At 58.4% G+C, this 56,319-nt stretch carries 51 protein-coding genes and 4 pseudogenes (2 of these 55 running past the window's edge); 27 read left to right on the top strand and 28 right to left on the bottom strand.

Going from position 1 to position 56,319, the window contains the following annotated elements; all coding sequences use genetic code 11:
* From lhpI to ACYZUA_RS19750, 9 genes are all read right to left on the bottom strand, one after another.
* Positions 1-1,697, bottom strand: the 5' portion of a protein-coding gene (gene lhpI, locus ACYZUA_RS19790; protein ID WP_461960251.1) for a cis-3-hydroxy-L-proline dehydratase. It extends 82 nt beyond the left edge of the window; the window shows 1,697 of its 1,779 coding nt (coding positions 1-1,697); its start codon is at positions 1,695-1,697; the stop codon falls past the left edge of the window.
* A gap of 10 nt (positions 1,698-1,707) precedes the next feature.
* Positions 1,708-2,526, bottom strand: coding sequence for an ABC transporter substrate-binding protein (locus ACYZUA_RS19785; protein WP_095132633.1), 819 nt, complete (start codon positions 2,524-2,526; stop codon positions 1,708-1,710).
* A 250-nt stretch (positions 2,527-2,776) separates the two neighbouring features.
* Positions 2,777-3,526 carry an AraC family transcriptional regulator gene (locus tag ACYZUA_RS19780; RefSeq protein ID WP_008157205.1) on the bottom strand — a complete coding sequence of 250 codons (750 nt, stop codon included), beginning with the start codon at positions 3,524-3,526 and terminating at the stop codon, positions 2,777-2,779.
* Between the two features lie 74 nt (positions 3,527-3,600).
* The gene (locus ACYZUA_RS19775) at positions 3,601-4,857 is read right to left on the bottom strand and encodes an FAD-dependent oxidoreductase (RefSeq protein WP_461960250.1); all 1,257 of its coding nucleotides are present in this window, start codon (positions 4,855-4,857) and stop codon (positions 3,601-3,603) included.
* Complete coding sequence (locus ACYZUA_RS19770; protein ID WP_008157207.1) at positions 4,854-5,090, bottom strand: (2Fe-2S)-binding protein; 237 nt, start codon at positions 5,088-5,090, stop codon at positions 4,854-4,856. The genes ACYZUA_RS19775 and ACYZUA_RS19770 overlap by 4 nt, the downstream gene beginning before the upstream one ends.
* Positions 5,083-6,198 carry an NAD(P)/FAD-dependent oxidoreductase gene (locus tag ACYZUA_RS19765; protein WP_461960249.1) on the bottom strand — a complete coding sequence of 372 codons (1,116 nt, stop codon included), beginning with the start codon at positions 6,196-6,198 and terminating at the stop codon, positions 5,083-5,085. The genes ACYZUA_RS19770 and ACYZUA_RS19765 overlap by 8 nt, the downstream gene beginning before the upstream one ends.
* Complete coding sequence (locus tag ACYZUA_RS19760) at positions 6,195-7,127, bottom strand: 4-hydroxyproline epimerase (RefSeq protein WP_461960248.1); 933 nt, start codon at positions 7,125-7,127, stop codon at positions 6,195-6,197. The genes ACYZUA_RS19765 and ACYZUA_RS19760 overlap by 4 nt, the downstream gene beginning before the upstream one ends.
* A gap of 114 nt (positions 7,128-7,241) precedes the next feature.
* A complete protein-coding gene (locus ACYZUA_RS19755; protein ID WP_176471612.1) occupies positions 7,242-7,913 on the bottom strand; it encodes a GntR family transcriptional regulator in 672 nt (223 codons plus the stop codon).
* 108 nt (positions 7,914-8,021) lie between these two features.
* The gene (locus ACYZUA_RS19750; RefSeq protein ID WP_461960247.1) at positions 8,022-9,482 is read right to left on the bottom strand and encodes a M15 family metallopeptidase; all 1,461 of its coding nucleotides are present in this window, start codon (positions 9,480-9,482) and stop codon (positions 8,022-8,024) included.
* A gap of 157 nt (positions 9,483-9,639) precedes the next feature.
* On the opposite strand from ACYZUA_RS19750, the gene ACYZUA_RS19745 reads away from it, so the two are divergent.
* A complete protein-coding gene (locus tag ACYZUA_RS19745; RefSeq protein ID WP_461960246.1) occupies positions 9,640-9,801 on the top strand; it encodes a DUF2986 domain-containing protein in 162 nt (53 codons plus the stop codon).
* Between the two features lie 14 nt (positions 9,802-9,815).
* Here the strand turns inward: ACYZUA_RS19745 and ACYZUA_RS19740 are convergent, their stop codons facing one another.
* The 5 genes from ACYZUA_RS19740 to ACYZUA_RS19720 form a co-directional block, all read right to left on the bottom strand.
* Positions 9,816-10,271 (bottom strand): VOC family protein, encoded by a 456-nt coding sequence (locus ACYZUA_RS19740; RefSeq protein ID WP_347805351.1) that lies wholly within the window; start codon positions 10,269-10,271, stop codon positions 9,816-9,818.
* 137 nt (positions 10,272-10,408) lie between these two features.
* Complete coding sequence (locus tag ACYZUA_RS19735; RefSeq protein ID WP_461960245.1) at positions 10,409-11,974, bottom strand: amino acid permease; 1,566 nt, start codon at positions 11,972-11,974, stop codon at positions 10,409-10,411.
* A 166-nt stretch (positions 11,975-12,140) separates the two neighbouring features.
* Positions 12,141-13,301: an iron-containing alcohol dehydrogenase gene (locus ACYZUA_RS19730; RefSeq protein ID WP_461960244.1), complete on the bottom strand. Its 1,161-nt coding sequence runs from the start codon at positions 13,299-13,301 to the stop codon at positions 12,141-12,143.
* Positions 13,302-13,304: 3 nt separating this feature from the next.
* A complete protein-coding gene (locus tag ACYZUA_RS19725; RefSeq protein ID WP_461960243.1) occupies positions 13,305-14,696 on the bottom strand; it encodes an aldehyde dehydrogenase family protein in 1,392 nt (463 codons plus the stop codon).
* A gap of 10 nt (positions 14,697-14,706) precedes the next feature.
* Complete coding sequence (locus tag ACYZUA_RS19720) at positions 14,707-16,080, bottom strand: glutamine synthetase family protein (RefSeq protein WP_461960242.1); 1,374 nt, start codon at positions 16,078-16,080, stop codon at positions 14,707-14,709.
* Between the two features lie 212 nt (positions 16,081-16,292).
* Between ACYZUA_RS19720 and ACYZUA_RS19715 the strand changes: the two genes are divergently transcribed.
* Entirely contained in the window at positions 16,293-16,610 is a 318-nt protein-coding gene (locus ACYZUA_RS19715; protein ID WP_461960241.1) for a carboxymuconolactone decarboxylase family protein, read from the top strand.
* Positions 16,611-16,718: 108 nt separating this feature from the next.
* Here ACYZUA_RS19715 and yghX read toward each other — a convergent pair whose 3' ends face one another.
* Positions 16,719-17,606, bottom strand: coding sequence for a YghX family hydrolase (gene yghX, locus ACYZUA_RS19710; protein ID WP_461960240.1), 888 nt, complete (start codon positions 17,604-17,606; stop codon positions 16,719-16,721).
* 553 nt (positions 17,607-18,159) lie between these two features.
* On the opposite strand from yghX, the gene ACYZUA_RS19705 reads away from it, so the two are divergent.
* The 7 genes from ACYZUA_RS19705 (at position 18,160) to ACYZUA_RS19675 (ending at position 26,673) form a co-directional block, all read left to right on the top strand.
* On the top strand, positions 18,160-19,593 hold the full coding sequence (locus ACYZUA_RS19705) for an NAD(P)/FAD-dependent oxidoreductase (protein ID WP_461960239.1): 1,434 nt from the start codon (positions 18,160-18,162) through the stop codon (positions 19,591-19,593).
* Complete coding sequence (locus tag ACYZUA_RS19700; RefSeq protein ID WP_461960238.1) at positions 19,590-20,441, top strand: HemK/PrmC family methyltransferase; 852 nt, start codon at positions 19,590-19,592, stop codon at positions 20,439-20,441. Before ACYZUA_RS19705 ends, ACYZUA_RS19700 begins: the two co-directional genes overlap by 4 nt.
* 22 nt (positions 20,442-20,463) lie before the next feature.
* Positions 20,464-21,735, top strand: coding sequence for an aminotransferase class I/II-fold pyridoxal phosphate-dependent enzyme (locus tag ACYZUA_RS19695; protein ID WP_461960237.1), 1,272 nt, complete (start codon positions 20,464-20,466; stop codon positions 21,733-21,735).
* Between the two features lie 43 nt (positions 21,736-21,778).
* Positions 21,779-22,114: a chorismate mutase gene (locus tag ACYZUA_RS19690; RefSeq protein WP_461960236.1), complete on the top strand. Its 336-nt coding sequence runs from the start codon at positions 21,779-21,781 to the stop codon at positions 22,112-22,114.
* A complete protein-coding gene (gene pabB / locus ACYZUA_RS19685) occupies positions 22,111-24,180 on the top strand; it encodes an aminodeoxychorismate synthase component I (RefSeq protein WP_461960235.1) in 2,070 nt (689 codons plus the stop codon). The genes ACYZUA_RS19690 and pabB overlap by 4 nt, the downstream gene beginning before the upstream one ends.
* Positions 24,177-25,049 carry a prephenate dehydrogenase dimerization domain-containing protein gene (locus tag ACYZUA_RS19680; protein ID WP_461960234.1) on the top strand — a complete coding sequence of 291 codons (873 nt, stop codon included), beginning with the start codon at positions 24,177-24,179 and terminating at the stop codon, positions 25,047-25,049. The genes pabB and ACYZUA_RS19680 overlap by 4 nt, the downstream gene beginning before the upstream one ends.
* Before the next feature lie 94 nt (positions 25,050-25,143).
* The gene (locus ACYZUA_RS19675; protein WP_461960233.1) at positions 25,144-26,673 is read left to right on the top strand and encodes an MFS transporter; all 1,530 of its coding nucleotides are present in this window, start codon (positions 25,144-25,146) and stop codon (positions 26,671-26,673) included.
* Positions 26,674-26,743: 70 nt separating this feature from the next.
* Here the strand turns inward: ACYZUA_RS19675 and ACYZUA_RS19670 are convergent, their stop codons facing one another.
* The 4 genes from ACYZUA_RS19670 to glcD are packed head-to-tail and all read right to left on the bottom strand — an operon-like array spanning position 26,744 to position 30,950.
* Entirely contained in the window at positions 26,744-27,145 is a 402-nt protein-coding gene (locus ACYZUA_RS19670; RefSeq protein WP_008157093.1) for a heme-binding protein, read from the bottom strand.
* A gap of 20 nt (positions 27,146-27,165) precedes the next feature.
* Complete coding sequence (glcF, locus tag ACYZUA_RS19665) at positions 27,166-28,383, bottom strand: glycolate oxidase subunit GlcF (protein ID WP_461960232.1); 1,218 nt, start codon at positions 28,381-28,383, stop codon at positions 27,166-27,168.
* 3 nt (positions 28,384-28,386) lie between these two features.
* The gene (glcE, locus tag ACYZUA_RS19660) at positions 28,387-29,451 is read right to left on the bottom strand and encodes a glycolate oxidase subunit GlcE (protein ID WP_461960231.1); all 1,065 of its coding nucleotides are present in this window, start codon (positions 29,449-29,451) and stop codon (positions 28,387-28,389) included.
* Positions 29,451-30,950, bottom strand: a complete 1,500-nt coding sequence (glcD, locus tag ACYZUA_RS19655; protein ID WP_461960230.1) for a glycolate oxidase subunit GlcD — start codon at positions 30,948-30,950, stop codon at positions 29,451-29,453. Before glcD ends, glcE begins: the two co-directional genes overlap by 1 nt.
* A gap of 234 nt (positions 30,951-31,184) precedes the next feature.
* Here glcD and ACYZUA_RS19650 point away from each other — a divergent pair.
* Positions 31,185-31,541 (top strand): annotated as a pseudogene (locus ACYZUA_RS19650) (GntR family transcriptional regulator); the annotation flags it as partial.
* 318 nt (positions 31,542-31,859) lie between these two features.
* Here ACYZUA_RS19650 and ACYZUA_RS19645 read toward each other — a convergent pair.
* Positions 31,860-33,623, bottom strand: a complete 1,764-nt coding sequence (locus ACYZUA_RS19645; protein ID WP_461960229.1) for an L-lactate permease — start codon at positions 33,621-33,623, stop codon at positions 31,860-31,862.
* Between the two features lie 172 nt (positions 33,624-33,795).
* Here ACYZUA_RS19645 and ACYZUA_RS19640 point away from each other — a divergent pair, with 172 nt between their 5' ends.
* From ACYZUA_RS19640 to ACYZUA_RS19605, 8 genes and pseudogenes are all read left to right on the top strand, one after another.
* Entirely contained in the window at positions 33,796-34,032 is a 237-nt protein-coding gene (locus ACYZUA_RS19640) for a hypothetical protein (protein WP_008151753.1), read from the top strand.
* 4 nt (positions 34,033-34,036) lie between these two features.
* Positions 34,037-34,209, top strand: a pseudogene (locus tag ACYZUA_RS19635) (DUF1801 domain-containing protein); the annotation flags it as partial.
* Between the two features lie 510 nt (positions 34,210-34,719).
* Positions 34,720-36,123 carry an MFS transporter gene (locus ACYZUA_RS19630; RefSeq protein ID WP_461960228.1) on the top strand — a complete coding sequence of 468 codons (1,404 nt, stop codon included), beginning with the start codon at positions 34,720-34,722 and terminating at the stop codon, positions 36,121-36,123.
* Positions 36,124-36,207: 84 nt separating this feature from the next.
* Positions 36,208-36,405: pseudogene (locus ACYZUA_RS19625) on the top strand (sugar phosphate isomerase/epimerase); the annotation flags it as partial.
* Between the two features lie 75 nt (positions 36,406-36,480).
* Positions 36,481-37,353: pseudogene (locus ACYZUA_RS19620) on the top strand (CHAD domain-containing protein).
* 191 nt (positions 37,354-37,544) lie between these two features.
* On the top strand, positions 37,545-38,480 hold the full coding sequence (locus ACYZUA_RS19615; protein WP_461960227.1) for a Ppx/GppA phosphatase family protein: 936 nt from the start codon (positions 37,545-37,547) through the stop codon (positions 38,478-38,480).
* 58 nt (positions 38,481-38,538) lie between these two features.
* The gene (locus ACYZUA_RS19610; protein ID WP_461960226.1) at positions 38,539-38,955 is read left to right on the top strand and encodes an arsenate reductase ArsC; all 417 of its coding nucleotides are present in this window, start codon (positions 38,539-38,541) and stop codon (positions 38,953-38,955) included.
* Positions 38,956-39,501: 546 nt separating this feature from the next.
* Positions 39,502-39,942: a cupin domain-containing protein gene (locus ACYZUA_RS19605; protein WP_461960225.1), complete on the top strand. Its 441-nt coding sequence runs from the start codon at positions 39,502-39,504 to the stop codon at positions 39,940-39,942.
* 13 nt (positions 39,943-39,955) lie between these two features.
* On the opposite strand, the gene ACYZUA_RS19600 is transcribed toward ACYZUA_RS19605, so the two are convergent.
* Positions 39,956-41,386: an MFS transporter gene (locus ACYZUA_RS19600; RefSeq protein ID WP_461960224.1), complete on the bottom strand. Its 1,431-nt coding sequence runs from the start codon at positions 41,384-41,386 to the stop codon at positions 39,956-39,958.
* 134 nt (positions 41,387-41,520) lie between these two features.
* Here ACYZUA_RS19600 and ACYZUA_RS19595 point away from each other — a divergent pair, with 134 nt between their 5' ends.
* The 6 genes from ACYZUA_RS19595 (at position 41,521) to ACYZUA_RS19570 (ending at position 48,534) form a co-directional block, all read left to right on the top strand.
* Positions 41,521-42,411 carry a LysR family transcriptional regulator gene (locus tag ACYZUA_RS19595; protein ID WP_461960223.1) on the top strand — a complete coding sequence of 297 codons (891 nt, stop codon included), beginning with the start codon at positions 41,521-41,523 and terminating at the stop codon, positions 42,409-42,411.
* Between the two features lie 527 nt (positions 42,412-42,938).
* Positions 42,939-44,276 carry a TackOD1 domain-containing metal-binding protein gene (locus ACYZUA_RS19590; protein WP_461960222.1) on the top strand — a complete coding sequence of 446 codons (1,338 nt, stop codon included), beginning with the start codon at positions 42,939-42,941 and terminating at the stop codon, positions 44,274-44,276.
* A 5-nt stretch (positions 44,277-44,281) separates the two neighbouring features.
* Positions 44,282-45,610: a glycosyltransferase family 2 protein gene (locus ACYZUA_RS19585; RefSeq protein WP_461960221.1), complete on the top strand. Its 1,329-nt coding sequence runs from the start codon at positions 44,282-44,284 to the stop codon at positions 45,608-45,610.
* 2 nt (positions 45,611-45,612) lie between these two features.
* Positions 45,613-46,461 (top strand): hypothetical protein, encoded by an 849-nt coding sequence (locus ACYZUA_RS19580; protein WP_461960220.1) that lies wholly within the window; start codon positions 45,613-45,615, stop codon positions 46,459-46,461.
* A gap of 6 nt (positions 46,462-46,467) precedes the next feature.
* Positions 46,468-47,583 carry an HlyD family secretion protein gene (locus ACYZUA_RS19575; RefSeq protein ID WP_461960219.1) on the top strand — a complete coding sequence of 372 codons (1,116 nt, stop codon included), beginning with the start codon at positions 46,468-46,470 and terminating at the stop codon, positions 47,581-47,583.
* Between the two features lie 3 nt (positions 47,584-47,586).
* Positions 47,587-48,534 carry an NAD-dependent epimerase/dehydratase family protein gene (locus ACYZUA_RS19570; protein WP_461960218.1) on the top strand — a complete coding sequence of 316 codons (948 nt, stop codon included), beginning with the start codon at positions 47,587-47,589 and terminating at the stop codon, positions 48,532-48,534.
* Here the strand turns inward: ACYZUA_RS19570 and ACYZUA_RS19565 are convergent.
* On the bottom strand, positions 48,506-48,766 hold the full coding sequence (locus tag ACYZUA_RS19565; protein ID WP_461960217.1) for a hypothetical protein: 261 nt from the start codon (positions 48,764-48,766) through the stop codon (positions 48,506-48,508). The genes ACYZUA_RS19570 and ACYZUA_RS19565 overlap by 29 nt on opposite strands.
* A 296-nt stretch (positions 48,767-49,062) precedes the next feature.
* Here ACYZUA_RS19565 and ACYZUA_RS19560 point away from each other — a divergent pair, with 296 nt between their 5' ends.
* A complete protein-coding gene (locus ACYZUA_RS19560) occupies positions 49,063-50,130 on the top strand; it encodes a hypothetical protein (protein WP_461960216.1) in 1,068 nt (355 codons plus the stop codon).
* Between the two features lie 16 nt (positions 50,131-50,146).
* Positions 50,147-50,500 (top strand): DUF1428 domain-containing protein, encoded by a 354-nt coding sequence (locus tag ACYZUA_RS19555; RefSeq protein WP_347804260.1) that lies wholly within the window; start codon positions 50,147-50,149, stop codon positions 50,498-50,500.
* Between the two features lie 14 nt (positions 50,501-50,514).
* Here the strand turns inward: ACYZUA_RS19555 and ACYZUA_RS19550 are convergent, their stop codons facing one another.
* Positions 50,515-50,709: a hypothetical protein gene (locus tag ACYZUA_RS19550; protein ID WP_033056474.1), complete on the bottom strand. Its 195-nt coding sequence runs from the start codon at positions 50,707-50,709 to the stop codon at positions 50,515-50,517.
* Between the two features lie 60 nt (positions 50,710-50,769).
* Between ACYZUA_RS19550 and thpR the strand changes: the two genes are divergently transcribed.
* Entirely contained in the window at positions 50,770-51,309 is a 540-nt protein-coding gene (thpR, locus tag ACYZUA_RS19545; RefSeq protein ID WP_461960215.1) for an RNA 2',3'-cyclic phosphodiesterase, read from the top strand.
* 253 nt (positions 51,310-51,562) lie between these two features.
* On the opposite strand, the gene ACYZUA_RS19540 is transcribed toward thpR, so the two are convergent.
* The 5 genes from ACYZUA_RS19540 to ACYZUA_RS19520 form a co-directional block, all read right to left on the bottom strand.
* A complete protein-coding gene (locus ACYZUA_RS19540) occupies positions 51,563-52,660 on the bottom strand; it encodes a polyamine ABC transporter substrate-binding protein (RefSeq protein WP_461960214.1) in 1,098 nt (365 codons plus the stop codon).
* A gap of 251 nt (positions 52,661-52,911) precedes the next feature.
* Positions 52,912-53,796 carry an ABC transporter permease subunit gene (locus ACYZUA_RS19535; protein WP_007999976.1) on the bottom strand — a complete coding sequence of 295 codons (885 nt, stop codon included), beginning with the start codon at positions 53,794-53,796 and terminating at the stop codon, positions 52,912-52,914.
* Positions 53,793-54,674, bottom strand: a complete 882-nt coding sequence (locus ACYZUA_RS19530; RefSeq protein WP_461964052.1) for an ABC transporter permease subunit — start codon at positions 54,672-54,674, stop codon at positions 53,793-53,795. Before ACYZUA_RS19530 ends, ACYZUA_RS19535 begins: the two co-directional genes overlap by 4 nt.
* 29 nt (positions 54,675-54,703) lie before the next feature.
* On the bottom strand, positions 54,704-55,846 hold the full coding sequence (gene potA / locus ACYZUA_RS19525) for a polyamine ABC transporter ATP-binding protein (RefSeq protein ID WP_461960213.1): 1,143 nt from the start codon (positions 55,844-55,846) through the stop codon (positions 54,704-54,706).
* Positions 55,847-56,179: 333 nt separating this feature from the next.
* On the bottom strand, positions 56,180-56,319 hold the end of the coding sequence (locus ACYZUA_RS19520; protein WP_461960212.1) for a gamma-glutamyl-gamma-aminobutyrate hydrolase family protein. 622 nt of this gene lie beyond the right edge of the window; only the last 140 of its 762 coding nucleotides appear in the window; its start codon lies off the right edge, out of view; the stop codon is at positions 56,180-56,182.

Here is a 56,319-nt window from a genome sequence, read left to right as displayed (position 1 = left end):
GCGTCGACACATTCGGCGAGGTTGGCGAAGTGCACCTTGCGGCCCACCAGGCCGGGTGCGTAATGGGCGTACTTGCCTGAGTTAGTCATCAAAGTTTTGGCGGTCAGCGGGATCACCGGCTCGCCGAGCATGCACCAGCAGGTGTCGGTGACCAGCGTCGCGCCGAAGGCTTCGATCACGGCGATATGCCCGGCCTCGCGAGCCTGCTCCAGCACCGCACGACCGCAGGTGATGGCGAGCACGACCTCGGGGTGCTTGTGCCGACCCCGACACAACCGCGCCAGATGCGCGAATTCGCTGAGGGAGAAATGCGGGTTACCCAGCGAGACCACGTCCACCCGGTTGTCGCGGGCACTGTTGAGCTCGCGCCAGCTGAGCAGCAAATCCTTCAGGCGGATTTTTTCCACCGGCACATCGGCATCCGCCTCCAGCACCTGCGTCGGGTCGAGTGCTTCCGGGGTCACCCCGGCGATGTGGAACAGCGGCGCGGCGGAGGTGGTGGCGAAAGCCGCACCGAAAGCTTTCAAATCATCCAGGCTCGGCTTGCTGTGTTCCAGTCCCAACACCAGCGGAATCCGGCTGCCGGCCAGGGCACCGATGTGGTAACCGAGCAACGGGTAGAAGGCATCGTCCAACTCGCGCAAAACCGGTAATTCAATTTGCAGTGTCGCTTTACGTTGCGCGTCCAGATGGCAGCCGATCAACGGTGCGCGGCCGGTCAGGGCGATGCAGATATCCAGGTAGTCCGGGTATTTCAGGGTGCGTGCGCCGAGCACGCTGTTGGCATAGACCACGGCGTTGGATTCGGCCCAGACGATTTGCTCGCCGGCCTTCGGCGCGCTGTCGAGCAGGTAGGGCGCGCAGGTGAAACTCAGCTGTGCGCCCATCGCCATATAGGCATCGCCCAAGGCGCTGGCCGGCACACCGAGTGCCGGATCAATGCCCAACTCGCGCCAACGGCGCTGGTCGACGGAAATCGAATTGAGGGTGGTCGGCACCCGTACGTTTGCTCCCCACTGCACCAGTTGTTCGGCGAAGCGCAGGCTCGCAGGTCCCGTGTAAATGCAGCCGTCGATGTGCGCCTGGGTGACACCCACCAGACTGCGCGCACCTTGCAGTTCAGCCATGCGCAAGACGATCTGCATCGCCACTTGGACGGCTTTGCCATGCTCGCCGTCGAGCAGCGCCTGATCGTGTTCGGTGAGTTCGATAGCGGTGCTTTTTGCTGATGTCTGCAACGGACTGTCGAGTGCCTGCCAGGCATCGTCCGGCAGGTGTTCGAACAGGGTCACCGTTGATGCTTCGACCCGAGCAAAGGCCTTGCCGCGCAAGGCGGCGAAGGCCTCCCGGCCGATGCACAGCACCGGCAGGGAACGCTGGAAAATGGTCTGTGCCACGAGCACGCCCAGGGTCAGGATCTCATCGGGTTCGGCCAGCACCAGTGCGGCCGGCGCATGACCGTTGCTGATCAGTTCCATCAGCACACTGCTGCCGGTACACGAGCCGCGGCCGCTGGGAATCGCCAGCACCCGGCCGGCCAGATGTTCGCCGCTCAGCGGGTGGTGACGGTCGATGATCTCGCCGCTGTACGGGTCGACCCCACCCCAGAAACTCAGCCCGACATCGGCGAACAGCAAGGCGCCTTGTGCGGCGCCGGTGACCAGGCTGCGACCGGTCAGAGAGGTTGGCCTAGGCATGCCGGACACCTCAGTAATAGACCTTGGGCACGGTCAGGTCGGTGGGTGAAATTTCGGTGCCGACCCATTTAGTGAACAGCTCGTTGTAGCGGCCGCTGCGTACCTGCTGATTGACGAACAGATTGAGGTAGTTGAGCAAGCCATACTCGTTGCGCTTGGCACCGAGGGACACGTAGTCGATGGTGTACGGCGCGTTACCGGCGATTTTTAGGTTCTTGTATTTGCCCGACTTGATCGTGGCGGCGGCCACGGTGTTGGTGACCACGGTGGCGTCGATGTGACCCTGGGCGACCGCCAGCAGTGTGTCGTTCTGCGACTGATAGGCGCGGAAGGTGCCAGTGCCCCAGCTCTTCACATCTTTTTCAAGGGCGATGGCTTCATAGGTGCCGCTGGTGTTGCCCAGGGCTTTGCCTTTGATATCGGCGAAGCTGTTGATGCCGGTGTTGTCGCGGGTCAGCACCACCATCTGGAAGGCGAAGTACGGCACGGTGAGGCCGACGGTCTTCGCCCGTTCAAGAGTGTCGGACGTAGACGCAACGATCACGTCGGCACGCCCGGAGACCAGCGCCGGAATTCGATCGGGGAAGGGCGTTTCAACCACTTCGGCGTCGACCCCGAGGATCTTTGCCAGGTCGCGGCAGTAGTCCACGTCGAAACCGGCCGGGTTGTTACCTTCATCGCGAAAACCCATGGGCGGGAAGTCCAGGGTCACGGCGCAGCGCAGCTTGCCCGAACCAATAATGTCGTCGAGCTTGTCGGCCTGGGCGGTGGCGATGAAGGACGTACTGAGAACAGCGCTGAGGGCTACGGCAAATGCGGGGTTTTTCATAGAGGCCTCGTTGTCGGAAAGTGCTGTTGGATATCGTATTGTGAATTTCGTATACGATATTTGATTAGCAATGAGCGTGCCTGTTTCCGAACCGAGGCGAGAATTAATCGCCAAGCCTTGAGCTAAAGGTCTTACAAGATTGTGGGAACAGGGCGTAGGAGAAGACCGTCTGGACGGGCCGTATCAGGCGGTGTTACAGAAGGGAGCAGTGGGAACGTCGGGCGCCCCTTAAAGGAACACTCGCCCGGGTTCAGCGACGGCTTTCGCGATACTGACTCGGCGCCAGACTGGTCAAGGCGCGGAACTGCCGGCTGAAGGCGCTGTGATCGGTGTAACCGCAGCGCAGCGCAATCTCGGTGATGGGCAGGTCGGTGTGCAGTAACAGCCGGGAGCCTTCTTCCAGGCGCGCCTTGTGAATCATCTGCCGTGGGGTGAGCTGGAACACCCGTTTGCAGTGGCGCTCCAGTTGCGCCACGGAAAACCCGGCGATCGCGGTCAGTTCGGCAAGGCTGATAGGACGGGCGAAATGGCTGCGGATATGCGCGTCCACCGCCGCGAGTTTCTGGAACGCCGGGTGGCTGGACTGTGGCGTTTGCAGGTCGCGGGAGATGCCGGCCAGACCGACGATCTGACCTTGCAGGTCGCGCAGTGCGAGTTTGTGGGTCAGGCACCAGACCGGTTGGTTACCGTAATACAGGTGCAGTTCGAGTTGGTCGGCCAGTTCGCGGCCGGTGGACAGCACCCGCCGATCCTGCTCGGTGTACAGCGGGCCGAAGCGTTCGGGAAAGACCATGTCGGCGGTGCGCCCGAGCAGCTCGTCACTGTGTTTGAAGCCACAGCGCCGGGCCAGGGTCTGGTTGACGAAGGCGTAGCGGGCCTCGCTGTCCTTGATGAAAAACACTACGTCCGACAGGGTGTCGAGCAGCGCCGCGATCGGCTGCAGACTGCTCAGCAGAGTGGGCAGGTCGCAGGGTTTGAAGGTAGTGAGCGAGGCATACATGGCGCTGGGCGTCTGGAGGCAATGCCCGGGATCATAAAGACTCGGCGACGGACCTGAAAGCCCCGGACCGGCATTCAGGCCGGCGGGGTGTCGTCCAGGCACATCAAGGTCTCGATCCGCGCCGGACTGAAGGGCGGGCGTGGCGCCGAAGGTTGCCAGCCGAACAGGTGCTGCAACGCGCCGCCACACACCCGGCCCTGGCAGGCGCCCATGCCGCAGCGGCTGGCCAGTTTGGCTTCGCGCCAGTCTGTGTGCCCGGCAAGCAACCCGTAAGGCACGTCTTCGCACCGGCACACCAAGGTGTCGGGTTGCGCCAGCGACTTGAGTTGCGGGTCGAGGGTGAAGGCCTTGTTCAAGGCGTTGGCAAAACCCTGCCAGCGCGCACGACGCGGCCACAATGCTCGGGCCGAATCAAGGTCACCGACTGCGGCGTGACCGGCGATGGCGCCTTCGACCAACGCCAATTCACTGCCACCGAAACCGGTGCATTCACCCGCCGCATAGTGATCGGAGCGGCGAGTGGCCTGCCAGGCATCGACAGCAATCGCCTGATCCTCAAGTTCGCAGCCGAGGGCTTGGCCGAGTTGAGTGTTGGGGATCAAACCGAAGCCGCAAGCCAGGCGATCACATTCCAGTTCGACGATTTTTCCTTGCTGTTGCAAGCGCACACCTTCCAGCCGCTCATTGCCCAGGGCCGCCAGTACATAAGTCCCGGAGCGGTAGTGGCGATCAAACAACGTGACCGACTGCATCAGCTTGTTGGGCCAGCGTGGCAGTTGCGCGGCGAAACCGGCGACGGCGACCGCGCTGGCCTGCTCGGCGATGCGCAACACCTGGGCGCCGTTGTGTTTCGCGGTGGCGGCGCTGGCCAGCAATAACGGTCCGCTGCCGGCAATCACAACGCGTTCGTCCTGCACCGGCAGCCCGCCCTTGATCAATGCCTGGAGGCCACCCGCGCCAGTCACGCCGGGCAGCGTCCAACCGGGGAAGGGCAGCAGTAATTCACGGGCGCCGGTACACAGAATCAGTTTGTCGTAACCGATCAACCAGCCTCGATCGGCGTCTTCGACCAGCAGTTGTTTCGGCCCGGCGCAGGCGATCACTCGAGTGCCGGAATGGCGGCGGATGTTGCTGCACGCCTCCAGTCGCTCGCGCATCTGATGCGCCGGTTTCGGCAGTTTGGCCTGAGGCCCGTCACGCCAGATTTGCCCGCCGGGCAGTGGGTTGTCATCGAGCAGGACGATGCGCGCACCGCTTGATGCTGCGGCGAGCGCGGCGGCCATGCCGGCGGGACCGGCACCGATGATCAGCAGGTCGGCGTATTCGCTCATGCTTGAGTCTCCACATGCATGCCATCACGGCACAGCGTCTGGCAGGCCAGGCGCCGTCGACCGTCGATGGTGACCCGGCATTCCTGGCAAATGCCCATACCGCACAGCGGTGCGCGGCGTTGGCCACTGACCGAGGTGCGCGTGCAGCCATCGCCGCTCAGGGCCAGTGCCGCGGCGACGCTGGTGCCCTCGGCAACCCGCAGGGCACGTCCGTCCAGCATCAATTCAGGCATAAACGGGCTCTCCGAGAAAACGTTGCGGCAGATACGGTTGCGCGGCCAGTGGCGGTGTTTCATCGAACAGCTGCGCGACCAAAAGGTCGGCGGTGCCGGGGGCGGTCGTCACGCCGAGGCCCTCGTGACCGACCGCCAGCCATAAACCTTTGCGTTGCGGGTGCTGACCCACCAGCGGTAAACCGTCGGGGCTGGCGGCGCGAAAACCGGTCCAGGCGCGGATGCCATTGAGCTGAGCCAGGCCCGGCATGTAGTCGGTGGCACGCCGGAGCATTTTCGCCAGCATCCAGCCCTCGACTTGCGGGTCGGTGGTGCCGAATTGTCGCGAGGCACCGATGAACAATTGTCCGGTCGGTCGGGGTTGAATGTTGCACGCCGTCGAGGGGCCAGTGGCGTTGTGGGCGCTGGTGACGTAACCGAGTTCCACCAGGGTATGGGTGACCTTGCCGGGGTAGCGGTCGGTGATCAGCAAGTGGCCTTTCTTCGGCTCGATCGGCAACTCCGGGCAGAGCTCGTTGGCCTGGACGCCGTTGGCCAGAATCACCGCTTCGGCGCTCAGCCAGTGGCCGTTGTCGAGTTGCACACGGTTGCCGTCGACTTCGCAGACCCGCGCCCGGCGTTGACTGATGTTCGGTGTGTCGAGCATCCAATTGGCCGTCGCCGGGGCGTAAAGAATACCGTCGCCATTGATCAGCAGTCCGCCTTCCAGGCTCTCGCGCAGTTCCGGTTCGCGTTGGTGCAAGGCACTACCGGAGATCAATTCGCAGGCCACGCCTTGGGCCTGCAAGTTCAGGTATTTGCTGTGGGCGACGGCCATTTCTTCAGCATTGGCCGCCAGCCAGAGCGTGCCATTGCAGCGGTAGGCGCAACCATCGGGCAGGGCTGGCGCCAATTCGCGCCAGCGTTGCAGAGAGTATTGACTGAGGGCCAGTTCGGCCGGGTTGTCGTCGAGGACCAGCAAGTGGCCCATCCCCGCCGCGGTGGCGCCGGGCAGGCCGGCGTCCAGCACCAGCACGCGCAAGCCGCGCCCCGCCAACGCCTGGGCACACGCGGCGCCGATGATGCCGGCGCCGATCACGATCACATCGGCCACCAGGCCCTCGTTCATGGACGAATGCCCCAGGCGAACGGGTCGTCCTGTTCGATGATCAGGCTGGCTTCGGCGCTGATAAAGGCGCGACCGCGAATGGTCGGCACGATGCGCTCGCCCTGAAGTTCGTAGGAACCCTCGAACTCGCTGCCGATGACGCTGGCCTGACGCCAGATCTGTCCCGGCTGCAATTTGTCGTCGGCTGCCAGGCATGCCAGTTTGGCACTGGTGCCGGTGCCGCAGGGCGAGCGGTCGTAAGCTTTGCCAGGGCAGAGGACGAAGTTGCGGCTGTCGGCTTGCTCGTCGTCGGCGAACAGTTCGACATGGTCGATCAAGCCGCCGTCTTCGCCGCGAATGCCTTGAACCTCCAGTGCTTGCTGCACGGCGAAGGTGTAGGCGGTCAGCGCATCGAGGTTATCGCCGGCAATGCGCAGGCCATGCTCGGCAATCAGGAAAAACCAGTTTCCACCCCAGGCAACATCGCCGATCACTTGGCCGATCCCCGGCACCTGCAGGGACAGCGCTTTGCGATAACGGTAGGCCGGCACGTTGCGCACACTGACCGAATGGTCTTCGTGCAGCGTTGCCTGCACCGTGCCTACCGGGGTTTCGATGCTGTGCACCCCGGGGCCGATCTTGCCCAGATGCGCCAGCGAGGCCACCAGGCCGATGGTGCCGTGGCCGCACATGCCGAGGTAACCGCTGTTGTTGAAGAAAATCACACCGGCACAGGCGCTCGGGTCCACCGGCTCACAGAGCAGGGCGCCGACCAGCACGTCACTGCCTCGTGGTTCGAGCACGCAGGCGGCGCGCCATTGATCATGCTGTTCGGCCAGCCGCTGTCGACGTTCGGCCATGCTGCCGTTGCCCAGGTCAGGAAAACCGGCGGTCACCAGGCGGGTCGGTTCGCCGCCGGTGTGGGAGTCGATCACGGTGATGCGTTTCATGGGATGGCCACGTCCGTTCAGATGAGTGAACGAAAGAGTGGCCTGTGCGGGGGCTCGTCGGCTTGATGGTTTTATCCAGTGCCGATGACGAAATCGGCACAGTGCGGCGAGCCGTCAGTGGTGGTGAGGCAGGTGCTCGAACAAAGTCTTGCAGACGCCGGCAATGTGCTCGTCGAGCAACTTCACCGCCAGGTCCACGTCACCGGCGCGACAGGCCGCAAGGATTTCCCGGTGTTCGTGATCGGCGCGCTCCTTGCCCGCCGAGAGGCTCATCTGCATGCGCAAGTAGCGCTCAAGTTTGTCGTTGACCGAGCGGATCAGGCCGACCAGAAACGGACGTTGCGCCGGTTCGTAGAGACAAGCGTGCAGTTCCCAATTGAGCTCGGCCCAGCGCCCGACGTCATCTTCGCCGATGAACTCCTGACAGATGCGCTCGGCGCGGGCGAAGGTGTCTTCGGTCATGTTGGGAATGGCCAGGCGTAGCACCTTGTCTTCGAGCAGCATGCGCACTTCGAACATCTGCGCCAGTTCTGCATCGGAAACCCGCGTGACCATCGCCCCGCGATTGCGCTGGAACATCACCAGGCCTTCGGCCTCCAGGCGCTTGAGGGCTTCGCGCACCGGAATCTTGCTGACGTTGAACTGGCGCGCGATGTCGTCCTGGCGAATCGGCTCGTCCTCGGCGAAATGCCCGGCGACGATGGCGTCACGCAGATGACGGGTGATGATTTCCGACGTCGAAGGCGAATTGCCAAGGTCGGGAGCGTTGAGTTTTGTCAGGGCCACGGTCGTGATCGTCAGGATTGAATGGCAGATATGGTATACGAATTTGCACTGAGTGTTCCTTCGGCGATGGACAGGACTTCCAGACACCGTCTGCCAATGCTGACGCTATCAACGCTCGGGAAGGTTCCAGCTCTCGCGAAATTGCTCATATTCCGCCTCGGGCATTTGAACCAGCAGAGGGGACTGGCGAGGATCCAGCCATTCGAACAAACGAGAAATTTCTGTTGGGTCCATGGCCGTGCAGCCCAGCGTCGGGGAGGTGGGACCGCGCCAGATGTGGAAGAAAATGCACGAGCCCGAGGCGGGGGACGGCGGCGTATTGTGCTCGATGAAAATGCCTTTTCGATACGTGTCGTCAGCGCGGCGCATACGTTCGGAGCTGTTCCAGTCTTTCGAAACTGTCGCGCCGTCGACAAGCTCGTTGTAGCGTTTGGAATGGCTGTCATCCACGCATTCGATGGTCGGGGTCAGCGCCAGGTAAGGCAGCTTGGTGTCGGCCGTGCTGTCGTAGCCAAACGCCGTCCCCAGTTTGAACACCCCGGCAGGCGCTTTTCCATCGCCTTCATGTTTGACCGGCCCTTCGCGTTGCTCAACGATGCTCAGGCCCTTGCCCCACGCCAGCCCGCTCGTGCCGACCACCACCGGAAACGACCCTTCGTATTTTCGAAAGGTATTCCCCTGTCGTTCATAGCGTTGGGCTATGCCCTGGATGTCAGTCCAGTTTTTTGTAGTGACCACAATCAGCTGATTGGCGGTGTCGAGAGCGTCGCGTGTACCCAGCGGCGTGATGGGGAAGTCCATGACGTTCTTCGGCGAACCTTCGCCGCTGTAGGTGAAGTGCCACCATTCCTTGGAGTACCCGGTAAATCCTTCTTTTTCCATGGCCCTGCGGAGCTTCTGGCGATTGTCCCTGGCGGCAGCGCTGATCGTCGGGTTGTCGGTATGCGCTCGCTCATCGAAGCAATCGAAACCGGTGCCCATGTCGAGCGCGCCGTCGCGCCAACGCTGGCCATAAGGGGCCGTGCAATCGACTTGCCCGGCTGAAGGCGTCCAGCTATCGGCGGGCAGGGCATCCGGGCCGGTCAGTGTCAGGTCCACGGTTGAGCCTTTGGAGTGGTTCGACACCCGGGCCACGTAACCCAGACGCCAGAAGTCCTGCTTGTCCACGCGCGGATAGAACTCGGCCTTGCGCGGGTCACCCGGCACCAAAGCGAAACGCCCCATATCGGCAACGGCACGGCTCGGTCGATAACAGTCAAACACCTTCAAACCGTAGCCTTGCGCACGCAATGCTGTTTGTACTCGAGCGAGGGCCTTGGCGGCGTCCAGCGATAACAGGCACTGCCCCGCGGCGTAACCGTCGAGTGTGTGCCCGGTGAAGTTGTGAGCGCTGGCATAGCGGATGTCTTGCTCGATGCCCGGATCAATCGTACGCAGATACACCATGTGTTCGGGGCGTGTCTCTGCACCGGCCATGCCGGGCGCGATAATGCTCAGGCAAAGGATCCATCGCCGAAGCGAAAACAGTGTCGAGGAGGGCAGAGGCTGGAGGGTGCAGTGAGGGGGCATGCGAGGCTCCAAAGAGGCCGATTCTTAAGCTGGATCTGGCGGAGGGTCAAGCGGGTGACAGTAATAACGCACGACCCGCGGCACCGGGGCTGCTTCTGCTTTTTTGCGCAAACCACAAGCTGATATCATTCGAAAACTGACAAGCCGAGTAGAAAAAATGAATCGTCGTAAAAAAATACAGCAGTTATTAAAGGCCCACGCCAAAAAGGCCAGGGCCAAATTGGCACCGTCAAGCAAGTCTAAATACATTAGTAAAGCTGACCGATTGAAGCTGGCTGCTGAATCCAGTGACGACTCAATCATTTCCTCTGAGAGCTGATCTATGTAGCTCACTCAGGCAAACGCAGCCTCGATAAATGCCTCCAGCGCCTTGTTTTCCAGGATCTCGATAGAGAAGTGTCCGAAGCGCTTGGGCAACCAGATGATGCGTGCCCCGGACGGGGATTGCAGGTTCGCGCGGGCCAATGGCTCTCCGTTTTCGTCTTCTGGCTGAACACCGGCGACCATCAATTCGTCATAGGCCTTCTCGATGTCCGGTGTCGAGTAGCAGTGGCGATAAATCATCCCCTCGCCCGAGGAGTCCAATAGCTCCTTCAGATTCCCCGCCAACGGCTGTACCAGCATGAAACGCTCCTGGCCGATCAGCGCAATCGCGTAGCGCACGTGCAGGCCACCTCGTTCCCAGACGAGCGTTTTGGAGATCCTGGCTTTCAGTATCTGCGCGTAGTACGCACAGGCTTCTTCGAGGTTCTTGACCAGTACATCGACGTGACTGAACTTCAGTTCCATTGCATGCCTCCTCCTGATCTCGAGATTGTTCAATCACAAACCGGGCTCAGCATGCCATTAACCGCGCTGTTGCGTTGCAATGATCGCTGTGGGAGCAAGCTCGCTCCCACAGGTCCGTATTTTTATGGCTGTGGCGATCAACTTCCAGCCCGCTTATTCAACGCCTCTTCAGCCGCCGCAATCTCAGCCTGACGCTTGACAATCATGTCGCCAATCGGCGGACCCTGGAAGCGTCGGGCTTCAAAACCGAACCAGACGATGGCCGTCAGCACCAGAAAGCCGATGGTGATGTACAGCGCCCAATCGTTCGGAGGCTGGATGCCGATGACGAAAATGATCACCATCGAGAGGATCGAGAGGATGGCGAACACCGAGTACCAGAAACGCCCCATGTTCCACGGCCCCATGGTTGGCCACTTCGACGTCCCGAAGGTAAACAGGCCCAGGATGATGGGAATGACGAAGGAGAAGAACAGGAAGATCACCGTGCAGGACACGACGATGGTATAGACCGGCGTTTCACCGACGGATATCACCGACGATCCCCAGACAAACAACACCGCGAGGGTGGCACCGGTCCAGATCGCCGCCACCGGGCTGCGAAGGGTCGGCGAGACCGAGGACAGCGCTTTGGAGAAGGGCAGGCCGCCGTCACGGGAGAACGCGAAGATCATGCGTGAGACCGAGGTCACCGTCGCCAACCCGCAAAGAAACTGCGAGATGAAAATCGCCACGTACAGCGCCAACTTCACAGTCGGATTGACCTGGGTGTCCATGGCCCAGAAAAACACGCTCCAGCCATGCTTTGCCGCCTCGTCCATGCTCGGCAGCATCAGCACAAACGAACTGAGCATGACCCAGCCGAACAGCAGCGACCAGACGACCGACATGACCATGCCGCGTGGCACCGACATGGCGGCATTTCGGGTCTCTTCCGAGGTGTGTGCAGAGGCGTCATAACCGGTGATGGTGTAGATCGGCAACAGCAGGCCGAGCATGAAAATCCAGCCGTTCGAGACCTGTGGCCAGACGCTGCCGCCAGCCTCGCCGGAATAGTTGCTGAAGGTCCATAACCGGGCGAACTCATAGCTGGGTGCAGAGATCAGGCAGACGATGGTCAGCGCGAGCGCCGTCGCGAAGATCAGATAGCCCGAGAAGTCGGTGAGCTTCGCGGTCAGGCCGATACCCAGGTGGTTACACAAGGCCTGGAGGCCGGTGAGGATCGCCAGGAAAATCACCCGGGTCGTGGTGCTGTCCTCCATTCCCAGGGCCGGTCCGAAGGCGCCGAAAAAGAAGTAATAGGTGCCGACGTTGATCGCGCCGAGCACGGTGACCAGTCCGAGCAAGTTGAACCACGCGGTCAGCCATCCGGTGAAGCGGTTACCGAGAATCGAGCCCCAGTGATAGAGGCCGCCAGCGGTAGGATAGGCCGAGGAAATCTGCGCCATGGCCATGGCAAAAACCCCGGAGATCAGACACCCGATCGGCCAGCCTATGCCGATGGACGCACCGCCTGCACCCGAGGTGCCCTGGGCTAGTGAGTTGATACCACCCGAGAGGATGCAGATGATCGAAAAGGAAATGGCAAAGTTGGAGAAAACGCCCATGCGTCGAGAGAGCTGCTGGGCATAGCCCATGTTGTGCAGCACCTTGACGTCATCGTCTTGCGGCGCGCTCGTGGCGGGCTGGCTTGCTGGATTCATGTTGTGTGCCCCTTGTCAGGTTTTGGTACAGGCCGAACTGAGCCGCCGTAGGCTGCGACCTTGGTTTTCTGTGGGAGCCGAGCTTGCTCGCGATGGACGTTAACGATAACGCGTGCTTTCTGCATAAACGCGTCGCCCTTGAGCCCATCGCGAGCAAGCTCGGCTCCTACAGACGGCCGTGGTACGCCGCCTGGAAAATTTCTGCCGCGCCATTTCGGGTCAATGGCAGCGGGTTGCCGCCGGCGCAAGGGTCGACAATCGCCATGTCCGCGATCAGGTCGGCCTGCCGGTCATCCACTCCCAGCTCAACCAGCGTATGGGGCACGCCGATGTCCTTGCGCAACTTGAGGACGAAGGCCAGAAAACTGTCGAAGCCGGGCGAGGGCAGACGCAAATAAGCCGCGAGGCGGGTGATGCGTTCCTCGATGGCCGGGCGATTGAATTTCAGGACATAGGGCATGAACGTGGCGTTGGTCATGCCGTGATGGGTGTCGTACAGGGCGCCCACCGGATGTGAGAGGGCGTGCATCCCGCCCAGGCCTTTCTGGAAAGCGGTAGCGCCCATCGCGGCAGCCGCGAGCATTTCCGCTCGCGCCTCCAGGTCCGAGGGTGTGTGTACGGCTCGCACCAGGGCATTGGCGACCAGGCGCATGCCTTCGACCGCAATGCCTTCGGCCATGGGATGAAAACCGGGCGCGCAATACGATTCCAGACAATGTGCAAATGCATCCATGCCGGTGCCCGCGGTGACCTTGGCCGGCATGCCGACGGTGAGCGCCGGGTCGCTGATGACCACGCGCGGCATCATCTTCGGGTGGAAGATGATGCGTTTGGTGTGCGTGCGCTCATCGATGATCACCGCCGCACGGCCCACCTCGGAGCCGGTGCCCGCCGTGGTCGGCACCGCAATGATCGGGGCGATGCTGCCTTCGTCGGCGCGGGTCCAGTAGTCGCCGATGTCTTCGAAATCCCATACCGGTCGGGTCTGGCCACTCATGAAGGCGATGAGCTTGCCCATGTCCAGGCCACTGCCACCGCCAAAGGCGACCACACCATCGTGTTTACCGGCGCGCCAGGCGTCGAGCCCGCCCGCCAGATTGGCTTCGACCGGATTGGGCTTGAGGTCGCAAAACAGCGCGACGCCGAGGCCGGCTGCGCGCAAGGCGTCCACTGCTGCGATGGTGATAGGGGCTCGCGCCAGGCCACTGTCGGTAACCAGCAATGGTCGCTGGATCCCTTGGCTGCGGCAGATCTCGGCGAGCTCGGCGATGCGGCCGACACCGAAGCGGATGCTTGTGGGGTAATTCCAGTTCGCGGTCAGGCTCATGGCTCAGATCTCGTGGCGCAAATGGAAGGATTTCGCTCGGGTCAGGTTGTCATAACCCAGGCGCGACAACGTGACGCCGCGCCCGCTGTTCTTCACCCCGGTCCAGGCCAGGGCCGGGTCCAGGTAATCGCAGCGGTTCATGAACACGGTGCCGGTGTCGATCTCGTTGCCCAAGCGTTCGGCGGCGGCAAGGTCTTGCGTCCAGATGGACGCGCTGAGGCCGAATTCACTGTCGTTCATCAAGGCGATGGCTTCGTCGTCGCTGGTCACCGGCATGATGCCGACCACCGGACCAAAGCTTTCCTCGCGCATCACCGACATTTGATGGGTGACGTCGACTAATACTTGCGGCGCGAGGTAGGCGCTGCCCGGTGCGTCGGCAGGAAAATCCTTTGGATTGATCAGCGCCCGAGCGCCTTGGGTCAGTGCTTCGGCGATCTGACCACGAACGAAATCAGCGGCGTTCGGTGTCACCAGCGGACCCAGCGTGGTGGCTTCGTCCAGTGGGTTACCCAGCACGTATTGGCGGGTCAAAGAAACGAAGCGCTCGACAAACGCCGGGTAGATTTTTTCATCGACATAAATGCGCTCCACGGCGCAACAGCTTTGCCCGGAGTTGAAGAAGCTGCCATCCACCAGATTTTCCACCGCATGGTCGAGGTTGGCGTCTGCCCGTACGTAGGTGGGGTCTTTGCCACCGAGCTCCAGGCCCACACCGAGGAAACCTCCGACGGCAGCGTGTTCCATGGATTTGCCGGCTTCGACCGAGCCGGTGAAGTTCACTTGCTGCACGCGTCCAGAGGCAATGATCGCTCCGGTATAAACATGACTGAGCAGCAGGTTCTGGAACAGCCCTTCGGGAAGGTGGGCACGGCGAAACGCCTCGGCGAACCGTTCACCCACCAGCAACGTTTGCGACGCGTGTTTGAGGATGACGCTGTTGCCCGCCATCAGCGCCGGGATAATCGTATTCACTGCCGTTAGATAGGGGTAATTCCAGGGTGCGACGACCAATACCGTACCCACCGGCTCGCGTTTGATACAGCGTCGAAAACCGGCGACGGGCGTGGGCACAAGCGCTGCCAACGCTTCAGGCGCAATGGCGATCATATACCGGGCACGCTCTTCGAAACCGCGCAGTTCGCCAGCGCCAAAGCGCACCGGGCGGCCCATTTGCCAGGCCAGTTCCGGCACGATGTCAGCCTTCATCGCCAGCATCGCATCCACCGCGGCGCTACAGAAGGCGGCGCGTTCGCTCAGTGGCCGGCGTTTCCATTGTGTCTGGGCCGCTTCGGCCGCCGCCAGCGCCTGGTCGATTTGCGCCGCATCGGCGCAGCGGCGTTCGGCATAGACCCGGCCATCGACCGGTGAGATGAGTTGAATGGTTGAAGTCATGATGGCGGTCTCAATAGCGCTCAAAACCGCGCTGCAGTTCCCAGTCGGTGATCCGCCGGTCGTACTCTTTCTGCTCCCATTCGGCGGTGTGCACGTAGTGATCGATCACTTCATCGCCGAACGCTTCGCGCAACATGGTCGAGCCCTGGAGTGCGGCGCAAGCTTCGCGCAGGGTCTTCGAGACTTCAGGCAAGTGTTCATCGACGTAGGCGTCGCCCTCAAAGGGCGGTGCGAGGCTGAGCTTCTCGTCGATACCAGCCAGTCCCGCAGCGATCAACGCGGCGAAGGCCAGATAAGGGTTGAGGTCGGCACCGCCAATACGACATTCGATGCGGATGGATTTACTGCCTTCTGCGCACAAACGAAAGCCCGCAGTGCGATTGTCCCGACTCCACACCGCTCGTGTCGGGGCAAAGGTGCCGGCCTGAAAGCGCTTGTACGAATTGATGTAGGGCGCGAGAAAACAGGTGACGTCGTTGGCATATTTAAGCTGCCCGGCCACCCAGGAACGCATCAGTTTTGACATGCCAAACTCAGCCTTGGCGTCAAAGAACAGCGGCTTTTTACCGTTCTTGTCCCACAGCGAATTGTGAATGTGGCTGCTGGAACCGGCGGCGTCATAACGCCACTTGGCCATGAACGTGATCGCCTTGCCCTGCAGTTGCGCGATCTCTTTGCAGGCGTGCTTGATGATGACGTGATGGTCGGCCATGGTCAGGGCATCGGCATAACGGATGTTGATCTCTTCCTGGCCAGGCCCCCATTCACCCTTGGAGTTTTCCACGGGAATGCCGCTGGCCTGCAGATGCTTGCGAATCGCCCGCAGCACCGGCTCTTCGCGGGTGGTCTGCAGGATGTTGTAGTCCTCGATGTAGTGACCGGCCGTTTTCGGCTTGTGGTAGTTGCGCTCGTGGATGGCCTCGTAGCTCTCGTCGAACAGATAGAACTCCAGTTCCGAGGCGAACATGCCGGTGTAGCCGCGCTCGCGCAGTCGCTCGACCTGCTTTTTCAGGATCGCCCGCGGGCTGTGCGGCAGGTCGCGCCGATGGTGATGATCAAGCACATCGCAGAGCACCAGCGCCGTGCACTCAAGCCAGGGCACCCGTCGCAACGTGGCCATGTCGGGTTTGAGCACAAAGTCGCCATAGCCTTTGCTCCAGCTGGCCGCGGCGTAACCCGGCACCGGTTCCATGTCGATGTCGTCGGCCAGCAGGTAATTGCAGCAGTGGGTTTCTTCATGGCCGCTGTCGATGAAAAACTCGACCTGGAATCGTTTGCCGACCAGTCGGCCTTGCATGTCGACCATGCAGACCAGAACGGTATCGATCTCGCCGGAGGCGGCGGCACGCTTGAGTTGATCAAAACTGAGGAAGGGCTCGGTCATCACGTAGTCCTGCGTGAATTGTTTGGGCCTGTCTGAAATAGCTGTTGCAGACGCTCTCCAGAACAAACCAAAACCTGCAGACGCGAGCATCGTGTGCAATAAGCTGCTGTAAGCGTAGCCTACTGTTGCAGTGTGCAAGTTTCGCAAATCGCAGCCTGATGACTCAGGTGCAAAGTCGCGAATTGATCGACCTCCAACGCGAGGAAACAACCATGGCAAAGAAAACAGAGCACAACACCTACCAACGTCTCGAACAGCAGTACCCGGATTACCTGGCTGCCGTGGAGGCCTTGGGTACGGCGGTGCGTCATACCGGTCCACTGGAAGAGATCGTTGTCCAACTGATCCAGCTCGGTGCCGCGGCGGCCATCCGTTCTGAGGGCGCGGTGCACAGTCATACCCGACGGGCATTGGAGGCGGGCGCTACGCCAGAACAGATCCGTCACACCCTGATCTCACTGACCAGTACGATCGGTTTCCCGACCGTCGTTGCGGCCATCAGTTGGGCGGATGATGTGATTGAGACGTGAACGAGGCCTATTGAGCCGCGTTTGAGCACCTGGCTTGTCTGCTTTCTCGAAACCCGCCATTCATGCGGAATCTGACGACAGTGTAAAAAGCAGACTTCAGCTTCACCATTAAGCCAGATACCGCCGAAACCACCCCAGCGTCCGGTCCCAGGCCAACTTGGCTGCGGCTTCATCGTATCGAGGCGTGGAGTCGTTATGGAAACCATGGTTGGCGCCGGGGTAGATGTACGCCTCATACGTCTTGCCCGCGGCTTTCAGTGCTTTCTCATAGGCGGGCCAGCCTTCGTTGATGCGCGTATCCAGTTCGCCGTAGTGAAGCATCACCGGCGCCTTGATTCGGGCGACATCCTTGGCCTCTGGCTGGCGGCCATAAAAGGACACGGCAGCCCCCAGTTCCGGATAGGCGACGGCCGCCGCATTGGTCACGCCGCCGCCGTAGCAGAACCCGGTGATCCCGACTTTTCCAGTGGTCGCGTCATGCTTCATCAACCACTCGATGGCGGCGAAAAAGTCGTTCATGAGCTTCTCCGGGTCGACGGTCGCCTGCAACTCCCGGCCTTTGTCATCGTTGCCGGGATAGCCGCCCACAGACGTCAAACCATCAGGGGCGAGGGCGATGAAACCTGCCTTGGCCACACGCCGTGCGACATCTTCGATGTAAGGGTTGAGCCCGCGGTTTTCATGCACGACCACCACCGCCGGCACCTTGTCGGTGGCTTTCGCCGGGTGCACCAGATAGCCACGGACCTGCCCGTTGCCCTTGGGGGAGGGATAGGTGATGTACTCGGCAACGATGTCCGGGTCGGTAAATTCAACCTGCTCGGCGAGCGCATAATTCGGACTCAGCGCGGCGAGAAGCGCGCTGGCGGTCAAACCGCCCAAGGTGAACAACGCCGCCCGATCCAGAAACTCTCGTCGGTTGATCTTGCCGTGGGCGTAGTAGTCGTACAGTTCGAGCAGTTCCGGGGCAAAGTCTTTCGCAGTGAGACGGGTCATCTGTGCGCTTCCTCTTGGGCGGGCCGATTGCTCTGTCGGTTGGACAGGGTGGGCGATATCTAACGAGCGTAGCCGCTCACAAACAAAAGAGGCCTTGAAGACTGGGTGAAAACGCGGAGAGGGTGACTCAAGCAAACGCCCGAGATTGTTTGGGGCGCTTGCTTTTGGGTTAGGACGCGACTACCTGGAACTTACTGCTATCGATCGCCACCAGCTCACCTATGGCCAAGCACGAACCGTCAGGAGGGGAGCAAAGTTTTCACACAATCTGTGATGGTCGATTTTTTTGGAGTATTTGTTTTTACTAATTATGTAACTTTTACTAAGTTTTCATAGGCTACTGTTTTTTAAAAGTTAACTGGGCAGTCTGAGGCTTAAACGCGGTGGTTCGGGTTTTTAGCTTCATTGGGATATGTGTAGAATTATTTCGAAGATACAATATGAAACAAATAGTCGGTTGAATCGTAATGTAACGAAATTATAGAAGTGTTCTGTTTTCCAACGAGAAAATTTGATTTTTCTTACATTGCGGGTAATCGTCTGAGGTCAAAACATGGAGTTCGACGTCATTGTTGTAGGTGCAGGAGCAGTTGGTGGGTCAATCGCGTATGAGTTGTCCACGCGTGGTTTAAATGTCTGTCGAGTCGGTAAGACTGATCGTACAAATGCAGCTTCAAGGGCTGCCGGAGCGATGAATGGATGTTTCGGGGAGGTAACAAGCGGCCTGCTTGCAAGTGATTTTGGTCGATTGAAATTAGACATGGACCGACAAGCTCAAAACCTGTGGTCAAGTTGGGCGGAGCGCTTGGCAGTTTCTTCAGGTGATTCCAGTTCGTTGTTTACCGCGATTGGGACCCATGTGCTGCTCAACACTGCCGGCATGGATGAGGTGGACAGTGTTAACTACGACACCATCGAGAGAACCCTTCGTGAATATGGTGAGCCGTTCGAAATTGTTGATCCACGCAAAATTGAGTGGCTGAAGCCCAACCATCTGGTTCGCCCTTTGCGTGGGCTGTACATACCAAACGAGCATTCAGTGAACTCTCATCTTTTGCTGGAGAAACTGGATGCTGCATTTGTCTCCGAGGGAGGCACTCTGAAAAATGAGAACGCCCAACGCGTGTTGGTTGAGGGTGGGGTAGTCACCGGCATTGAGTTATGCAATAGAGAGGTTCTTTGGGCTAAAAAGGTTGTGATTGCGGCAGGCGTTCAATCTTTAGACCTGCTTAGTGATTTCGACGAACTCGTAAAGAAAATTCCACCGTTGTTCAGTGGATACGGCGTGTCAATTCTCGTGAAAATGCCAGAAGGGGTTGAGTTACCGAGTTCTGTCATACGGACGCCAAATCGTGCTTTTGCGTGCGGCTTGCACTGTGTCCCTCGTGGGGACGGCGTTTTGTATCTGGGAGCTACTAATATTATTTCAGAGCGGCCTAAACAACAGGCTCTCATATCGGATGTTCAGTTTTTGCTTGACTGTGCTGTTGATCAGTTGAACCTGGACCTTCATGGCGCTGAAATCATTTCCATACAGGTTGGCAACAGACCAATTCCGGCAGATGGTTTTCCATTGATTGGCGAGTGCGGCATCGAAGGTCTTTGGCTTGCAACAGGCACGTACCGAGACGGCCTGCACCAATCACCATTGCTGGCGCGGTATATAGCTGATTGCCTTACCGATATAGAGACTCCCGATCTAGATCTCAGCCCTTTCAAACCTGTGCGTGCTCCGTTATCTGGGTTTGCCCGCGAGAATACGGTCAGGGAAACGGTACAGCAGATGTTTGCCACAGGATATGAGTATCGTTGGGATATAAAACCTTATTGGTTTCCTTTGCTGGATGAAGGACTGTCGCGCAATTACGAAAAACTTATAAATGACTTGCATCCGTCATTTACGCCTCCGCCGGAGTTGGTCGCATTCTCCTATCTGTATGAGTCAATTTTGAAAAGACTTTCGCAGTATTACAAGGAGTGGTCATGAGTCTTACGGATCGTGAGTATCTTGCTATTAGTCAAGCACGGGCCATGTTGCAAGCGTCTGGTGTCTGGGACTTGGAAGCCGACTTGAGTTGTCTTATAGATCGCTATATCGAACGGATGGATAAAAGCCGTGCGCTCGATGAATTTATGTTAGCGGTTAAAGAGCGCTGTAACCGAATTCCTCTCGGGCATATTGTTGGCATGGTGGAGTTTGACGAAATGCCGCTGGTGGTCGGTACTGGCGTGTTTATCCCCCGCCCTCACAGCAAAATCATTCACAAGTGGCTGGAGACCAGTGCTGCGCTGAGACCGGGAGCTAGTGTTCTCGATTTGTGTGCCGGAAGCGGCGCGATTGGCTTGGCGATCGCACGGCGCAGACCGGATCTGAAAGTGACATGTGTGGAGTTTGATGAGATAGCGATGCAGTACCTCAAGCGCAACATCGATCGACTGGCCTGCAAGGGGGGGAAGGTCAATCACTTGCAGGCAGACATTCGCGACAAACAGGCATTTACGCGATTCACAGATCAGGTTGGTTTGATTGTCGCTAATCCTCCGTACGTCCCACAGTCCCAAGAGTTGTTACCTGAGTGGAGCGATCACCATCCACGGGAGTCGGTCTATTCCGGGGTGGATGGGCTTGAACTGATACGGCAAATCATCTCGCTCGCAAACCAGTTACTTAGTCGTGAAGGTTGGCTAGTCATTGAACATGGCGAGGAACAGGCCAGAGAGGTGCGTGAACTGTTCAAGCAGAGTCAGCTGACAAATACACAAACTGTAATCGATAAGGAAGCGTCCGACGCCTCGGGCAGCTCAGTAATGACCATCGGATGCAAATCTCATTGATTTTCAGAAAGGAGCTTTAGCTATGGATGTGCAAACTAGACAAGACTGGATGAGCATTCGTCGCGGCAACACCACTGGTGCATTGGCGAAGGCTTACGAGGAAGGGCTGACAGGTTTTACGGTTGCGAGTCGTGTGGGTAAGCACATTACCTTGCAGGACGGAGGCACATTCACAGAGTTCGTTTCCTGTTCGTACTTGGGCTTGGAAACCCACTCTGCATTGATCGATGCCGCACACCAGGCTATGGAAACTTCCGGACTGCACCTGTCGTCTTCTCGAAGTGCAATGCGCCCAAGTTACCTACCTCAACTGGAAGAGTTGCTTGCTCAGATTTACAGAGGTTGCGGCGTTGCGGTGTTTACTTCTACCAGCAGTGTCCATTTAGGTGTTTTACCGTTGCTGGGGAGTGGTTCGTTGAGTGGGTATCCGGTCAAAAAACGAATCCACTGGCTGATGGATAAAACCGCCCATGCTTCGATGCAGGTACTTAGGGGGATTTTGGAGCAGTTCGGACCTGTTTCTAGAGTTGAGTCCACCAGCCAAGAATCAATGACCACAGCGCTGAAAGTCTGCACCGACAAAGGTGAAACTCCTGTGCTCTTGATCGATGGAATTGGCTCGATGAGTGGTCTTGTACCCATCGCCGAGCTCTCTCGGCAGCTAGAGTTGGCACAGGGATACCTATATGTAGACGATGCTCATGGTATTTCGATCGTCGGACGTCATGGTGCGGGATATGCCTTTTCAGCGGTTGATCACTCATTACCTGCAAATATTATTCTGGCAGGGTCTCTCTCCAAGGCATTTGGTGGCGCGGGTGGTTTTGTCGTGGTTTCAGATCCACGGGATGTTGAAGTTATCCGAACCCTGGCCAATCCGCTGATATTTGGTCATTCCATTATGGTGCCCATGTTGGCGGCTAACGTTGCCTCGGCGAAGATCCATCTCAGTGAAGAGATCGATATGCTGCAACGGCGACTTTGGGAAAATGTCGCCCTCTTTGATTCCCTCACCGACAACCAGTTGCTCAACGCAGGTATCCAGTCACCTGTCAGAGGAGCCTTCTTTGAAACAGAGGAGGCCGGCTTGCAGGCTGCGAGAACCCTGCGTGACCAAGGCATGCTGCTCTTTCCGGTGTTTTACCCAATCATTGCCAAAGGCAAAGCGATGCTGCGTTTTGCAATTTCAGCAGACCACAGTGGCAAAGACATCAAGTTATTGGGAGCTGCTCTAGGGGCTATGACGAGCAAGGGGTTATGGACGCCTGCTATCAATGAGCGGGATCACGCCTGACTGACGACTCTCTACCAGAAATTGTCAAACGGAGGTGCAAAAGATGAAACAACAGGGACAGTTATCACAGACAGGCACGTCTAACATTTTGCAGCCGCAGCGGGAGCGGCTTGACTCGATAAATTTGCAAGTTGTCGACCTGCTTTCTGAGCGAATGAAAGTGTGTATGGACATTGCCGAGCTCAAAGCCGTCCATGGCATTGCGATGATGCAACCCGGACGAATTTCCTACGTGCTCGATATGATTAAGACTAGGTCGGAGGCGGTAGGATTGAGGGCAGAATACACCGAGTCGATATTCAAACTGATTATAGAAGAGACGTGTATTCAGGAAGATGTCCTGATCAATCGGTGTCTGGCTGAGGGGCGACCTTCATGAAAATATTGCTGATTGATAACTTTGATTCCTTCACCCAGAACATTGCTCAGTATTTGTATGAGGTGACAGGTATTTGCGCGGATGTAGTCAAAAATACCTTTTCGTACAATGAATTGGGCATCGAAAAATATGATGCTGTAGTGCTGTCGCCCGGTCCAGGGCACCCCGGTCAAGAGGCTGATTTCGGTGTGTGCGGTGACGTCATTCTTCGTTCTCCTGTCCCGTTGCTTGGTATTTGTCTAGGACACCAAGGCATCGCTCAATTTCTTGGGGGGACTGTGGGGTACGCTCCCAGCCCTGTGCATGGCTACCGCAGTCGGATTACTCATTCCGGTAAAGGGCTCTTTCGAGATTTACCGGAGCAGTTCGAAGTGGTCAGATACCATTCGTTGATGTGTACCAGCCTCCCAGCAGAGCTCCAATGTACGGCTTGGACATCTGAAGGTGTGGTCATGGCAATCGAACATGTCACTAGACCGGTTTGGGGTGTTCAGTTCCACCCCGAATCCATCGATTCAGAATATGGCCATGCGCTATTGAGCAACTTCATACGCATGGCGTTGGAACATAACGTCAGTGCTAGAGCTCACTTAGAATCCGACACGGAATGTACCTCATCAAAAGATGCATACCTCGCGGTAGGGGGGATGCTGAATATGCAGCTTACCTACCGTGAGTTTTCCAAATGCACGGATCCACTAGCAGTATTTTCAACGCTCTATGCAGATGATCGTTATGCTTTTTGGCTAGACAGCGAGAAGTCAGAAAGACCTAATGCCCGCTACTCGATCATGGGTAGTGGGGAGGCGCAAGGAGCGATAAGGCTTGAGTACGATGTCAACGATGAGTGCCTGAAGCTTGAGGGCCCCAAAGGTAAAAAAAGTATCAAAGGAGACTTTTTTACACTGATTGCACAGATCTTCGAAGCTGTGCAGGTGGCGACCCCTCAGTACTTGCCGTTTGTTTTCAAGGGCGGTTTTGTTGGCTTTCTCGGTTACGAATTGAAAGCTTTGGCGGGTGGACGCAAAACTTACCGTTCGGTCTATCCGGATGCTTCATTCATGTTTTCGCCGCATTTCTTTGTCTTTGATCATCATGAAGACAAGGCCTATGAATGCCTGATGACTGCGACTGGCGATGCTGTGGATTGGCCTTCCTTACCTGATTTTCTCCATCGTAATGATGAGTCAGCTGGTCATTGCAATTCGTTTATTCCAGGTGCCGTAGATCAGCTGAAGCTCTCGCTTGAGGACGGGCCAGATGATTACATCAGTAAGATCAATCAATCTCTCAAGTACATCACCGATGGGGAGTCATACGAGATCTGCCTGACCAATAGGGCAAAAATGGCTTACAGCGGTGCGCCTTTGAGTGCTTATTGGCGAATGCGCGAGGCTAGCCCCGTACCCTACGGTGCCTACCTCTCGTTTGCAGGATTTTCAGTATTAAGCGCTTCGCCCGAAACCTTTCTCAGAATCGATGACAGCGGATTGATCGAGTCCAGACCGATCAAGGGAACTAGGCCGCGTAGTAAACAGTTCGCAGAGGACCAAATACTACGGGATGAGCTACGTAGCTCGGCCAAGGATAGGGCCGAGAACCTAATGATTGTAGATTTGGTGCGCCATGATTTGAATCAAGTGTGCCGTCCAGGGAGCGTTCATGTTCCTGAGATTTTCTCAGTGGAAAGCTTTTCCTCGGTCCACCAACTTGTCTCAACAGTTCGTGGGCACCTTCGCTCGGATATTTCAACGATCGAAGCTATTCGAGCCTGTTTCCCGGGAGGCTCAATGACGGGAGCTCCGAAGAAACGCACGATGGAAATTATTGACGTATTGGAGTCCTCTGCCCGTGGTGTCTACTCAGGCGCATTAGGCTGGTTATCTTTCAGTGGTGGAGCGGAGCTGAGTATTGTCATCCGAACAGCAGTGCTCCAGGGTAACGAGGCGAAATTTGGAATTGGTGGCGCGATAGTTGCGCACTCTGATCCACAGCAAGAGCTTGAAGAAACGTTGGTCAAGGCTAGCGTGCCTTATTACAGTTTTGTCGCAGGGAGCGAATCATGATGAGCGACACGGTTGTCGTGTTGGGAGGAGCGGGTTTGGTTGGCTCAATGATCAGCCGCATTCTTATGCAATATGGATACGATGTCCGGGTGGTGGATCGGAGGCCTCCCGAACAGGAAAGTGGCTTCTATGAAGTCGATGTCACAAGTCCGTTCAGCAACACCGGTCACATCTTCCAAGGGGCGGTGGCAGTGGTCTTTGCATTGCCCGAAAACGTGGCTATTCGGGCAATACCTTGGGTTGTTGACTCCGTTTCGAACGATGTTGTATTCATACCGACTTGTTCTGTTCAGGAGCCTTTTTACAGAGCATTGAAGAATGCTTCGTCCCAGCAGCCTTTCGTCGGCGTCAATCCGATGTTTTCACCCAAGCTCTCCGTTCAGGGACGCACCGTCGCAATTTGTCTGGAAGATGGCGACTCGCCTTCGACTTTCATCGAACAGCACTTGATGGGGGCTGGGATGAAGATAAAGCGAATGACGCCGGTGGCCCATGATGAACTCATGGCGCTATGTCAGGCGCTGCCCCATGCCGCAATTCTCGGGTTCGGTTTGGCGTTGGCAAGGTCTTCACTTGATCTGGAAAGCGCTCTTGAAGTGATGCCACCACCGATGCGGACAATGATGGCGTTGCTGTCCCGGGTTCTGGTCAATCCGCCTGAAGTCTACTGGGATGTACAGCTTGAAAATGACCAGGCCAACCACCAGCGCGCCGCGCTGGCGGAAGGGATGGAACGCTTGATGAGTAATGTCTCTAATCAGGATTTTGACGAGTTCAGATGCGACTTACGGGGCGTTTCAAAGGCTTTGGGTCGTCGTTTGAACTCAGGGGCCGTCGATTGTCAGCACGTTTTTTCATTACTGAACTGACCGAGTCCTCGCCATGGAAGCGCGCTGGGTTCGTTTCACGGGTGCATTGCGAAATCTCCCGTGAATACTTTGAGGAAGATAAGGAGCTTGGCTAATGCCGCTAATAAGTGAGACAGCGCAACACAGAGCAAAATCAAAACGATGGTCAGCCCTAACCGTGCTAATGCTGCCAGTACTACTGGTGACCGTAGACAATACGGTGCTTGGATTCGCGTTACCAAAGATTGCCGAGGCCCTGAGTCCGAGCGCCAGTCAGCAGTTATGGATGATCGATGCCTATTCGCTGGTATTGGCGGGATTACTGGTGTCCATGGGTAGTTTGGGCGATCGAATCGGTCATCGAAAGTTGTTACTGGCCGGGTCTTTGGGTTTTGTCATTGTGTCGGTGCTGACTGCCTATTCCCAAACGGCCATGCAACTGATTGCCGGTCGAGCTTGCATGGGAATTTTCGGTGCGATGTTGATGCCCTCTACTTTGGCATTGATACGCTCGGTGTTTCTGGATCGAGAGGAGCGCAGGGTAGCTGTCGCGATCTGGGCAACAACGCTGACGGTAGGATCAGCACTCGGTCCTTTGGTCGGTGGAGTTTTGCTGGAGTTTTTCAGCTGGGGGGCGATTTTCCTATTGGCGATACCCGTATTGGTGCCGTTGTTGGTATTGGGGCCGGTGTTGTTGCCCGAGTCCGAGAAAGACTGTTCAGGGCCATTGGATCCGCTAAGTATTCTGCAATCGATGGTTGCCCTCAGTGCCATCGTTTACGGCATTAAACTCAGCGCCAGTAATGGGGTCGACGGGATGGCACTGACAGCATTTGTGGTGGGCACGGTTGCTGGATGGATGTTTGTGCATCGGCAGTTACGTCTGCCTGTGCCGCTGATGGACCTGAGCCTGTTCCGAAGTGGCACCTTTAGCGGTTCCGTACTAATCAATCTGATGAGCCTCGCGTTCCTCGTCGGCTTTGTGTTCTTCACCACTCAGTTCTTACAGATCGTCCTTCAGATGTCCCCGTTGAATGCCAGCTTTGCGTTAGTACCTGGTCAGATCATGGCGATCGTAGTGGGAATGGCCGTCGTGCCTGTAGCGCGGCGAGTACCGGTGTATGTGCTGGTGCCGGTTCTGATGGCGTTTGCCGGGGTGGCGTTTTTGTTGGTTGCCAGCATCGGCAGCAGTCTGATCGTTCTGGTGGTGGCTTTTGCCTTGCTGAACATTGGCGTGGGCGCGATCGCGACGGTATCCAACGATGTGATTTTGTCGGCTGCACCGCCGGAAAAGGCGGGTGCAGCGTCGGCCATTAGTGAAACAGCCTATGAAGTGGGTGTGGTTTTGGGGACTACGGTGCTCGGTGGTCTCGTCACTGCCTACTATCGCGGTGCATTGCAGCTTCCGGGCTTTTTGACCGAGGTGCAGACGATGCAGGCGAGTGAGACGCTATCGGGTGCTAATCATGTAGCGGTGCAGTTGTCAGGAGATCAGGCAAGAGAGCTGATGACGCAGGCGGGAAGTGCATTCGAGGGTGGAATTAATCTGGCTTCGTGGGTGACGTTCGGCTTGGCACTCATGGCGATTCTAATTGCCTGGCGCGCTCTGCGGATACCGAAGACAAAACTTGCTGAAGGGCAGTAATCGAAAACGAACGTCGGGCCGTTTATCACACAGCCCGGCTATTTCAGCACTCAGCTCAAATCAGTTCGGATCAGTTCAGGCATTGCGCTCCGGCCTTGGCCACCTGCGCATCCTGCTCGGCTTTGACACCGGACACCCCGACTGCGCCGATCACCTGGCCGTCGACGATGATCGGTACGCCGCCCTCAAGGGATGTCAGCAATGGCGCGGACAAAAAGGCATGGCGCCCGCCATTGACCATCTCTTCATAGCCTTTGGACTCGCGCCGACCCAGAGCCGAGGTGCGGGCCTTCTCGGTGGCGATGTAGGCGCCAATCGGAGCGCAACCGTCTAGGCGTTCGAGGGCCAGGGGATGGCCGCCGTCATCGACAATCACGATGGTCACGGCCCATTGGTTGTTCTGCGCTTCGGTGCGTGCCGCCGCGAGGATTTGGCTGACTTCGGTCTGGCTCAGTACGGCTTTGCTTTTCATGGGAACTCTCCAGTGCTCGGTTATGGCAAGGCGGCTTCGACCAGTTCGATCCAGTGCCTGACAGGGGTTCGGCCCGCACCGTCGAGGTGGGACTGACAGCCGATATTGGCCGTGACAATGACTTCGGGGTGTCCGCTTTCCAGTGCATTGAGCTTGTTGTCGCGCAGTTGCCGGGACAGTTCGGGTTGGGTCAGCGAATAAGTGCCCGCCGAGCCGCAGCACAGGTGACTGTCGGGAACCGACGTGAGGTTGAAGCCCAGACTCGTCAGAATCGCTTCCACCGCACCACCCAGTTTCTGCGCGTGCTGCAAGGTGCAGGGGCAATGGAACGCCAGGCGCTGGGCGCTGTGGATACCGAGCTTTTCCAGCGGCTCGTCGCGCAGCACTTCGACCAGATCCTTGGCCAGCGCACTGACCTTTTTCGCCTTCTCGGCGTACGCCGGGTCGGTGCTGAGCAGGTGGCCATAATCTTTGATGAACGCGCCGCAACCGCTGGCGGTTTGCACGATGGCTTCGGCACCGTTTTCAATGCTCGGCCACCACGCATCGATATTGCGGCGGGCGCGATTCAGGCCGGCCGCCTGAGCGTCGAGGTGATAATCCACGGCGCCGCAACAGCCCGCCTCGCGGGTCGGCGTGACGCTGATCCCCAGTCGATCCAGTACTCGGGCGGCGGCCGCGTTGGTATTGGGTGACAGACTCGGTTGCACGCAACCTTCGAGCATCAGCACCTGCCGGGTGTGGCGAGTGACCGGGCGCGGCTTGGCCGGATAGACGCGGCGAGGCAACTTTATCTGCAAGGTGTTGGGCAACAACGCCCGGAACACCTGACCGCTGCTGACCAGCCCTTTGAACAGCGCAGGATTGGGCACGACGCTACGCAGCCCTTCGCGCAACAAACGCTGACCGAGTGGGCGCGGCACCGCCGCATCGACCACCGCCCGGCCGATGTCCAGCAAGTTGTGGTAGTCAACGCCGGAAGGGCAGGTGGTTTCGCAGTTACGGCACGACAGGCAGCGATCCAGGTGCTGTTGGGTCTTCTGCGTGACTTCGTTGCCTTCCAGAACCTGCTTGATCAGGTAGATGCGGCCTCGCGGTCCGTCCAGTTCATCGCCCAGCAACTGATAGGTCGGGCAGGTGGCATTGCAGAAACCGCAGTGCACGCAGGTGCGCAGGATGCTTTCGGCTTCTTCGGCGCGGGGCAGTTGGCGGGCTTGTTCGCTCAAGGTGGTCTGCATGGGTCAAAGCTCCGCGTACAGGCGCCCGGGGTTGAAGATGCCCCGGGGATCGAGTTGTTGCTTCAAGTTCCGGTGGTAGCGCATCAATGCGGCAGGCAACGGTTGAAACGGGCTGTCGATCAGGCCATGGGTATAGCAGGTCACATGCCCGCCGACTTCTTCGACGATCGAGCGAATGAACGCTGCCTGCGCGTCGGATTTGAGCCAGCGCTGCGCACCGCCCCAGTCGAGCAACTGACGGCCAGGCAGGGAAAGCCGAGCCGTGTTGTGAGGGACGGACAGACGCCAAAGTGCCTGGTCCTCATCGAAGAAGCTCAATCGATGCTCGTTAAGATCGTCCCAATACGAGGCGTCGAGCAACTCGCCGCCCAATCGGTCATGAGCCGCCGCCACCGAGCCTTCGCCCCCCTCAAGCCGCAGGTGCAGGCGCTGCCCATCGTGGCACGCGGCGCTGATCGGCAGCGGCTGTTGCCCCCATTCGGCGAGGCGCAGCAAGGCGCGATCGCTGTCCATTTCCAGGCTGATGCTTAAAGCTTGACGCGGTTTGGGCAGGACCTTGAGCGAGACTTCGGTGATCACACCGAGCGAGCCGTAGCTGCCGGCCATCAAGCGCGACAGGTCGTAACCGGCGACGTTTTTCATGACTTCGCCACCGAAGCGCAAATGCTTGCCGTGGCCAGTGATGACCCGTGTCCCGAGGACGAAGTCCCTGGCGGAGCCCGACCAGGGGCGCCGCGGCCCTGACAGCCCGGCGGCGATCATGCCGCCGATGGTCGCGCCGTCGCCGAAGGAGGGCGGTTCGCAGGGCAACATCTGCTGTGCCGCGTCCAGCACTTGAGCCAGTTCTGCCAACGGGGTGCCGCAGCGGGCGGTGATCACCAGCTCGGTCGGGTCGTAGCTGACGATGCCTCGGTGGCTGCGCGTGTCGAGCACTTCGCCCGCCACGATGCGCCCAAGAAACGCCTTGCTGTTGGAGCCTTGAATGCGCAGCGGCGTGGCGTTTTGCAGCGCCTGGTTGACCTGTTCCAGCAGCGAGGCGCTGTCGTCGATATCGTGTTCGCTGCGCATCAGAAACGCTCCAGCTCAGGGAAGGGCAGCTGACCCATGTGAACGTGCATGGCGCCGAACTCGGCGCAGCGGTGCAGCGTCGGGATGTTCTTGCCGGGGTTGAGCAGGCCGCTCGGATCGAAGGCGGCTTTGACGGCATGGAACACGGTCAGCTCATCGCTATTGAACTGCGCACACATCTGATTGATTTTCTCCCGGCCCACGCCGTGTTCGCCGGTAATGCTGCCGCCGACTTTCACGCACAATTCGAGGATCTTGCCGCCCAGGGTTTCAGCGCGATCGAGTTCGCCCGGTTGATTGGCATCGAACAGAATCAGCGGGTGCATGTTGCCGTCACCTGCGTGAAAAACGTTGGCCACCCGCAGGCCGTACTCGGCCGACAACGCGGCGATCGCCTGCAGCACACCGGGCAACTCGCGACGCGGAATCGTCCCGTCCATGCAGTAATAATCCGGCGAGAGACGGCCCACTGCGGGGAAGGCATTCTTGCGCCCGGCCCAGAAACGCACGCGTTCGGCTTCATCGCGGGCCTGGCGTACTTCGGTGGCGCCGGCCTGTTCCAGCACCTGGCGTACGCGGTCGCAGTCATCATGAACGTCGGCTTCAACGCCATCGAGCTCGCATAACAGAATGGCTTCGGCGTCGACCGGATACCCCGCGTGGATGAAGTCTTCGGCGGCGCGAATGGCCAGGTTGTCCATCATTTCCAGGCCACCGGGGATGATGCCGGCAGCAATAATGTCACCCACCGCGCGACCCGCTTTCTCGACGGAATCGAACGCCGCCAGCAGCACTTTGGCGGTCTGGGGTTTGGGCAGCAGTTTGACCGTGACCTCGGTGATGACCCCGAGCATGCCTTCGGAACCGGTGAACAACGCCAGCAGATCGAAGCCCGGAGAATCGAGCGCCTGAGAACCCAAGGACAGGTGTTCGCCGTCGACGGTGAGGATGTCGACCTTGAGCAGGTTGTGCACAGTCAGCCCGTACTTCAGGCAATGCACGCCACCGGCGTTTTCCGCCACATTACCGCCGATTGAACAAGCGATCTGCGAGGAAGGGTCCGGCGCGTAATACAAGCCAAACGGCGCTGCAGCCTGGGAAATCGCCAGGTTGCGCACCCCCGGCTGAACCCGAGCGGTGCGGGCGGCAGGGTCGATGTGCAGGATGTTGTTGAAACGCACCATCACCAGCAGCACGCCTTTTTCCAGCGGCAATGCTCCGCCCGACAAACCGGTGCCGGCACCGCGGGCGACCACCGCGACCTGCCGCTCATGGCAGAGTCGAAGCACGCCTTGCACTTCGTCAATGTGGCGCGGCAGCACCACCAGCATGGGCGTGGTGCGGTAAGCAGAAAGTCCGTCGCATTCGTACGGTTTGAGCTCTTCCTGTTGATGCAGGACTTCCAGATCCGGCCACTGCGTTTGCAGGGCTTGCAACAGGGCGGTTCTGTCGACATCAGGCAGGACGCCATCGACGCGTTCATCGTAAAGAATGTTCATAGTCGGTTGACGACCCTCAGTTGTTTTTATAGGAGGTCTGTGTCCGTTTACCACTGACTTGCATCATTGGCCTGAGGCGTTCTACTGTCTATGTGTTGTTTGGCTGGTCGAACAAGTTTTTTATTCGATGGTTTTTTATGGGTGCAAATAAACAGTTTTAAAACATAGGTTTATGGTTGTACTTGAACATTTGTGGGTTTGCCGGTGAGGCTGGTCATACCCGTTGGAGAGTCGATGGAAAAGGCAGAAACGAGCCGTAATCCGCAAGTCGCCGACGTGGTCTGTGAACGCATCGAACGGCTGATCGTGGACGGGGTACTCAAGACCGGGCAGTTGTTGCCGTCGGAGCGTCGTCTGACCGAAAAACTCGGCGTTTCCCGCACGGCACTTCGTGAGGGCCTGAAGCTGTTGCGCGCTCGCGGGATTATCAAGACAGAGCAGGGCAAAGGTTCATTTGTTGCCGATCTTTCGGGTCACGTTGCCGCGTCGCCGCTGAAGCACTTGTTCAGCTCTCAACCCCGAACGCTCTACGATTTGTTCGAAGTCCGCAGCCTGCTCGAGGGCGAGTCCGCACGCCTGGCAGCCTTGCGCTCGCTGACGGACTTGCTGCTGAACCCCTCACCCACCCAAGTGTAGGTCCGCCGGGTTGCCCACTGCGCCTTTAAGCGTACGCATTCCCCTGTGGGAGCGAGCCTGCTCGCGAAGGACGTCAACGAAGACGCGTGCTGTCTGAATGAACGCGATGTCCGGACTTTTTTCGCGAGCAGGCTCGCTCCCACAGGTACAACGCCGGGGGCAAGAGCGTTTGGTTACTTGGGGCTTTTCCAAGTGGCCCGCCGTAAGGGCGAACCCTAAGTAGCCGTTACTGTAAAAACGGATATGGCCCCATCCCATCCCGAACTACATCAATCAATGCCCCCCAACAACCATATGACTGAACGGCGCCACATACGCCTGCAACGTCACCAAACCACCGACCAGAATGGCCAGGATGATCGAGTGGAAGAACACGTAACGCAGGATTTCCCCTTCATGCCCGTACCAGCGGGTGGCGGTCGAGGCCACCACGATCGACTGCGCGTCGACCATCTTGCCCATGACCCCGCCGGAACTGTTGGCGGCAGCCATCAACACCGGGCTGATCCCCAATTGCTCGGCGGTCACCCGCTGCAATCCGCCGAACAGCACGTTTGACGCCGTATCCGAGCCGGTCAACGCCACGCCGAGCCAGCCGAGCAAGGTGCCGAACATGGGGTAGAAGACGCCCGTCGCGGCGAAGGCCAGGCCCATGGTGGCGTCCAGGCCCGAGTAGCGGGTGAGGAATCCGAGGGCGAGCATCGCCACGATAGTAATCAACGAGTAACGCACCAACCAGATCGTTCGCAGGTAATGGTGGATCAACTGCGGGATGGAGTAACCCATCAACAACCCGCCGAGGATCGCCGACAACAGGATGCCGCTACCGGTGGCGGTGAACCAATTGAACTTGTAGATCGCCTCTTCGGTTTTCGGCGCAGGCACCACCGGTGGAACCTTCTCGATCTGCTGGTGAATGGTGGTGAAGGTCAGCGTCGGGGCGAAAATCGGGTTGGCTTCGCGCATCGGTTTGCCTTGCGGGTCGAGTTTGGCGGAGCTGGTGGCCGGATCGATCGCCGCGCGAGTATCGAACATGTTTTTGAAGCTCTGGGTGCCCCAGGCGAACACAAAGATCGTGAGGATGATCCAAGGCATCCAGGCGCGCATCACCGCCGAGCGGTTTTCGCTGTTGAAGGTGGCGGTCGCCGTGGGTTGTACGTCGTGCTCATCGTCGATCTTTGAGTTGTCTACCCGCCCTGACAGCGCGGCGGAGGTATGTATGGTGGCCGGCTTCCAGACCTTGAGGAAACCGGTCAGGCAGGCCATGGAAATCAGCGCGGCGATCACGTCCACCAGCATCGGTCCGTGGTAGTTGGACACGAGGAACTGCGGCACGGCAAAACTGACCCCGGCCACCAGAATCGCCGGCCAGACTTCCAGCATCTTGCGCCAACCGGCGAAGGCCCAGATCAACCAGAACGGCACGATCACCGAGAAGAACGGCAATTGCCGGCCGACCATCATCGACAGCTCCATTTCATCCAGCCCAGTCACCTTGGCCAGGGTAATGATCGGCGTGCCCAGCGCACCGAACGCCACGGGCGCGGTGTTGGCGATCAAGGCCAGGCCAGACGCGGCCAGGGGCGAGAAGCCCAGCCCGATCAGAATCGCTCCGGTCACCGCCACCGGCGTGCCGAAACCGGCGGCCCCTTCGAAGAAAGCACCGAAGCAGAAGGCAATCAGCAGCAGTTGCAGGCGTCGATCATCAGTGATGCGCGCCAGGGAATCCTGCAGCACTTTGAACGAGCCGTTCTCGGTGGTCAGCCGATGCAGGAAGATGATATTGAGCACAATCCAGCCAATGGGCAGCAAGCCATTGGCGGCGCCGTACAGTGCGGCCGAGCCAGCCATGTTCGCCGGCATGTCGAAGGCGAAGATCGCGATCACCAGCGCCGAGGCCAGGGCCAACAATGCGGCCAGATGCGCCTTGATATGGAAAAACGCCAGCGCTGCCAGCATCACCACGACCGGCACTGCGGCCATGAGGGTTGAAAGTATCGGGTTGCCGAACGGATCGTAGATTTGCTGCCAGACCATGTTCCACCTCTGCTTTTTATTGTTGGGAGTGCAGACCCCGAGGGGGCGGTGGCTTCTAGTATAGGTAGCATTACGGCGCTGTCCTGGCAGGCCTTTGAGTGGGCCGCACTGAGCTAACATGGCCAATGGGTAAATGCGCTACTCGGACTTCAACGACGGGAGAAATGCAGCCATGACTGAACGCCATATGCACCACAAGGAAACGTTGTCGAACGGATGCAAGATCGAGGTCAAAGCCGAGATTTTGAAGGACGGCTCACTGGGGATGTTTATCGGTGTTTACCGGCCGGACGGCACGGCCATTTTTGAGGATCACGATCCGAAACCGCATCTGCTGGACATGGAGGCAGCCTTTGACTGGGGGATCGAAAAGGCCAAGACCCTCGGCAACAGTCAAAAAACGCTGTAGAGCCCGGGCCGACCCCGACGTGGTCGAGGAATGGAAGTGGCGGGGGTTCCAGTGTGGTCGCACGCCGGAATCATCTGCACCGGCGAGACCTACAAACAGGTCGTGAAGCTGACGTTTGCCAGGGGTGTCTCGCTGGATTTGAGTGCGTTGTCGTACAACAATGCTCGGTCAACAAATCATTCATACCCCTGCTATTGACACCCGAAACGTCAAACGCTTAACGGATTCAGAATCCAGCAGCATGCACGATATCGCAGTGTTGAAGGGTAGCGTTTGTCGAGACGAACGGCTGTTTTTCAGATTGACAGCCCGGTAGTGAACTCGATATAAAAGGCACAGTTGTACGACGACAGACGATCACCGACTGTTAAACCCTAAAAATAAAAAGAGTGTCGGCCCCCATCATGAACACAACTCGCCCGCGCATCGCTCTGAATGCCGCTTCCTATCGTTCGACCTCGACTGCTTGCCCATCCCCTGGGTCAGGCCTGTCACATACAACTGTCCCACCAAACGCCCGATAGCTCTAGCCAAATGCCCAACTCCAGCCGCTGAGCATGGAGTACCCATTTTCGAGCCCGCAATACAGTGGCGTAGCCCCATCGCGTTTTGGCGATGCCTCACGGCACAATTGATCTCGCTTGAAACCGAGAGATCATCACCATAATCCAACAATAAAGTGATGCCATGAATCTGAACGAGCCCATCAATCCGCAACGAATCGGCCAGGCCGTCGGCAAGTACCGCTGGACGATTTGCGCGCTGTTGTTTTTTGCCACCACCGTCAATTACCTGGACCGCCAGGTACTGAGTCTGTTGGCGCCGGATCTGTCGACGCAATTTGGCTGGAGTAACACCGATTACGCGAACATCGCCTCTGTCTTTCAGTTTGTGTACGCGATTTCCATGCTGTTCGCCGGGCGCTTCGTTGACAAGATCGGCACCAAGAAGGCCTATGTGATAGCGATCTGCATCTGGTCGACCGGCGCGATCATGCACGCCTTTGCAGAGCCGATGGGCGAGGGGATTGCTGGCATCAGCAGTGCCTTGGGCCTTGCCGTCATCCCTGTTTCGATCGCCGGTTTCATGCTGTCGCGCGCCGTGCTGGCGATCGGCGAAGCGGGTAACTTCCCGATTGCGATCAAGGCCACCGCCGAATATTTCCCGAAGAAGGAGCGTTCCTTCGCCACCGGTATCTTCAACTCCGGCGCTAATGTGGGCGCGATCCTGGCACCGATCTGCGTGCCGCTGATTGCCGGTCTTTGGGGCTGGGAAGCGGCGTTCATCGTGATCGGTGCATTGGGCTTCGTTTGGGTGGTGGTATGGATTGCGCTATACGAAAAACCGGAGCAGCAAAAACGCCTGTCGGTGCAAGAGCTGGCCTATATCCGCAGCGATCAGGGCGCACAAGCGCTCACCGGTACTGACTCGGTTGAAGCTGCCAAAAAAGTATCGTGGTTCAAGTTGCTGACCTACCGCCAGACCTGGGCTTTTGCCTTCGGCAAATTCATGACCGACGGCGTGTGGTGGTTCTTCCTGTTCTGGCTTCCGACCTACCTGTCTGCGCAATACGGCATGAAGGGCCAGGCCATCGTATTGCCGCTTGCCGTGTTGTACAGCATGACCATGGTGGGCAGTATCGGCGGCGGCTGGTTCCCGAGCTATTTCATGTCACGCGGCGACGCGCCGTATGACGGCCGTATGAAAGCCATGCTGGTGATTGCTTTCTTCCCGCTGCTGGTACTGCTGGCGCAGCCATTCGGTTACATCAGTTTCTGGGTGCCGGTGCTGCTGATCGGTGTGGGCGCATCGGCGCACCAGGCGTGGTCGTGCAACATCTTCACCACCGTGTCTGACATGTTCCCGCAAAAATCCATCGCGTCGGTGGTTGGCATTGGCGGTTTGGCCGGCGGCTTGGGCGGCGTCGTGATGACCAAGATTGGCGGTTGGGTGATCGACCATTACAAACTGATCAACGATATCCATACCGGCTACATGATCATGTTTGCCATCTGTGCGCTGGCCTATCTGGTGGCGTGGAGCGTAATGAAGGTGCTGGTACCGCGTCATAAGGAAATCACCGACCTGTAAACTGTGACGCGCATGGCCTGCTGATTTCCCGTCCGCAGGCCATGCGCCCGTTTGACGTTATTTGTAGCGTTGCTCAAACACGGCCAGGTCCAGGTGCCTTTGAGCTTCGCCCAGCATCGACCCTGGCTGGAGCGTTTCATGGTCTGGTGGCGCTATGGGATTGAGGATTGGCTGGCCCGACCGAACGCACCCAAGAGTCTGTCCTTCACCGGTGAACTCTGTCCTCCGCCGTATGCCATCACGGGTGCCGACGGAGGGGACATCACCGATCGCTGGACTTAGGCGTTGATGCTGAAGGAGCTGATGCGCGAGGTCTGGAAGGCATGCCAGGTATGACCTCAAGGTGGTCAATATGTGATGGTCGCAGCCTTTGCTAAGCTCGTGTCAATTCCGTTTCAACGAGATGACCGAATGGCATTCGTCAACAAGTTCGTTGCTGAGATACTGGCCCTTCAGGTTGCCCTGTATCACGCCCGTGCTCGGTTGGAGGCACGGACTGATAGCGAAGCTTTGCACGATCTCAGGATCGCCGTGAGGCGTATCAGGAGTTTGCTCCGACCGATGCGCGCCATGAACGAGGTGGCGACGCTAAACATCGCGGCAGCTGAAGTGGGAAGGCTGACTACGCCCGCTCGGGATCTGGAGGTGATGATTTAGGAACTGGAGGGCAGGGGCTTTCCTGCCCACGTTCAGGTCAGGAAAGCGCGCTTGGCATCTCACTACACCAGGGTTCTAAAAAGCCCACACCTCAACAACCTGTTCATCCAATTGGATGAATGGCCTTCCATTTTTCGCTCAGTGGAAGTCAACGGCGGTTTGAAGCACATCCAACCTCAAATTGAAAAAGCACTGAAGAAGCAGATTGACCGGCTGCATGCTGCCGTGGATGACGCTGGGTTCGATCGGCACGAGTTGAGAATCCTGGTCAAGCGCACGCGCTACCTTACGGAAGCTTTTCCCAAGCTTTCACCTCTCTCGCGGAAAGCGGCGAGTTCACTCAAAGCCCTGCAATCGGCTTTGGGCGCCTGGCATGACCATTATCAATGGTGCCAAAAGGCGCTGATCGAATCCGACTTGCGTCCATTGGAAAAGGTTTGGCAAAGCTGCGCAGCAACCGCGCTCGACAAAGCCGAGACCCAATTGGTCGATTTGGCAAAACTGCTGCCAAAATCATCAGGCAAAAAAAAGCCGCCTAAAGTGGCAGCAGAAGAACGAGCACGCGTTGTATAGCCTGAGTATTACTGTCGAAGGTTACAGCGCGATGACACATTTTTTGCATCCTTCGAAGCTCACATCCTCAAGAGCCGCGATCCTGGTGTCTGCTCATCCGTAAAGGGCAGCGGGTGTCATCTTAGCGTCATCGATCCCATGGCAAGATCCTCGCAAACCGCCTAGTGCGCTCAGCTTGCAAGGAATCCCCCATGAAAGGAGACGCCTCTCTATTTGCAGCCATTGACGTTGGTTCTAATGCGTTTCGCATGATGATCGGCCAGTCAGTCAGACAGCGTCAGGGGTTCGTGATCCAGGAAGTGAAAACCCTGCGTGAACCTGTCCGTTTGGCGGAGGGGTCTCAAGGCGGCGCGCTGGACGAGTTGGCTCTGGATCGGGGATGGCAAGCGCTCGCGCGATTTGGCAAAAAGTTACGCGGCTTCGAGGCCGGTCGTGTGCGGGCGGTGGCGACCAGTGCCGTGCGCGAAGCCGACAATGCGCAACTGTTTTTGGCCAGCGCGGAGCGGCATCTGGGGTTTCGTATTGACGTCATCTCTGGGCATGAAGAGGCTCGACTGGTGTACGCCGGTGTTGCTCATACGGTGCCGGGTACACAGAGCAGGCGATTGGTCGTGGATATCGGTGGCGGCTCCACTGAATTGATTCTGGGGCAGGGCGCTCAGCCGCTGATGACCGAGAGTATTGCCATTGGCAGCGGCACCTTCGGCGCGCGTTACTTTCAGGGGGGCTGTATCACGGCTCAGGCGCTCCTGGAAGCTGAGCGCGTAGCCACTCTACAATTTGAAAAGGTGGCACGTCGGTATCGCGCGCTGGGTTGGCAGCAGGTGATTGGCTCTTCAGGCACCGCACGGATGCTGGCCAAAGTCCTCAAGGCCAACGGGTTGAACGACTATGGCGAAAGCGGCATCACGTACAGCGGTCTGTTGCGTTTGTCGTTGCGCCTGCTTGAAGTGGGGCATGTCAAACAGCTCGGCCTGGCGGGCTTGCAAACCCATCGCCAGAGCATCTTGCCTGGCGGTCTGGTGCTCATGCTGGCGGCATTCAAGGTATTTGGTGTCTCGCATATGACGCCTTCCGAGCCGGGCCTGAGGTTCGGCGTTCTGCATGGACTGATGAGTAAACACTGATCAACCCAGCAACCTTGCCTCGATGAAGGCCAACAGTTTGAAACAGGGGAAGAACGTTATGACTGACAAATGTCGAGTGCTGTTCGTTTGTGCGAAAAATGACGTTCGTTCACTCATGGCAGAAGCACTGCTGCGACACACTGACTCGGTACGCTTCGAAGCCTTCAGCGCTGGCCTCGAAGCCAGTGAGATCGACTCACGCGCCTTGGAATCTCTCGATCACATTGGGGTAGATCGCGCGGGGTTACGTAGTAAAGCAATCGATGAGTTTGAGGGACAGCCGTTCGACTATGTCATCACCCTGTGTGATAAATCGTCCGAAGAGGCCTCTCGAATGCCATCTTCCGGAGAGGTGATGGTGTGGAGCTTCGAAGATCCGACGACCAGCGAGCGACATGAGCCTTTTCGTCATGCCCTCCAGGAAATTCACGACCGCATCAAAATGTTCGTCACCGTGAAGACCCGGCAGTCATAGGTCGAGGGAGGAGCCGGCACTGTGCTTTGCCCCAGTGAGGTGTGTCACTGGTGTTAGTGTTTTTCCATCCTGTAGCGCTACCCACAGGGCAAAATCGTTCTAAAAAGCCCGCCTTGCGCTTTGGAGTTTGTACTACTCTTGAAGGTGTAGGTGAAGACGCAGACTGATGCGCAAGCGGATGGCAAGGAAACGTGGGGCGCGTTCCGAAGGGGACACGGTTAGAAAGATCTCCGCGCTGAGATCCAGCCCTTATGCCGTGTGAAGCAGGACAGCACAAAACTGTTCTGTGGGAGTCCTGATAAACCTTGTAAGCCGGAGACCAGCACCGGCCACCTACTCGATTTACGAAGCCCGCCTTGTGCGGGCTTTTTCATAGTGCAGAACCCGTTTGTATCGGAACGTATCCGGTGCGCCTTCAGCTAACTCCGCATACAAATCCAAGGCATTTCGACACTTGCGCGATACACGGCGGCCTCCAAATAGAGCCACCGCATCCGCGGCAAGCTCTGCGCGCATTCCCGCGCACTGATTGATTGGAGAAATGCCATGTCCCGTTTCAACCGCCGTATCTCTGCTGGCATGCTCGGCGTCGCCGTTGCCGCGGCATTCACTGCCTTCGCGGGCCTCTCTCAAGCCGAAGAGGCGCCTCCTGTAAAGAGCTGGCAGGCGGGTCTTCACCGCACCGATCTGCTGCGTCAGGACCTCGATGTCGCGGGGCGTGAAGTGATCCAGGTTCGCGTTGATTTCGAGCCGGGTGTGACATCTCCCAAGCATTCTCATCCCGGGGTGGAAGTGGCCTATGTGATTGAAGGCACGTTTGAATATCAACTTGAAGGGCGTCCACCGATTACGCTCAAAGCCGGCGATTCCTTGTACATCCCGGCAGGCACCGCGCACGTCGCGAAGAACGTCGGCGCGAGCAAAGCGTCTGAGCTGGCGACGTACATTGTGAAAAAAGACACGCCACTGGTCGTGCTGGAAAAGTAAACGACCTGTCGGCTTACCGGCGTTCACGACGCACTGCCAGCGCGCGGCTTCCCAGCGCGATGGCCAGTGCGACAGCGATCAGCACCAGCGCCGCGACGAAGGTGATCCGCAGACCGCTGGCAACCGATTCGGGTCGCGCCGTTGCAATGTCGACCGAGGCCGATGCGAGCGCGAACACCGCACCCAGGGCGGACGCCCCCGTGATGAGCCCCAGATTGCGCGACAGGTTGAGCAGGCCGGAGATGACGCCTCGCTGGTCCGGCTGAACATCCGCCATGACCGCCGTGTTGTTGGCTGTCTGGAACAGGGCATAGCCGAGGGTTATCACGACCATGGGCAAGAGATAGCCGCCGATACCGAACGTCTCCGGCAATACCGACAGCATGAGGCACCCGGTCGCCATGGCGATGAGCCCGGCGAGGGTCATGCGTTGGGCGCCAAAGCGGTCGGCAATACGGCCAGCGGGCACGCCCGTCAGTGCCGCGACAAACGGCCCGACCGATAAGACCAGTCCAACCAGCACGGCATCGAGCCCCAGCCCATGGGCGAGATAGAAAGGCCCAACCACGAGCGTTGCCATCATCACTGTCGCGACGAGCAGGCTCATGGCAAGGCTGCCACTGAGTGCGGGATCGCGGAACATCGCCAATCGAATCAACGGTGAGGTGACTCGAGCCTCGGTGAATACAAAGAGGCAGGCGCCGCCGCCCGCCGCCAACAGCAAGGCAATGTTGAACGGGCCGAAGCTGCCTCGGCCAAGGGTCATGGCCAGCGCATAAGCGGCGAGCGTCAACGCCAGCAGCAGCGTGCCCAGCGGGTCGAAACCGGTGCGCTCGGTCCTGGGCTTCTGGTGATCGGCGGGCAAGTAACGATGCGCGAGCACCAGCGTCACCAAGCCCAACGGTACGGTGATGAGGAATATCGCCTGCCAGCCAAACCCGCCAATCAGCAGGCCACCGAGCGATGGCCCCATCGCGGTGCCAATCGCCGACATCGTCCCGAGCAAGCCCATGGCGCTGCCGGTTTTGGCCTTCGTCACCGTCTCGCCGACAAACGCCATGGTCAGCGCCATCATGATTGCCGCACCGATTCCTTGCAGCGCCCGGGCGCCAATCAGCAGCCACAGCGTGGGCGCCAAACCGCACAGGGCTGACGCCAGGGTGAACAGACCGATGCCGGCCAAGAGCAACCGCCGACGGCCAGTGATGTCACCGAGTCGACCGACGCTGACAATCAGGGTGGTAATCGCCAATAGGTAGGCGAGGACGATCCACTGCACGTGCTGGAAGGAGGCGTTGAACACCTGGGCCAAGGTCGGCAAACCCACATTGGCGATGCTGGTGCCGAGCGAGGACAGCAGCATCGACAGCGAAAGACTGACCAGCGCCCACCGAACCGACGGGGTCTGTTGCGCACGCTCTGCGACTGCGCTGAGTGATTTCATGCTGTTCCTCTTTTCTGGCCACTCACGAAGCGGAGCTATCAGAAAGCTACGCCTCGGCCTAACATGGCGGAAGGCGCACCGTTTGCACTTGATACGTGCGTCCAACGCCATATCACTCTGCTGCGGGGCGCTGTATGTCCACTCCCGATTTCAACTTGTTGCTCACCCTTGATGTGCTGCTCGCTGAAGGCAGCGTGGCGCGCGCCGCCAAACGCTTGCGCCTGAGCCCGTCGGCGATGAGCCGGGCATTGGCGCGATTGCGTGAAACCACCGGCGACCCTCTGTTGGTCAGGGCCGGACGCGGTCTGGTTGCCACCCCGCGCGCGCTCGAACTGCGCGAGCGGGTCAGTCAGTTGGTGCAGGACGCCGAAGCGGTGCTTCGGCCTGCCGAGCAACCCGACCTCAGCCAACTGAGCCGCACGTTCACGCTGCGCACCAGTGAAGGCTTTGTGGAGAACTTTGGCGCAGAACTGATTGCGCGCGTTGCCGAGCAAGCCCCTGGCGTGCGGCTGCGCTTCATGCACAAACCCGACAAAGACAGCGCGTCACTGCGCGACGGGACGGTCGATCTGGAAACGGGTGTGGTGGGGACAACCGCTGGCCCGGAGTTGCGTACCCAGGGCTTGTTTCGGGATCGTTTTATTGGCGTCGTGCGATTGGGGCATCCGCTCAGCGAAGGCGAGATGACCCCCGCGCGTTATGCGGCGGGCAGCCACATCAGCGTCTCTCGGCGGGGGCTCGACAAGGGACCCATTGATGAAGCTCTTGAGCCCCTGAAGCTGGATCGGCACATAGCAACCATCGTCGCGGGCTTCTCTACTGCGCTGGCGCTCGCCCGGGCCACTGACCTGATCGTCAGCGTTCCCGAACGCCACACCACCAGCCTGCGCGCCGGCATGCACAGCTTCGCACTGCCGTTGTCTCTGCCGGCGTTCACCGTCGCCATGCTCTGGCATCCGCGGCTGGATGCCGACCCCGTGCATCGCTGGTTGCGGGGTTGCCTTCGGGATGTTTGTGCTGATTAAGAAAGTTGTCAGATCTGATCTAATGTTCATTATTGAAACAGTGCTGTTTCACTTGTTTAACACTTGGTTGTTCTGGTTCTATGAATGATTAATTTTGGTATAAAAACTCTTTGAACTTATTAATATATGGGCGGTAGGTGAAAGGCTGTCGCAAATGGGAATTAACTGCTGACGCTAACAGTGGCGCAACGATATCAATGGTGGCCATTAACTAGTAGTGAGTATAGTTGTAACGCGTGAGTTACTTAGTGTGGTTAACATGATGAAATATAAACGATTATTTTTTGTGGTGAATAGATGACTTGTTGAGCCGCAACGCGATGAGCCAGACGGGATCCAATTAAAGCTGATGCCGAAATATTGGCGGTCGATATGTCAAAAAATAACTTCATAATAATACTGACGTTTTTCTGATGCGGTGCTAGTGTTTCTAACTCCTGTTAACCGTACTTGTCTGTCTGCAGAGGCTGTGCGTCATGCCGACTCCAACTCCACGGATTGCGATATTGGGCAATAGAGTTCCAAGCTTGAATCTTCCGGAGCTTGAGCACTTCGCCGATCTTGGCAGCTTGTTGGCTGCACCCGCCTTTGATGTCCTGCTGCTGGACCTGCCAGCGGTTTATGCCGGACGGGTGCTTCGAAAGTTGCGCACCATTCCCCCTTATCGCTACAGCCTCATTTACTGTTGCCGTGATCAGAACGGCTGGTGTGAAGCCTTGAGTGATGGCGCGTGCCCTGTCGATTCCAGCGAAACAAAAAGCCTCTGGGGGGTGTGGCGAGAACGCTACAGGTTGTTCAAACAGGGTTCTGGCCCTGAGCGTTTTGAAAGTCGGGTGCTTTCATGGTTGTGGTTGCGCGACAACGCCCACATCTATGCCCTTCGAGACCCGGAGGTGCCTCAGCATTATCGCTATCCGTTGCTGGACGCCCTGGCTGATAACGAGCAGGTCAACTCGTTTGGGTGGCTCAGTTTGATGGTGCAGCAGGACTGGCTGGAAGAGGAAATTCTGGTCGATCGCGTTCGCCTGTGTTCGGAGTGTGGCTCGGGCCGGCTCAATTACATTGATGTGTGTGCCGAATGTCAGGCTCTGGACATTTCACGGCAGCCTTCATTGCACTGCTTTACCTGTGGGCATGTGGGACCACAGGAATCCTTCCTCAAGGACGGGGTGTTGTTGTGCCCCAACTGCTTGAACCGGTTGCGCCATATCGGCACTGATTACGACCGCCCGATGGAGAACTATCGCTGTCGGTCATGTCAGGCGTTTTTTGTCGATGCCGAAGTGCAGGCGCGCTGCCTGGATTGCGGCCTGTCACACAGGCCCGACAAGTTGCGCGTACGCGAGGTCAGAGATTTCCGTCTGGCGGAGGCCGGCCGTTTCCGCTGTCGCCAGGAGTTCAGCGATCAAACGGCCCATCACTTCGGTCGACTCAATCTGTTAGGCGGCAAGGATTTCTATGAGCTGCTGACCTGGCAGATGCAGGTTGTACGCCGCTACCAGACGCCTGCCTTCTCCCTGCTCGGTCTGCGCTTCGTCAACCTGGCCGATACATTGACTCGCCTGGGTGAACACCACGGCCATGCCTTCATCGATAGCGTGGCTGATCGATTGAAGGAAACCGTCAGGGATACAGACCGCTGCTCTCGAAGTACCGAAGAGTACTTCTGGATCATGCTTCCCCATACCGATGGCAACGGCCTGGAAACCGTCAAACAACGCTTGGGCCGGGTCGCCGAGTTGTTTTCAGCACCGGAGGTCAGCGACATTTCCTTGCGTGTCGTCAGCATCACGGCGCCCCAGGATCTGCTCGAACAGGAAGATGGCGAACTACTACTGGCCCGTCTGGCCAGTGAGTTGGCGTGACCGCCATGAGCCCTTTCCTGGAGCAACTCCTCAGCGCACTCAGCGGGCTCATGGGGCCGGATGGTTTGAGCCGGGTGTTTTTCATGCTTTTCCCTTTGTTTCTGATCTTTGAATTGCCCCTGATGATCATGGTGATGCTGGGTGTTTTGCGCTGGTTCGCACGTCGGCGCTCCCGTATACCGAGGATCAGTCTCTATCGGCCCAAGGTCTCTTGCATCATTACCTGCTACAGCGAAGGGATGGATGTTCAGACCACGCTGTTAAGCCTGTGCGAGCAGACGTACCCCGGCCACATCGAGATGATTCCGGTGGTGGACGGGGCCACGGCGAACCAGCCGACGCTCAGCGCCGTTCGCAGTTTTTGCGTGGATCCGAAGCTGTACCCCAGACGCCATTTGCGCCCGATCGCCAAATGGCAGAGGGGCGGGCGGGTGTCGTCGTTGAACGCCGGCCTGTCGCTTGCCAGCGGTGAAATCGTGATGGCGCTCGACGGTGATACGTCCTTCGACAACAACATGGTCAGCTCCATCGTGCGTCACTTCGAGGACCCGTCGGTGCCCGCGGTCGCCGGTAGCCTGCGAGTGCGCAATGTCTGGGCTTCCTGGGTGACCGCGATGCAGGCACTGGAATACCTGTTGTCCATCCACATGTCGAAAATCGGTCTGGCCGAATGGAACCTGGTCAATAACGTCTCGGGGGCCTTCGGGGCATTCCGCCGCAGCTTTCTGGTGAAAATCGGTGGCTGGAACACACACACCGCGGAGGATCTGGACCTGACGTTGCGCATCAAAAGTTACTTCAAGCGCCACGACTTGAGGATTCCCTTCGAGCCGGAAGCGATTGGACACACCGATGCACCGTCGACGCTCAGTCAGTTTCTGATGCAGCGCTTGCGCTGGGATGGCGACCTGTTTTTTCTGTACATCAGAAAGCACAACCGCAACATCAGCCCCAGCTTGTTGGGCTGGCCGTCCTTTCTGATGATCCTGCTCAGTGGCTTCTTTTTTCAGCTGGTGCTGCCGTTCCTCATCTTCAGCTACACCTTGCTGGCGTTATTTGTTCTGCCAGGCAAGACGCTGTTGTTTCTGTTTGTACTGATCTATGCGCTGTACCTGATGATCACCGCGATGTTGTTCGGCGCCATGTTGATGATGGTGTCCGACCGGCCTGCAAAGGACATGGTCCTGGGGTTGTTGGTGCCTTTCTTTCCCCTGTTCATGCTACTCCTGCGGTGCTGGAGCGCAGTGGCCATGCTCAACGAGATCTTTCGCCGGGGCCACGAAGAAAGCTCCATGGCACCGTGGTGGGTGCTTAAACGCGCCACGAGGTTTTGATTATGCGTTCGATACTTCTGCTGCTGACACTGTCGTTGCCCCCCACGATACTGGCCGCACAACCCCTGCCGACTCCGGCGGTGGGGGCGCCGTCGAGCCAATGGTCCCAGGCCAGTTATGTCTGGGACAGCGAAGCGTTGCTCGATCCCGATCATCGTCAGGCGGAGCTCGAGCAACTGCGTAAAGCCGGGATGGACAAGATCTACCTTGGCCTCAAGTCCTCCCAGTTGAAAGACCTTGCCACGACGCGCCAACGGCTGGAGCAATTGCTGCGGGACGCGGCCGGCAAAGGGGTGCAAGTCAGCCTGTTGCTCGGTGATCCGGCCTGGATGGAGCCGCAGGACCGCCATCAGCTCACCGACTTACTGGCAAAACTGAAGGGGCTTTCATTCGCCAGCCTGCACCTGGACCTGGAACTCGAACAACTGGGTGTGCCGGTTCCGGATCAGCGCTTGAAGGACTTGCTCGATACCTTGCGCGCAGCCTCGGCAGCCAGCCCTTGGCCGGTAGAAATCTCCAGCCATCATCGTTGGTTCGCTGAAGCAAAACCCGGAAAAACCTGTCTGCCATGCGCGCTTCCCGAGGCGGGCGTGCGTCAGGTCAGCCTGATGATCTACACCCGTAACCCGAAAAACAGCGCACGAATGGCAGAACAGATCGCCCAACGTTGGCCCGATCTGCAGTTCCGCCTGGCGCAAAGCACGGAGCCGCAACTGGATGCCACTGAATCCTGGGCCGGCGCGTCGACTGAGCAGTTGCAGCACCAGACCCGTGTCTGGCGCGAACAGCTGCAACCACGGGGAATTGCCGGCATTGACTGGCAAGCCTGGCGAGACTTTCCAAAACGGTGAGCCGTCATGAAGATTCGATTCGATAGTCGCAAAGAACTGAGCCCGACCCAGGAACACGGTTTGAGTGTTCTCTATGCGCCGGGCAAGCGCGTGGCGTTTCGCGTGCGTTGGTATTTGATCCTGTTCCTGGTCGCGAGTCCCTTGATCTGGCTGGGAGGGAAGCTGACTTACGGCATATTGATGATCGACGCACCGGCGCAATTGCGCCTGCCGATTCTTGAGGTGCGCGCACGGGAGGCCGGTCGGGTCGATCAACTGTTTGTCATGGCCGGTGAACAGGTCCAGATCGATCAACCGTTGGTCAGTCTCGACAATCCCGAATGGCGTGCGCGGCTCTTGCAGCTCGCCGCGATGCCGACCAAAGCCGTGCCAACCAACAACGCCAAACTGGACAAGAGAGAGCGTCAGTTGCTCAGGACCCGAGTGAACAGGACGGAGGAACGCGTGCAGGTGCTTGAGGACCTCGTTTTATCCGGCGCCGTCTCTCGTGGAGAAGTGCTGGCAGCCCAATCCGAACTCGATGCTTTCAAAGCCGACCTGTTGGCGTTCGAGCGCCGCGAGCAACTGGCTCGTCAGTCGCCGGTGAGCGTTGAGCGCGAGATTATTCAACAGACCGCCGAAAAGCAGTGGTTGAAAACTCGCCTCGCGGCACTGTCGGTCAACGCTACGCAAAGCGGTCGAATTGCGGAGGTGTTGGTCACGCCCGGCGAAAACGTCGGTGCGGGCACGTTGTTGATGCGCCTTGAGCGGCTGGAAGAGCCTCTGCTGTGGATTTATCTGGAACCGTTGAATATCAGCTACGCCGCGATTGGCCAGCCGCTGCGCGTCCGCATGCCCGATGGCGAGTGGTTGGCGGCCCATGTTGTCCAGGCTGTCGACAGCGCCGGTCGCACGCCGACGGTGTTGCGTGGGCCATTCGCTGCCAGTGAAATGGGCTTGCAGGTCGCCGCCCGGTTTGATCGCCCTCTGTCGCCGCGCTGGAGAATCGATCAACTGCCGTTGAATGTGCGCTTTCCCACCGACTGGGAACAAATGCTCAGTAACAGCCGGGAATTCTTCGAACAAATAGGCGACTTCATTGCAATGGAACGAACACCCACCACTGCACCGGGGAGTAAATAAATCATGACTGCTGATCGAATTCTTGTGACGGGCGGTGCCGGTTTTATCGGTTCGCACTTGGTCGAAGCACTGCTTGAAAGTGGTTATAGCGTTCGGGTTCTGGACGATCTTTCCAGTGGAAAATTGTCGAACTTGCCGATTGATCGCTGCCATTTGACCCTGGTGGTGGGGGATGTCGCCGACGCGCCGACAGTGGAGCGGGCAATGAAAGACTGTAGCGCGGTGGTGCATCTGGCGGCGGTGGCCTCGGTGCAGGCGTCGGTCGATGACCCGGTCGCGACTCACCAAAGCAATTTTGTCGGTACGCTGAATATCTGCGAAGCCATGCGCCAGGCAGGCGTAAGACGAGTGGTTTACGCGTCCAGTGCGGCGATCTATGGCAACAATGGCGAGGGCATGGCGATTACCGAGGACACGCCCAAAAATCCGCTGACCCCGTATGCCGCCGACAAGCTGGCCAGCGAACATTTTCTCGATTTCTATCGTCGCCAGCATGGTCTTGAACCAGTCATTCTGCGGTTCTTCAATATTTACGGACCCCGACAGGACCCTTCATCGCCTTACTCTGGCGTCATCAGCATTTTCAGCGAGAGGGCGCAAAAAAAACTCCCCATCACGGTTTACGGGGATGGGGAGCAAACAAGGGACTTTGTTTACGTCAATGACCTCGTCAAGGTGCTGGTACAGGCGGTCGGGGAGTCAAAGCCGTGTATCGAGCCGGTCAATGTCGGGTTTAACCGATCCACCAGCGTTAATGATCTGGCAGCGGCATTGAGCGAACTCCTGGGGCGACCCCTGACGTTGAACTACGACGCGCCACGTTCCGGAGATATCAAACATTCGCGCGCCGACAACAGTCGCCTGCTTGAGCGTTTCTCCTTGAACTCACCGACCTGTTTTACCGAAGGTCTGGGTCAACTGCTCAGAAGTATTGATTCCGGGGGACGGTAGCGGCGAGCTCAGTCGCCAGCAGGTGCTCCTCCAGCACATCGCTCAGGAACCGGAACTGATCATTGAGCCCGATCACTTCATTGTTGAAGTGATTGGCGGCGGACGGCATCAGAAACGCCTCGAAGTTTTTGTCGAACACCAGTTCGAACGTTTTGCGCGAAACGAATGACTGGGAATAGTAGTTGTTGCCGAACACCGCAAAGCTTACAGCCAGGGTCACGGAGTGGATCATGACGTGCGCTCCTCGGACAGGACGTACAAGGAAAAAACGCTCAGTGTGACGGCCGTCAGGGCCAGGCAGGTCAGGAGATGGATAATCATGATTCGCCCCTCCGATGCGGGGTTTTGCGTTGGGTCAGGCTCGATCCTACGCTGACGGTTTTTGAGCGGAAGGCTTTCGCGGCAATGGTGAATATCGACATAAGTGATGGTGGGATCATCGCTGACTGTTCCGGCCTCAGTGTGGTCAGCCGCCTATACTCAGGCATATAGCCCTAGTTCTGATTTCAACCCGAGAGAACCGCGATCTTGAACGTGCGTTCGCTGATCGTCGCCGTGTTGGTGGTGCTGGCGGGATGCGCCACGCCTGTGCGTGCCCCGGTGGAAGTGGTGCCGGTGATTGTTTCCCAGAGCACCTGGCAGATTGTCGACCAGGAGATTGTCGCGGCGTCGCGATCGGCCACCGAGCAAACCAAAATTTACGCGCGCGGTGCGATGGAGTACTGGCGAACGCGGGTCTATCAACTGACCGAAGAGAACTTCATTCCATGGTTCAGCAGTTACTGGACTCAGGAATGGCTGTCGATGAAGGTCAGCTGGTACACCCTTAGCGCCAAGGGCGAGCAAGATGCCTCGGCCAAGCGCCTGGCGGCCTATCTGCTGGAGCAATACCAGGAACGTGTGCTGGCGCCGGTTGCAGTGGAGATCGATCCCGACGCGATTCTCGGCCTGGCAACGGCGTTCTACGTGGATATTCTTCAGGAAGCACTGCAGAAAATCTCCCAGCGCCATGGCGTGCCGATGGCTCAGCTCAATGGCCGAATCCAGAAAATCCCCGCCATCGCCCTCGGGCCACCGCCCGCGCGGGACGCCTCGCTGTATCAGGTGGTGCACACCCAGCCGTTGAACACGCTGCCGGCCTATGCGGCGCTGATCGAGAAAATCCACAAGGCAGGTGGCGACAGGGGCGTTGATTCGACAGACACCGCCATGGCGCCGGTGGCCAAGCGCGCCAGTAAACGGATGGAAGCCGAAATGGTCCCGCGAGGTGCAGCCAGTGCAGTGGCCGCTGCAGCGGGCAAATTGGCCGGGGGCTTGATTTCCGTGGGTGTGGCGGGTATTCGCGCGATTATCCAGGCCAATGACCGGCCTGACAGCGAGGCACTGATTCGCAGCAGTCTGGGCAACACGTTCGACAAGGCCTGGCTGAAGCTGGTGCAAAACCCGACCACCGGCGTGATGGCCGGAACGTTGTACATGGCGGCGCAGATCGAGGGCAATCTGGCGGGAAGCGTCGAAGTACCGTCGGTCAGTTCGGGCAGCGGATCTGTCGATTGGGGGGTTACGGAATCGACTAACCAGCAGATCACCCCATAACCCAAGGAGAAGGACCATGTCCTACGTTGATGGCTTTATCGCTGCAGTACCTACCGCCAACCGCGAAAAATTCAAGAAACACGCCGAAACCGCCGCTGTCATTTTCAAGGAAAGCGGTGCCCTCAGCGTCGCCGAATGCTGGGGCGACGACGTCCCTGACGGCAAAGTGACCTCGTTTCCGATGGCGGTAAAACTCAAGGAAGACGAAACCGTGGTGTTTTCCTGGATCGTCTGGCCAGACAAGGCCACCCGCGATGCAGGCATGGAAAAACTCATGACCGATCCGCGTATGCAGCCAGACGTCAACCCGATGCCATTCGATGGCCAGAGGCTGATCTTTGGCGGGTTCGAAATGATCGTAAAAGCCTGAATCCAACAAAAGGATCACTCCGGTGTCGGGGTGATCCTGCAACTCTTGCGATTACGAATTTCGCTGTCCGTCGGTCGCTCTTTGATGAACTCGAAGCGCGGCTCTCCTTCGTTGTAATGAACCAGCCAGCCCCATTCCAGCTCGGACTCATCCTGACCGGGTTTCGGTGGTACGGCCCACCATGGCTCCTTGCTGATGATCTCGCGCATGGCCCCCTCCAGTTGAATCGTTTGCATGAACTATAACTTGGATGTCAGGAGGTGCCAGATATGAGCGACGAATCCCATGAGCCCTTAAAACGACTGTTTTTTGCCCTGAACTGCACGCCCGAGCAACGTCGGGCCATTGCCCAATGGCGCAGCGCACTTGAGCTCAGGAGTGGACGCCCGGTGCCGGTAGAAAACTTTCATCTGACGTTGTTGTTTTTGGGTGCTGTCGAGGTGGCGAAAATCGCCGATATCTGCACGGCCGCCGCCAACGTTCGAACGCCGGGTGTGCCTTTGAAGGTTGCGCTTGATCGGCTGGATGTCTGGCGCAGGGCAGGGGTGTTGGTGCTCGCGCCGGAGCAGGCATCACCGGAGTTGCTGCGGCTGGTTTATGCGCTTGAGCAGGCCATGCTGCCGTTCGGGTTTGAGGATTCGCCGAAGGAGTTTCGGCCGCATCTGACGCTGATGCGTGATTACCGAGTGCCGGTGCCTGAGTCCGCGACGCCGCCCGAGTTCTATCTGCGCGCCGATCACTTCACCCTGTTCGAATCCCACAAGGGCCGTTACCGAGCGCTTGCCGAATGGCCGCTCGTCCCATCATAAAAAAAGGCGCCCGAGGAGGGCGCCCAAACTCACCTTAACCGAGGAAGCCAGGTGAGGCCGTTCTGCAGATAGGAGTGCAGCGGTGGTAAGGCGCTGCGTGAACGGAAATCTTTGAATCCTGATTGATGTTGGATGTTATGGCCTCATCGCGAGCAAGCTCGGCTCCTACAGGATCAGCGTCGCTCACCATTTTGTGTTCCACCACAGACCCCTGTAGGAGCCGAGCTTGCTCGCGATGGCGGCTTCGAGTGAATTATTTTCCGAGCTTCACCCGCGTCCAGCCCCGGGTCATCACCCGCTGAACGCCGATCGGCATATCCGGAATCGCATACAACGTCGCCATCACAGCCTGCGACGGGTACGACCCCGGATCATCGCGAATCGCTTCATCCACTAAAGGCGTGGCCGCCGAGTTGGCGTTGCTGTAGCCGATGTTGTTGGTGATCTCGGCGATGATGTCCGGGCGCATCAGGAAGTTCATGAACAGGTAGGCGTTTTCCACGTTCGCCGCGTCCCGAGGGATAGCGACCATGTCGTAGAAACTGCCCGCGCCTTCCTTGGGAATGCTGTAGTCGACCTTCACCTTATCGCCCGCTTCCTGGGCGCGCGCCTTGGCTTGCAGCACGTCGCCGGAGTAACCGACGGCGACGCAGATGTTGCCGTTGGCCAGGTCCGAGATGTATTTCGACGAATGGAAGTACGCCACCGAAGGACGAATCTTCATGAACAGCGCTTCAGCCTCAGCGATCTGCTCCTTGTTCTGCGAGTTCACCGGGTAACCCAGATAGTGCAGGGCGGCCGGGAGCATCTCGGTCGGCGAATCAAGGAAACTGATGCCGCACGCTTTCAGTTTCTCAGCGTTTTCCGGTTTGAACAGCAGGTCCCAGGAGTTGGTCGGCGCGTTGCTGCCGAGCACTTCCTTGACCTTCTCCGGGTTGAAGCCGATGCCGATCGAGCCCCACATGTACGGGAAGGCGTGACCATTGTCCGGGTCGCTGGCGGCAGCATTTTTCAGCAGGACCGGGTTGAGGTTTTTCCAGTTCGGCAGCTTCGACTTGTCCAGTTCCTGATAGACACCAGCCTTGATCTGCTTGGCCAGGAAACTGTTGGACGGCACGACGATGTCGTAGCCGGATTTGCCTGCCAGCAGGCGTGCCTCAAGGGTTTCATTGCTGTCGAACACATCGTAGGTCACGCGGATACCGGTCTCGTCTTCGAACTTCTTGACGGTGTCCGGGGCGATGTAATCCGACCAGTTGTAGACGCGCAGTACCTTGTCATTGGCCTGGGCGCCGGTGGCAATCGCGCCCAATAAGGACAGTGTCAGCAGAGTCCTGCCAAACATTTTCATCGGTACAACTCCATTTCTCTTTTTATTCAAAATCACACAGCAAAAATGCAGTGAACACAAAACCTGTGGAGTAAACCCAATACCTGTGGCGAGGGGATTTATCCCCGCTGGGCTGCGAAGCGGCCCCAAACCCTGCAACCGCGGTGCATCAGGTACACCGCATTCACTGGTTTTACGACTGCTGCGCAGCCGAACGGGGATAAAACCCCTCGCCACAGAATCTCCTTCGCCACAGTTATCTCAACACGACACTAGGCCGTCGCTCCAGCCATTTGCTTTTTAGGTTGCTGCCAGGATTCGCTGGCGGTCTGGTCCATCGCTTCCTGGATCGCCCGTTTGCGGGTCGCTTCGGCGCGGCGGCTGAAGTACCAGACCATGAAGGTCACGATCGATACGGCGAGCAGGATCAGGCTGGCCACGGCATTGATCTCAGGCTTCACGCCCAGACGCACCGCCGAGAACACTTCCATCGGCAGGGTCGTCGAACCCGGGCCGGAGACGAAACTCGCCAGCACCAGGTCATCCAGCGACAGGGCAAACGACATCATGCCGCCGGCCGCCAGTGACGGCGCGATCATCGGAATGGTGATCAGGAAAAACACCTTGAACGGCTTCGCCCCGAGATCCATGGCCGCTTCTTCGATGGACAGGTCCAGTTCACGCAAACGCGCCGAAACCACCACCGCCACATACGCCGCACAGAACGTGGTGTGGGCGATCCAGATGGTGACGATGCCCCGTTCCTGCGGCCAGCCGATCAGCTGCGCCATCGCCACGAACAGCAGCAACAGCGACAGACCAGTGATCACTTCCGGCATCACCAGCGGCGCCGTCACCAAACCACCGAACAACGTGCGGCCCTTGAAGCGCGTCACGCGAGTCAGCACAAACGCCGCCAACGTCCCCAGCGCCACCGCGGCAATCGCGGTGTAGCAGGCGATTTCCAGCGAGCGCACCACCGAGCCCATCAGTTGCGAGTTATCGAGCAGGCCGGCGTACCATTTGAACGACCAGCCGCCCCACACCGTCACCAGTTTGGAAGCGTTGAACGAGTAGATCACCAGAATCAACATCGGCAGGTAGATAAACGACAGGCCGAAAATCAGCATGAACTTTGAAAATCCGAAGCGTTTCATCCCCGTGCCTCCATCTCTTTGGCCTGGCTGCGGTTGAACAGCAGAATCGGCACAATCAGGATCAACAGCATCACCACCGCCAGGGCTGACGCCACCGGCCAGTCGCGGTTATTGAAGAACTCTTGCCACAGCACGCGACCGATCATCAGGGTCTCCGGGCCGCCCAACAGCTCCGGAATCACGAACTCACCGACCACCGGAATGAACACCAGCATGCAACCGGCGATGATCCCGTTCTTGGCCAGCGGCACAGTGATTTTCCAGAAGTTGTTGAAGTTGCTCGAGCCCAGGTCAGAGCCGGCTTCCAGCAGGCTTTGATCGTGCTTGACCAGGTTGGCGTACAGCGGCAGCACCATGAACGGCAGATACGCATACACCACGCCGATATACACAGCGGTATTGGTGTTGAGGATCTCGATCGGGTGATCGGTCAGCCCCGTCCACATCAGGAACCCGTTGAGCAAACCGTTGTTGCTGAGGATGCCCATCCACGCATAGACGCGGATCAGGATCGCGGTCCAGGTCGGCATCATGATCAGCAACAGCAGGACGTTTTGCGTTTCCTTGCTCGCCTTGGTGATCGCGTAGGCCATCGGGAAACCGATCACCAGGCACATCAGCGTGCTTAAAAACGCGACCTTCAACGAGCCGAAGTAGGCCGAGATGTACAACTCATCCTGAGTCAGCAGCGAGTAGTTGCCGAGGTTCAGCAGCAGCTGAAATTTCTGCTCGGCGAAGGTGTAGATCTCTGAGTAAGGGGGAATGGCCAGGGCCGCTTCCGAGAAGCTGATCTTCATCACCAGGAAGAACGGCAGCATGAAGAACAGGAACAGCCACAGGAAAGGAATCCCGATGACGAGCTTTCGACCACTCGGCATCAGCCGCATAAACCGCTGATTGAGTGTTCTCATGAGCGCAGTACCACGCCGCTGTCGTCTTCCCACCACACGTAGACCTTGTCGTCCCAGGTCGGACGCGCGCCACGGCGTTCGGCGTTGGCCATGAACGACTGCACAACCTTGCCGCCAGGCAGCTCCACGTAAAACACCGAGTGACCGCCGAGGTAGGCAATGTCATGCACCTTGCCGCTGGACCAGTTGTAGCGGGTATCGGGTTGGGTGGTGCTGACCAGCAGTTTTTCCGGGCGGATGGCGTACGTGATCGACTTGTCCTGCACCGAAGTGCTGACGCCGTGACCGACGTAAATCTTCTGCTCCAGGTCCGGGCTGTGGATGATCGCGTGACCTTCAAGGTCTTCCACAACCGTACCGTCGAAGGCGTTCACGTTGCCGATGAATTCGCAGACCATGCGGCTGACCGGCGCTTCATAAATGTCCACCGGACTGCCGATCTGCGCGATCCAGCCCAGGTGCATGATCGCGATGCGTTGGGCCATGGTCATGGCCTCTTCCTGATCGTGGGTCACCATCACGCAGGTCACGCCAACGCGCTCGATGATCTCAACCAATTCCAGTTGCATCTGCGAGCGCAGCTTTTTATCCAGCGCGCCCATCGGTTCGTCGAGCAGCAACAGTTTCGGACGCTTGGCCAGGGAACGAGCCAGGGCCACGCGCTGACGTTGACCGCCGGACAACTGATGGGGTTTGCGCTTGGCGTACTGGGTCATGTGTACCAGTCGCAGCATCTCTTCAACGCGGGCGTCGATTTCGCTGGCGGACAGACGATCCTGCTTCAGGCCGAAGGCGATGTTCTGCGCCACCGTCATGTGCGGGAACAGTGCGTAGGACTGGAACATCATGTTGATTGGCCGTTCGTACGGCGGCATGTCTGTGATGTCGACACCGTCGAGCAGAATCCGCCCTTCGGTCGGGCGCTCGAAGCCTGCGAGCATGCGCAGCAGGGTCGATTTACCGGAACCGGAACCGCCGAGCAGGGCGAAGATTTCCCCTTGATGAATCTCAAGCGAGACATCGTCCACCGCGATGGTTTCGTCGAATTTCTTGGTGACGCGGTCGACTTTCACCAGCACCTTTTTCGGTGCCTGGTGACCTTCAAGAGCCTTCCTGTAGATGCTGGAGGCGTTTGCCATGTGAAACTCCCAACAGGTTTCAGTCGTCGGGCCAACGCGGCCTGACTTAATAGTTGATTGCAAGCCCTGGCCGGGTACGGTCCCTGTAGGAGCCGAGCTTGCTCGCGATGAGGCCCTGACAGCCGACATCAATGTTGAATGTTCGGCCACCATCGCGAGCAAGCTCGGCTCCTACAGGTTTATCCATACCGGCCTGGGCTTATTCGGCGCCGCCGTCCTGGCTGCCTGGTGGTACTTGTTGTTATCGCGTTTGTTGTTGTCGTGAGGGACCAGCGCGCAAAGGCACGCCCGCCTGACTCACGGGGCAGTAAATTGATTTAGTCGTGTTTGAAGTCAGCGCCTGTTACGTAACGCCGCCCGTTGCCGGCATGCATCGCCAAACGCCTGGAAAATACTCAAGTAAGGAGGATTCGACAGAACCTGCCATTCCGGGTGCCATTGCACGCCAACGGCGAAGCTCGGGCTGTGTTCAA

This window comes from Pseudomonas sp. LS2P72 (assembly GCF_054897865.1).
The sequence above is the reverse complement of the archived record's forward strand: the minus strand, read 5'-3'. Positions and strand labels throughout refer to the sequence as shown.

Excerpts from the sequence above, each read along its gene's own strand:
- ACYZUA_RS19785 (WP_095132633.1), bottom strand. The coding sequence starts at position 2,526 with ATGAAAAACCCCGCATTTGCCGTAGCCCTCAGCGCTGTTCTCAGTACG.
- ACYZUA_RS19780 (WP_008157205.1), bottom strand. The coding sequence starts at position 3,526 with ATGTATGCCTCGCTCACTACCTTCAAACCCTGCGACCTGCCCACTCTG.
- ACYZUA_RS19775 (WP_461960250.1), bottom strand. The coding sequence starts at position 4,857 with ATGAGCGAATACGCCGACCTGCTGATCATCGGTGCCGGTCCCGCCGGC.
- ACYZUA_RS19770 (WP_008157207.1), bottom strand. The coding sequence starts at position 5,090 with ATGCCTGAATTGATGCTGGACGGACGTGCCCTGCGGGTTGCCGAGGGC.
- ACYZUA_RS19765 (WP_461960249.1), bottom strand. The coding sequence starts at position 6,198 with ATGAACGAGGGCCTGGTGGCCGATGTGATCGTGATCGGCGCCGGCATC.
- ACYZUA_RS19760 (WP_461960248.1), bottom strand. The coding sequence starts at position 7,127 with ATGAAACGCATCACCGTGATCGACTCCCACACCGGCGGCGAACCGACC.
- ACYZUA_RS19750 (WP_461960247.1), bottom strand. The coding sequence starts at position 9,482 with ATGCCCCCTCACTGCACCCTCCAGCCTCTGCCCTCCTCGACACTGTTT.
- ACYZUA_RS19745 (WP_461960246.1), top strand. The coding sequence starts at position 9,640 with ATGAATCGTCGTAAAAAAATACAGCAGTTATTAAAGGCCCACGCCAAA.
- ACYZUA_RS19740 (WP_347805351.1), bottom strand. The coding sequence starts at position 10,271 with ATGGAACTGAAGTTCAGTCACGTCGATGTACTGGTCAAGAACCTCGAA.
- ACYZUA_RS19735 (WP_461960245.1), bottom strand. The coding sequence starts at position 11,974 with ATGAATCCAGCAAGCCAGCCCGCCACGAGCGCGCCGCAAGACGATGAC.
- ACYZUA_RS19730 (WP_461960244.1), bottom strand. The coding sequence starts at position 13,301 with ATGAGCCTGACCGCGAACTGGAATTACCCCACAAGCATCCGCTTCGGT.
- ACYZUA_RS19725 (WP_461960243.1), bottom strand. The coding sequence starts at position 14,696 with ATGACTTCAACCATTCAACTCATCTCACCGGTCGATGGCCGGGTCTAT.
- ACYZUA_RS19720 (WP_461960242.1), bottom strand. The coding sequence starts at position 16,080 with ATGACCGAGCCCTTCCTCAGTTTTGATCAACTCAAGCGTGCCGCCGCC.
- ACYZUA_RS19715 (WP_461960241.1), top strand. The coding sequence starts at position 16,293 with ATGGCAAAGAAAACAGAGCACAACACCTACCAACGTCTCGAACAGCAG.
- yghX (WP_461960240.1), bottom strand. The coding sequence starts at position 17,606 with ATGACCCGTCTCACTGCGAAAGACTTTGCCCCGGAACTGCTCGAACTG.
- ACYZUA_RS19705 (WP_461960239.1), top strand. The coding sequence starts at position 18,160 with ATGGAGTTCGACGTCATTGTTGTAGGTGCAGGAGCAGTTGGTGGGTCA.
- ACYZUA_RS19700 (WP_461960238.1), top strand. The coding sequence starts at position 19,590 with ATGAGTCTTACGGATCGTGAGTATCTTGCTATTAGTCAAGCACGGGCC.
- ACYZUA_RS19695 (WP_461960237.1), top strand. The coding sequence starts at position 20,464 with ATGGATGTGCAAACTAGACAAGACTGGATGAGCATTCGTCGCGGCAAC.
- ACYZUA_RS19690 (WP_461960236.1), top strand. The coding sequence starts at position 21,779 with ATGAAACAACAGGGACAGTTATCACAGACAGGCACGTCTAACATTTTG.
- pabB (WP_461960235.1), top strand. The coding sequence starts at position 22,111 with ATGAAAATATTGCTGATTGATAACTTTGATTCCTTCACCCAGAACATT.
- ACYZUA_RS19680 (WP_461960234.1), top strand. The coding sequence starts at position 24,177 with ATGATGAGCGACACGGTTGTCGTGTTGGGAGGAGCGGGTTTGGTTGGC.
- ACYZUA_RS19675 (WP_461960233.1), top strand. The coding sequence starts at position 25,144 with ATGCCGCTAATAAGTGAGACAGCGCAACACAGAGCAAAATCAAAACGA.
- ACYZUA_RS19670 (WP_008157093.1), bottom strand. The coding sequence starts at position 27,145 with ATGAAAAGCAAAGCCGTACTGAGCCAGACCGAAGTCAGCCAAATCCTC.
- glcF (WP_461960232.1), bottom strand. The coding sequence starts at position 28,383 with ATGCAGACCACCTTGAGCGAACAAGCCCGCCAACTGCCCCGCGCCGAA.
- glcE (WP_461960231.1), bottom strand. The coding sequence starts at position 29,451 with ATGCGCAGCGAACACGATATCGACGACAGCGCCTCGCTGCTGGAACAG.
- glcD (WP_461960230.1), bottom strand. The coding sequence starts at position 30,950 with ATGAACATTCTTTACGATGAACGCGTCGATGGCGTCCTGCCTGATGTC.
- ACYZUA_RS19645 (WP_461960229.1), bottom strand. The coding sequence starts at position 33,623 with ATGGTCTGGCAGCAAATCTACGATCCGTTCGGCAACCCGATACTTTCA.
- ACYZUA_RS19640 (WP_008151753.1), top strand. The coding sequence starts at position 33,796 with ATGACTGAACGCCATATGCACCACAAGGAAACGTTGTCGAACGGATGC.
- ACYZUA_RS19630 (WP_461960228.1), top strand. The coding sequence starts at position 34,720 with ATGAATCTGAACGAGCCCATCAATCCGCAACGAATCGGCCAGGCCGTC.
- ACYZUA_RS19615 (WP_461960227.1), top strand. The coding sequence starts at position 37,545 with ATGAAAGGAGACGCCTCTCTATTTGCAGCCATTGACGTTGGTTCTAAT.
- ACYZUA_RS19610 (WP_461960226.1), top strand. The coding sequence starts at position 38,539 with ATGACTGACAAATGTCGAGTGCTGTTCGTTTGTGCGAAAAATGACGTT.
- ACYZUA_RS19605 (WP_461960225.1), top strand. The coding sequence starts at position 39,502 with ATGTCCCGTTTCAACCGCCGTATCTCTGCTGGCATGCTCGGCGTCGCC.
- ACYZUA_RS19600 (WP_461960224.1), bottom strand. The coding sequence starts at position 41,386 with ATGAAATCACTCAGCGCAGTCGCAGAGCGTGCGCAACAGACCCCGTCG.
- ACYZUA_RS19595 (WP_461960223.1), top strand. The coding sequence starts at position 41,521 with ATGTCCACTCCCGATTTCAACTTGTTGCTCACCCTTGATGTGCTGCTC.
- ACYZUA_RS19585 (WP_461960221.1), top strand. The coding sequence starts at position 44,282 with ATGAGCCCTTTCCTGGAGCAACTCCTCAGCGCACTCAGCGGGCTCATG.
- ACYZUA_RS19580 (WP_461960220.1), top strand. The coding sequence starts at position 45,613 with ATGCGTTCGATACTTCTGCTGCTGACACTGTCGTTGCCCCCCACGATA.
- ACYZUA_RS19575 (WP_461960219.1), top strand. The coding sequence starts at position 46,468 with ATGAAGATTCGATTCGATAGTCGCAAAGAACTGAGCCCGACCCAGGAA.
- ACYZUA_RS19570 (WP_461960218.1), top strand. The coding sequence starts at position 47,587 with ATGACTGCTGATCGAATTCTTGTGACGGGCGGTGCCGGTTTTATCGGT.
- ACYZUA_RS19565 (WP_461960217.1), bottom strand. The coding sequence starts at position 48,766 with ATGATCCACTCCGTGACCCTGGCTGTAAGCTTTGCGGTGTTCGGCAAC.
- ACYZUA_RS19555 (WP_347804260.1), top strand. The coding sequence starts at position 50,147 with ATGTCCTACGTTGATGGCTTTATCGCTGCAGTACCTACCGCCAACCGC.
- ACYZUA_RS19550 (WP_033056474.1), bottom strand. The coding sequence starts at position 50,709 with ATGCGCGAGATCATCAGCAAGGAGCCATGGTGGGCCGTACCACCGAAA.
- thpR (WP_461960215.1), top strand. The coding sequence starts at position 50,770 with ATGAGCGACGAATCCCATGAGCCCTTAAAACGACTGTTTTTTGCCCTG.
- ACYZUA_RS19540 (WP_461960214.1), bottom strand. The coding sequence starts at position 52,660 with ATGAAAATGTTTGGCAGGACTCTGCTGACACTGTCCTTATTGGGCGCG.
- ACYZUA_RS19535 (WP_007999976.1), bottom strand. The coding sequence starts at position 53,796 with ATGAAACGCTTCGGATTTTCAAAGTTCATGCTGATTTTCGGCCTGTCG.
- ACYZUA_RS19530 (WP_461964052.1), bottom strand. The coding sequence starts at position 54,674 with ATGCCGAGTGGTCGAAAGCTCGTCATCGGGATTCCTTTCCTGTGGCTG.
- potA (WP_461960213.1), bottom strand. The coding sequence starts at position 55,846 with ATGGCAAACGCCTCCAGCATCTACAGGAAGGCTCTTGAAGGTCACCAG.